This is a genomic window from Paenibacillus sp. BGI2013 (assembly GCF_002843485.1).
In the GTDB taxonomy this organism is placed as follows: Bacteria; Bacillota; Bacilli; order Paenibacillales; family Paenibacillaceae; genus Paenibacillus; species Paenibacillus amylolyticus.
Genome location: NZ_PJFA01000015.1, coordinates 57,672 through 115,342, shown reverse-complemented (window position 1 = coordinate 115,342; position 57,671 = coordinate 57,672). Strand labels below are relative to the sequence as shown.

The 57,671-nt window shown below is 44.8% G+C and carries 53 protein-coding genes (2 of these 53 cut by a window edge); 20 read left to right on the top strand and 33 right to left on the bottom strand.

All coding sequences use genetic code 11. The features are described 5' to 3' along the window. From CXK86_RS27090 to CXK86_RS27070, 5 genes are all read right to left on the bottom strand, one after another. A protein-coding gene (locus CXK86_RS27090; protein WP_101314861.1) for a peptidase domain-containing ABC transporter crosses the window boundary here: on the bottom strand, window positions 1-975 show its 5' portion. The gene continues 1,242 nt to the left of window position 1, outside the view; 975 of the gene's 2,217 nt are visible here — the first part of the coding sequence; it begins with the start codon at window positions 973-975; its stop codon lies beyond the left edge, outside the window. Continuing rightward, a complete protein-coding gene (locus tag CXK86_RS27085; protein ID WP_101314860.1) occupies window positions 968-4,378 on the bottom strand; it encodes a type 2 lanthipeptide synthetase LanM family protein in 3,411 nt (1,136 codons plus the stop codon). Before CXK86_RS27085 ends, CXK86_RS27090 begins: the two co-directional genes overlap by 8 nt. 104 nt (window positions 4,379-4,482) lie before the next feature. Continuing rightward, window positions 4,483-4,665: a type A2 lanthipeptide gene (locus tag CXK86_RS27080; protein ID WP_036616672.1), complete on the bottom strand. Its 183-nt coding sequence runs from the start codon at window positions 4,663-4,665 to the stop codon at window positions 4,483-4,485. A 276-nt stretch (window positions 4,666-4,941) separates the two neighbouring features. Next, window positions 4,942-6,324 (bottom strand): sensor histidine kinase, encoded by a 1,383-nt coding sequence (locus CXK86_RS27075; protein ID WP_076329727.1) that lies wholly within the window; start codon window positions 6,322-6,324, stop codon window positions 4,942-4,944. Next, complete coding sequence (locus CXK86_RS27070) at window positions 6,324-7,037, bottom strand: response regulator transcription factor (RefSeq protein ID WP_036616668.1); 714 nt, start codon at window positions 7,035-7,037, stop codon at window positions 6,324-6,326. The genes CXK86_RS27075 and CXK86_RS27070 overlap by 1 nt, the downstream gene beginning before the upstream one ends. 153 nt (window positions 7,038-7,190) lie before the next feature. Between CXK86_RS27070 and CXK86_RS27065 the strand changes: the two genes are divergently transcribed. The 4 genes from CXK86_RS27065 to CXK86_RS27050 are packed head-to-tail and all read left to right on the top strand — an operon-like array spanning window position 7,191 to window position 9,987. Continuing rightward, a complete protein-coding gene (locus CXK86_RS27065) occupies window positions 7,191-8,111 on the top strand; it encodes an ABC transporter ATP-binding protein (protein ID WP_373888079.1) in 921 nt (306 codons plus the stop codon). Further along, window positions 8,111-8,860, top strand: a complete 750-nt coding sequence (locus tag CXK86_RS27060; protein WP_036673138.1) for an ABC transporter permease — start codon at window positions 8,111-8,113, stop codon at window positions 8,858-8,860. The genes CXK86_RS27065 and CXK86_RS27060 overlap by 1 nt, the downstream gene beginning before the upstream one ends. A 12-nt stretch (window positions 8,861-8,872) precedes the next feature. Further along, entirely contained in the window at window positions 8,873-9,604 is a 732-nt protein-coding gene (locus tag CXK86_RS27055; protein ID WP_036673135.1) for an ABC transporter permease, read from the top strand. 29 nt (window positions 9,605-9,633) lie between these two features. Further along, on the top strand, window positions 9,634-9,987 hold the full coding sequence (locus tag CXK86_RS27050; RefSeq protein ID WP_036616662.1) for a YxeA family protein: 354 nt from the start codon (window positions 9,634-9,636) through the stop codon (window positions 9,985-9,987). Between the two features lie 85 nt (window positions 9,988-10,072). Here CXK86_RS27050 and CXK86_RS27045 read toward each other — a convergent pair whose 3' ends face one another. Continuing rightward, window positions 10,073-11,329, bottom strand: coding sequence for a DUF445 domain-containing protein (locus tag CXK86_RS27045; RefSeq protein WP_076253896.1), 1,257 nt, complete (start codon window positions 11,327-11,329; stop codon window positions 10,073-10,075). A 333-nt stretch (window positions 11,330-11,662) separates the two neighbouring features. On the opposite strand from CXK86_RS27045, the gene CXK86_RS27040 reads away from it, so the two are divergent. From CXK86_RS27040 to CXK86_RS27030, 3 genes are all read left to right on the top strand, one after another. Then, window positions 11,663-12,490: an aldo/keto reductase gene (locus tag CXK86_RS27040; protein WP_036616658.1), complete on the top strand. Its 828-nt coding sequence runs from the start codon at window positions 11,663-11,665 to the stop codon at window positions 12,488-12,490. A gap of 274 nt (window positions 12,491-12,764) precedes the next feature. After that, window positions 12,765-13,283, top strand: coding sequence for a sigma-70 family RNA polymerase sigma factor (locus tag CXK86_RS27035; protein WP_101314859.1), 519 nt, complete (start codon window positions 12,765-12,767; stop codon window positions 13,281-13,283). Then, on the top strand, window positions 13,280-14,131 hold the full coding sequence (locus CXK86_RS27030) for a DUF4179 domain-containing protein (RefSeq protein ID WP_101314858.1): 852 nt from the start codon (window positions 13,280-13,282) through the stop codon (window positions 14,129-14,131). The genes CXK86_RS27035 and CXK86_RS27030 overlap by 4 nt, the downstream gene beginning before the upstream one ends. A gap of 151 nt (window positions 14,132-14,282) precedes the next feature. Here CXK86_RS27030 and CXK86_RS27025 read toward each other — a convergent pair whose 3' ends face one another. Further along, window positions 14,283-14,744 (bottom strand): cupin domain-containing protein, encoded by a 462-nt coding sequence (locus CXK86_RS27025; RefSeq protein WP_017691032.1) that lies wholly within the window; start codon window positions 14,742-14,744, stop codon window positions 14,283-14,285. Between the two features lie 258 nt (window positions 14,745-15,002). On the opposite strand from CXK86_RS27025, the gene CXK86_RS27020 reads away from it, so the two are divergent. Next, a complete protein-coding gene (locus CXK86_RS27020; RefSeq protein ID WP_101314857.1) occupies window positions 15,003-15,854 on the top strand; it encodes an AraC family transcriptional regulator in 852 nt (283 codons plus the stop codon). Between the two features lie 150 nt (window positions 15,855-16,004). Here the strand turns inward: CXK86_RS27020 and CXK86_RS27015 are convergent, their stop codons facing one another. After that, window positions 16,005-17,618 carry a glycoside hydrolase family 28 protein gene (locus CXK86_RS27015; protein ID WP_101314856.1) on the bottom strand — a complete coding sequence of 538 codons (1,614 nt, stop codon included), beginning with the start codon at window positions 17,616-17,618 and terminating at the stop codon, window positions 16,005-16,007. Between the two features lie 481 nt (window positions 17,619-18,099). On the opposite strand from CXK86_RS27015, the gene CXK86_RS27010 reads away from it, so the two are divergent. The 4 genes from CXK86_RS27010 (at window position 18,100) to CXK86_RS26995 (ending at window position 21,285) form a co-directional block, all read left to right on the top strand. Beyond that, on the top strand, window positions 18,100-18,828 hold the full coding sequence (locus tag CXK86_RS27010; RefSeq protein WP_051449904.1) for an amino acid ABC transporter ATP-binding protein: 729 nt from the start codon (window positions 18,100-18,102) through the stop codon (window positions 18,826-18,828). A gap of 40 nt (window positions 18,829-18,868) precedes the next feature. Continuing rightward, the gene (locus CXK86_RS27005; RefSeq protein ID WP_036673119.1) at window positions 18,869-19,699 is read left to right on the top strand and encodes a transporter substrate-binding domain-containing protein; all 831 of its coding nucleotides are present in this window, start codon (window positions 18,869-18,871) and stop codon (window positions 19,697-19,699) included. 101 nt (window positions 19,700-19,800) lie between these two features. Further along, a complete protein-coding gene (locus CXK86_RS27000; protein ID WP_076253897.1) occupies window positions 19,801-20,523 on the top strand; it encodes an amino acid ABC transporter permease in 723 nt (240 codons plus the stop codon). Between the two features lie 111 nt (window positions 20,524-20,634). Next, window positions 20,635-21,285 carry an amino acid ABC transporter permease gene (locus CXK86_RS26995; RefSeq protein WP_076253898.1) on the top strand — a complete coding sequence of 217 codons (651 nt, stop codon included), beginning with the start codon at window positions 20,635-20,637 and terminating at the stop codon, window positions 21,283-21,285. Between the two features lie 521 nt (window positions 21,286-21,806). Here the strand turns inward: CXK86_RS26995 and CXK86_RS26990 are convergent. The 18 genes from CXK86_RS26990 to CXK86_RS26905 form a co-directional block, all read right to left on the bottom strand. Next, on the bottom strand, window positions 21,807-23,144 hold the full coding sequence (locus CXK86_RS26990; protein ID WP_076253983.1) for an FAD-dependent oxidoreductase: 1,338 nt from the start codon (window positions 23,142-23,144) through the stop codon (window positions 21,807-21,809). 58 nt (window positions 23,145-23,202) lie between these two features. Then, the gene (locus CXK86_RS26985) at window positions 23,203-24,057 is read right to left on the bottom strand and encodes a carbohydrate ABC transporter permease (RefSeq protein WP_076253899.1); all 855 of its coding nucleotides are present in this window, start codon (window positions 24,055-24,057) and stop codon (window positions 23,203-23,205) included. Beyond that, the gene (locus CXK86_RS26980) at window positions 24,041-24,955 is read right to left on the bottom strand and encodes a carbohydrate ABC transporter permease (protein WP_076253900.1); all 915 of its coding nucleotides are present in this window, start codon (window positions 24,953-24,955) and stop codon (window positions 24,041-24,043) included. The genes CXK86_RS26985 and CXK86_RS26980 overlap by 17 nt, the downstream gene beginning before the upstream one ends. 275 nt (window positions 24,956-25,230) lie before the next feature. After that, the gene (locus CXK86_RS26975; protein ID WP_076253901.1) at window positions 25,231-25,941 is read right to left on the bottom strand and encodes a beta/alpha barrel domain-containing protein; all 711 of its coding nucleotides are present in this window, start codon (window positions 25,939-25,941) and stop codon (window positions 25,231-25,233) included. A gap of 30 nt (window positions 25,942-25,971) precedes the next feature. Further along, window positions 25,972-27,267, bottom strand: coding sequence for an ABC transporter substrate-binding protein (locus CXK86_RS26970; protein ID WP_101314855.1), 1,296 nt, complete (start codon window positions 27,265-27,267; stop codon window positions 25,972-25,974). Window positions 27,268-27,370: 103 nt separating this feature from the next. After that, window positions 27,371-28,138, bottom strand: coding sequence for a response regulator transcription factor (locus CXK86_RS26965; protein WP_076253903.1), 768 nt, complete (start codon window positions 28,136-28,138; stop codon window positions 27,371-27,373). Between the two features lie 5 nt (window positions 28,139-28,143). Next, window positions 28,144-29,967 (bottom strand): sensor histidine kinase, encoded by a 1,824-nt coding sequence (locus tag CXK86_RS26960; protein ID WP_076253904.1) that lies wholly within the window; start codon window positions 29,965-29,967, stop codon window positions 28,144-28,146. Between the two features lie 242 nt (window positions 29,968-30,209). Next, the gene (locus CXK86_RS26955; RefSeq protein ID WP_036616818.1) at window positions 30,210-30,398 is read right to left on the bottom strand and encodes an aspartyl-phosphate phosphatase Spo0E family protein; all 189 of its coding nucleotides are present in this window, start codon (window positions 30,396-30,398) and stop codon (window positions 30,210-30,212) included. A gap of 250 nt (window positions 30,399-30,648) precedes the next feature. Continuing rightward, complete coding sequence (locus CXK86_RS26950; protein ID WP_076253905.1) at window positions 30,649-31,098, bottom strand: hypothetical protein; 450 nt, start codon at window positions 31,096-31,098, stop codon at window positions 30,649-30,651. 4 nt (window positions 31,099-31,102) lie between these two features. After that, complete coding sequence (locus tag CXK86_RS33085) at window positions 31,103-31,597, bottom strand: MauE/DoxX family redox-associated membrane protein (RefSeq protein WP_076253906.1); 495 nt, start codon at window positions 31,595-31,597, stop codon at window positions 31,103-31,105. Window positions 31,598-31,614: 17 nt separating this feature from the next. Further along, window positions 31,615-32,274, bottom strand: coding sequence for a DUF6941 family protein (locus tag CXK86_RS26940; protein ID WP_143781312.1), 660 nt, complete (start codon window positions 32,272-32,274; stop codon window positions 31,615-31,617). 18 nt (window positions 32,275-32,292) lie between these two features. Further along, window positions 32,293-32,709 (bottom strand): peroxiredoxin family protein, encoded by a 417-nt coding sequence (locus CXK86_RS26935; protein ID WP_076253908.1) that lies wholly within the window; start codon window positions 32,707-32,709, stop codon window positions 32,293-32,295. Further along, window positions 32,699-34,501 carry an ABC transporter ATP-binding protein gene (locus CXK86_RS26930; RefSeq protein WP_101314854.1) on the bottom strand — a complete coding sequence of 601 codons (1,803 nt, stop codon included), beginning with the start codon at window positions 34,499-34,501 and terminating at the stop codon, window positions 32,699-32,701. The genes CXK86_RS26935 and CXK86_RS26930 overlap by 11 nt, the downstream gene beginning before the upstream one ends. Continuing rightward, entirely contained in the window at window positions 34,498-34,962 is a 465-nt protein-coding gene (locus tag CXK86_RS26925; protein WP_076253910.1) for a hypothetical protein, read from the bottom strand. The genes CXK86_RS26930 and CXK86_RS26925 overlap by 4 nt, the downstream gene beginning before the upstream one ends. Beyond that, a complete protein-coding gene (locus CXK86_RS26920) occupies window positions 34,955-36,244 on the bottom strand; it encodes an ABC transporter substrate-binding protein (RefSeq protein WP_076253911.1) in 1,290 nt (429 codons plus the stop codon). Before CXK86_RS26920 ends, CXK86_RS26925 begins: the two co-directional genes overlap by 8 nt. Continuing rightward, entirely contained in the window at window positions 36,216-37,505 is a 1,290-nt protein-coding gene (locus tag CXK86_RS26915) for an extracellular solute-binding protein (protein WP_076253912.1), read from the bottom strand. The genes CXK86_RS26920 and CXK86_RS26915 overlap by 29 nt, the downstream gene beginning before the upstream one ends. Window positions 37,506-37,797: 292 nt before the next feature. Continuing rightward, window positions 37,798-39,147 (bottom strand): transcriptional regulator, encoded by a 1,350-nt coding sequence (locus tag CXK86_RS26910; protein WP_180361876.1) that lies wholly within the window; start codon window positions 39,145-39,147, stop codon window positions 37,798-37,800. A 249-nt stretch (window positions 39,148-39,396) separates the two neighbouring features. Further along, on the bottom strand, window positions 39,397-40,791 hold the full coding sequence (locus tag CXK86_RS26905; protein WP_076253914.1) for a helix-turn-helix domain-containing protein: 1,395 nt from the start codon (window positions 40,789-40,791) through the stop codon (window positions 39,397-39,399). Between the two features lie 264 nt (window positions 40,792-41,055). Here CXK86_RS26905 and CXK86_RS26900 point away from each other — a divergent pair, with 264 nt between their 5' ends. Beyond that, complete coding sequence (locus tag CXK86_RS26900) at window positions 41,056-42,180, top strand: LLM class flavin-dependent oxidoreductase (protein ID WP_076253915.1); 1,125 nt, start codon at window positions 41,056-41,058, stop codon at window positions 42,178-42,180. A gap of 100 nt (window positions 42,181-42,280) precedes the next feature. On the opposite strand, the gene CXK86_RS26895 is transcribed toward CXK86_RS26900, so the two are convergent. Then, entirely contained in the window at window positions 42,281-42,859 is a 579-nt protein-coding gene (locus tag CXK86_RS26895) for a TetR/AcrR family transcriptional regulator (protein WP_076253916.1), read from the bottom strand. A gap of 281 nt (window positions 42,860-43,140) precedes the next feature. On the opposite strand from CXK86_RS26895, the gene CXK86_RS26890 reads away from it, so the two are divergent. Continuing rightward, entirely contained in the window at window positions 43,141-44,355 is a 1,215-nt protein-coding gene (locus CXK86_RS26890) for an MFS transporter (protein WP_036616595.1), read from the top strand. 122 nt (window positions 44,356-44,477) lie between these two features. Here the strand turns inward: CXK86_RS26890 and CXK86_RS26885 are convergent, their stop codons facing one another. Both CXK86_RS26885 and CXK86_RS26880 read right to left on the bottom strand, forming a co-directional pair. Then, the gene (locus CXK86_RS26885; protein ID WP_076253917.1) at window positions 44,478-44,888 is read right to left on the bottom strand and encodes a DUF2000 family protein; all 411 of its coding nucleotides are present in this window, start codon (window positions 44,886-44,888) and stop codon (window positions 44,478-44,480) included. Beyond that, a complete protein-coding gene (locus CXK86_RS26880; RefSeq protein WP_036673091.1) occupies window positions 44,885-45,448 on the bottom strand; it encodes a type 2 periplasmic-binding domain-containing protein in 564 nt (187 codons plus the stop codon). The genes CXK86_RS26885 and CXK86_RS26880 overlap by 4 nt, the downstream gene beginning before the upstream one ends. Before the next feature lie 217 nt (window positions 45,449-45,665). On the opposite strand from CXK86_RS26880, the gene CXK86_RS26875 reads away from it, so the two are divergent. Then, the gene (locus CXK86_RS26875) at window positions 45,666-46,907 is read left to right on the top strand and encodes an ATP-grasp domain-containing protein (protein ID WP_076253918.1); all 1,242 of its coding nucleotides are present in this window, start codon (window positions 45,666-45,668) and stop codon (window positions 46,905-46,907) included. A 66-nt stretch (window positions 46,908-46,973) separates the two neighbouring features. Next, a complete protein-coding gene (locus CXK86_RS26870) occupies window positions 46,974-48,257 on the top strand; it encodes an MFS transporter (RefSeq protein ID WP_076253919.1) in 1,284 nt (427 codons plus the stop codon). A 41-nt stretch (window positions 48,258-48,298) separates the two neighbouring features. Here the strand turns inward: CXK86_RS26870 and CXK86_RS26865 are convergent, their stop codons facing one another. Continuing rightward, the gene (locus tag CXK86_RS26865; protein WP_257468224.1) at window positions 48,299-49,351 is read right to left on the bottom strand and encodes an oxidoreductase; all 1,053 of its coding nucleotides are present in this window, start codon (window positions 49,349-49,351) and stop codon (window positions 48,299-48,301) included. A 165-nt stretch (window positions 49,352-49,516) separates the two neighbouring features. Between CXK86_RS26865 and CXK86_RS26860 the strand changes: the two genes are divergently transcribed. The 4 genes from CXK86_RS26860 to CXK86_RS26845 all read left to right on the top strand — a co-directional run bounded on the left by CXK86_RS26860 (window position 49,517) and on the right by CXK86_RS26845 (window position 53,710). Then, window positions 49,517-50,380 carry a LysR family transcriptional regulator gene (locus CXK86_RS26860; RefSeq protein ID WP_076253921.1) on the top strand — a complete coding sequence of 288 codons (864 nt, stop codon included), beginning with the start codon at window positions 49,517-49,519 and terminating at the stop codon, window positions 50,378-50,380. A gap of 63 nt (window positions 50,381-50,443) precedes the next feature. Continuing rightward, entirely contained in the window at window positions 50,444-52,027 is a 1,584-nt protein-coding gene (locus CXK86_RS26855) for an AraC family transcriptional regulator (RefSeq protein WP_076253922.1), read from the top strand. A 12-nt stretch (window positions 52,028-52,039) separates the two neighbouring features. Next, window positions 52,040-53,131 (top strand): ABC transporter substrate-binding protein, encoded by a 1,092-nt coding sequence (locus tag CXK86_RS26850; RefSeq protein WP_083685056.1) that lies wholly within the window; start codon window positions 52,040-52,042, stop codon window positions 53,129-53,131. A gap of 9 nt (window positions 53,132-53,140) precedes the next feature. Further along, window positions 53,141-53,710 carry a nitroreductase family protein gene (locus CXK86_RS26845; protein ID WP_101314852.1) on the top strand — a complete coding sequence of 190 codons (570 nt, stop codon included), beginning with the start codon at window positions 53,141-53,143 and terminating at the stop codon, window positions 53,708-53,710. Between the two features lie 115 nt (window positions 53,711-53,825). Here CXK86_RS26845 and CXK86_RS26840 read toward each other — a convergent pair whose 3' ends face one another. From CXK86_RS26840 to cdaS, 3 genes are all read right to left on the bottom strand, one after another. Continuing rightward, window positions 53,826-55,940 (bottom strand): methyl-accepting chemotaxis protein, encoded by a 2,115-nt coding sequence (locus tag CXK86_RS26840; protein WP_256720185.1) that lies wholly within the window; start codon window positions 55,938-55,940, stop codon window positions 53,826-53,828. Between the two features lie 180 nt (window positions 55,941-56,120). Then, the gene (locus tag CXK86_RS26835) at window positions 56,121-57,227 is read right to left on the bottom strand and encodes a Glu/Leu/Phe/Val family dehydrogenase (RefSeq protein ID WP_076253924.1); all 1,107 of its coding nucleotides are present in this window, start codon (window positions 57,225-57,227) and stop codon (window positions 56,121-56,123) included. Between the two features lie 287 nt (window positions 57,228-57,514). Beyond that, window positions 57,515-57,671 carry the 3' portion of a sporulation-specific diadenylate cyclase CdaS gene (gene cdaS / locus CXK86_RS26830; protein WP_047840418.1) on the bottom strand. The gene runs 473 nt beyond the window's last position, so the window shows 157 of its 630 coding nt (coding positions 474-630); its start codon lies off the right edge, out of view; its stop codon occupies window positions 57,515-57,517.

The following is a 57,671-nucleotide window of genomic DNA, read 5'->3' as shown; positions in this document are numbered from 1 at the left end:
AACCAGTCCAACACCAAGCAGTGTAAAAGCGATCAAACGGGACTGGATTACAATATACGTGAAGGTCACAACAATTAAAAATAGATTGATCAGCGTAGAGATCATCTTCTGGGACAAAATCTCTCGAATGGTCGTATTGCTATTAATCCGCAGCATCAAATCCCCGCGCGAACGAATTTCAAAATATTGATAAGGCAGTTTGAGCATATGAGAGACAAAGTTTGTCGTCAGTTGGGAATCCAGCAATTCCTGAAGCCGTACGATGCACATATCCTTCATATAACTGAAACCGATCTGAAATAGGGTTAACAGCACTATGCTGGTGATCAGGACAGGAAATAACGAGTAGCCATCACCGCTAGTGGCCGCATCAATCGAAACCTGCATCAAGAACGGAAAGGCCACCGAAACCAATTGCAGCCCCAGAGCAAGTAGAACGGTCCAACCAAAATATTTTTTGTTACTGCGAATCAAATCCTTGAAGTACGCCACTTTACTAATCTTTTTCTCGGACAAGGGTACAAAGCCCTCATCCGGATATACGAGCAAAAAAATACCTGAATATTTCTCCGCAAACTCCTGCGTACTGATAACCAGCCTTCCCAAAGCCGGATCAACAATAATGAAGTGCCCACTCGTCTTGATCCGCTCAAGCACGACAAAATGATTGTCCTCCCAGAAACAAATGACTGGCAGAAAATCATTGTTAAGTGATTCAACAGGCGCTTTTTTGGCTATCCCTTTCAAGTGATAGGTCTGAGCAACCTCTTTCATTTTGAGCATGGAGCTACCATCCCTGCCGTTTCCCAGCATTGCAAAACGTTCCCTCAGATCGGTGAAATCAGCTTCATAGCCATGATATGCGAGTAACATGTGCAAGCAACTGGGACCACAATCATATTGATTCATTTGCAGTTTGACAGGGATTTTGCGTTGTCTCTTCCGGCGCAGACGGAATACAGGCCGTTCAGGCATGATGTTGCCCCATATGGGATGACTGCTCCATAGTAGTCATCTGCTGCTGAGCGGACGCCGTTTCCATAGCGTATGTCTGAGCCATATCCCTTATTCCCTTGCCCTTTGGTCCTTCCATCATCAGTACTGAAGGCAGGTCACGATTGTACAGTCGGAGCAATTGATATCCAATTCCGGCAAGCCCTAGCATCAGTCCTGGGATTTGCTGACGACCTGGAATGCCGCATCTCCAATGATGGTTATCACGTCTCACCTGTGTCACAATGTAATTTGCCATCTGAACCGAGAACTCCTTCAACTCTTCATCCTGCAAGTAATCGGCTGCGAGAAGGAACAGCTCCAGATTGCCCATATCCCCATGGCAGAGCGAATAGCTAACTTCTGTAAACCCTTCTTCCATCGTCTTGGCTAACGCCCTGCGGATATCTGTCTCTATCGTATCCATAGCTCCCAATGACCTCAATTGCTGCGCTATCCCTACGCGAGCGATCCCTAGACCGGGTGCGCCATTACACCAGTACATAACATAATGTTCTTCCGGCATGTTGCCATCGGTGAACCGCAGATCTTTCCAATTGTTTACTTCAGGGCTGTAGAGGGCTTCCTCATACTTCAGTCCTTCCATACAAGTTTCAAGATAGGCTTTGTTGCCTGTAGCACTGTATAGACGAGCCAGACTCAGACAGATACCTGCGTTGCCATGTGCAATACCGCTAAGTGGCGTTTTATTGATCGCTGACGTCACCCAAGCCATACCTTGATCCATCGGCTGGGCAAGATCCAGCAATCGGTCTGCGCATCGCACAGCCACATCCAGCGCTTTTTGCGATTGGAAGCTCGTATACATGTCCACACATGCCATCAATGTGCCCGCACAACCTGAGATCACATCCAATTGCTGATCACTATCAATCATATCGTCCAAGATATCGAGTAATTCCAGCGTATCCGGGTTGATCCCCGGCTCGGAACATACGTTAGCTTTATGCACCAGCAGATAGAGAAGCGACCCGTAGCCAGTGAACAATGAGATGTTTTTGTCGATGTTTTTGCGAATCATTTCCCAGGCAGTCTGAATGCACAGATTAACCATCTGCATATATTTGTGGTCACCTGTCTCCTGACTCAGATACAGATAGAAATAGGCAATACCGGTTACCCCGTTATATAACCCCAACTCGGAAGATTTGTAGATCAGCTTCTCGTCTGCATCCATACCCATACTGATCCATGACACCGAAAGACCTTCATCTCCCATAATAGCAATATCTTTTATGTACTCCCCAATCCTCACGGCTTCTTGCAAATATTCTTCTTTGGTCATGTGTATTTGATGTTCATTCAATATTTCCGGTCGGACGCTTTCCGTGCTTTTCTCCATGGCGAATGAGCGTTCCAGGACATATTTAGTCTGGATTGTACGCTCGGTAAACTCCCATTGCATATCCATGTCTTTGGGATTCATCGCCCGTACTTTATCCGCGGTCTGCGTTAAAATATCGGAGGAAAACACGCCGTCAATCGCTTTGTTGTCATAGTGGTGGAACAACATTTGCTCACCGATAAACGTCTGGAACATGGGTACATCGCCGTGCAATAGATCATGGCACTCATATCTCACCAGTTTTTCACGATCACGATCCTGCCGCACAATCATCCACATCATGTCGAACAACAGATTCTTATCCAACCCGTCTCTGAGATATTTCGGATGGGAACTGGCTTCAATCAGCGTAAAATACGTAACGGTCGGACGAACAATGGTACGTACAGCACAACCATGGAAGTCATTGCAGACTGTTGAGATAAATGACTCCTTTTGCTCCATAATAGCACTGTATATGCGATAGAAACCCTCCTTCAAACTTTGGATATATCGCTCAGGTTTAATAGGTGTATGTTCATATGAAGGCAAATGACTAAATCGACTCACACTCACCTTGCTTCGTTGGATTCTCATGGTATCGGTGTTTTTATCATGAATCTCATACGTATTGAGTACCTGATTAACATCCCCTGCAAGTCCGCTCAGATCACTGTGATACAAAGCGTTGGAATCCAACGTTGGTAACATGCTCGTTTTTAACACGGAATCATTCAATATCGAAAGGGTCTTCTCCAGCGCTGTATAGTGTGCCTTCTCCTCCTCATATTTGAAAGGTTGATTATGCAACAGTGATTCCAGATCGACGAAGAAGGGATGCTCGCCCTGAGCAACAATGTTCTCCATATGCATGTCTGTTGCATTAACGGCATACAAAATAGCGAGATACTGCCCCTGCCGTTCAAAAAAGCGTTCCGCTCCCTCCAGACTGGTGACTTCCTCATAGGGAATGAATTGCTGCCAGCCATATTCGGTGCGATCCAGCGATTTGGCAATACGGAAGGGTAATCCTATTCGCTGATCGTTAAACCATTGCAACAGACTGGCAAAAGCGGTGTCGATGGCCATGTTCCTAGGTTTGTACATGACATTGACCCCTTCGGCAAATGCCAACCGCAATACACTAGCTCCACCGTTATGGGAATCCCCGAGAAATACGATATCCTCCAGCTTATCCAGCTTGAAATCAAAAAAAGATTCCAGTTCACGACGATCTCTTGTCAGCCGCTCCAGAACACGCATCATATTCAGACTGATCCGAAGAGTGTGCTCGACAAGTCCTCGTGCAAGAACAGGATATTCCAGTAGTAAGGAGAGAATCTGATCTCTGGACTGCATGTTCTGGTTCACAAAGTGCAGATACCGTTGCCGAGAATCCTCACCTCTCAATTCATCTTGCAATCTCGCTTTATTTAATTCATAGATTAGTGTCTTGGCAGACATGTGGAACACTTTATCCGAGACGGTTTTCAGAACAAGCCCAGTAACACGTCGTTTGTCCAGCCATTCATATCCATCATTCAAGCCGTCCGTCATGATCTGAATGGATCGTTGCAGGAAGGGTCTAGAAAACTCAAAGAACGGGATTTCTTCCGTATTCCCCTCAATAAAATATTCGATCTCCAAATGCTCATTCTCCAGAAATGTGCTGCAGAGTTCCTGATGCCAAGGCATCTGCACAAAGTCGTACATGAAGCCTGTATCGTTAAACATAGCCTGCACCGTCTCCATATTCATGGATTCAGCCCGGAAGCGATTGGACAATAGCTCCTGGTCTTGAAAAAACTTTTCAAGCCATTTCTGCATCCTTTCCGACTCGGAAGTGTGCTCCACAGGCATGTCCCCATGCTGAACGTCAGCAGTTATATTTTTTTCATTTATATCAACAGCAATTTCCTCGCTAAATAAGAGATCATTGGGAACTTTGGCAGCATATCGCTGCACAAACTGCTTGTATTTCTCCGTTAAGTAGAGTGCATCACTCCACCGGGAGTCATGTAACCGCTCCTGTATGTTCATCGTTTTATCTCCCCTTCTATTGGATGGTTCGTGCCCAAAACCTCATATAACAAAATCAAGCACATAACTGAAATCAGCTATGTGCCCGAAGATAAGAGTAAAAATTAACAACAAGTCAGCCAAGAAGAAGGTGAAACCGAATTATAATGACATTCATGACTTACCGTACAGAATACACCGCCGCTTGCTTCAACATCAATTACAGATACCGCACCTGTAATGACCATCAGCTCATCATCACTGATGTCCTCAATTGCTCCCAATGCTTCGAGATTGAATTGTTTCATTGAAAAAACCTCCATTCAATTTTTTTTATATGTATAGCTTAAAAAAAGCTAAACACCAAGGTTGAATTCAAGTCTTTACAATCCCAAAATATTTAATTTATGTAATTATTTCCTATATTCATCCTAGCACAATTTGCTATTTTTTGTAAATCCATTCTTTGGATTTTCGCGTCATTTTGACAAGAAACATTACTTTTACTATGACGATGACAAAATTGCGATAGTTCGTTGTTACATGTATAAAGTTTTAAACACCTGTCCAAGGCAGGTGTTTTTCTAAGTAGCAGGCAACTGCAATACAGCTCTAAACCCTTCCCCACTGTCACTCGTGAGAATAAGCCTTCCCCGATGAGCCTTTGCAATCCTTGATACCATTGGAAGCCCCAAGCCATGTCCCTGGCGGGAGGGCCGTACACGTCCTGCGGCATAAGGGAGTACCACCACATCGTCCAGATACTCTTTTGGAATTCCTATCCCATCATCAGATACCACAAACTCACAACATAAATCCTCCGCTGAACGGCTCGTTTCCAGCACAATTGCACATCCATCCGGGTTATGCCTGATACTGTTATGTATCAGGTTCGTTACTGCACGATACAGTAATCGCTCATCCCCCATAACCTGAAGACTTTCGTCCTGAACATGAAGCGAGATCGGATAACGTTCATCCAGGCCATTGTTCAAAAAATCTGACACGACCTGTCTTGCCAGAACAGAGAGTCGAATCGACTTCAACTGCAAGGGCTGCATCTCATACTCCAGCATGGACACCAAATTCAGATCACTGACCAGTGACCGCAGACGTTCACCCTGGCGACGAATAATGGATGCCTGCTGTTTTTGCTCAGCTGGCAAATCCACTTGCTCTTCCAACTCGCTCGCGTAACCCAGAATCATGGACAATGGCGTCCGTATATCGTGAGAAATGCCTGCGATCCAGTTGGATCGAGCTTCATCTCTCGCTTTAAGAGCATCATCCTTATCCTGAAGCATGCGAGATGTTGAATTGATGCTTTGAGACAGATCATTAAATATACCCTTGGTCTCGACATGAACAGGCTCTTCCTTTGCCAGCGCATGAATGCCATTGATCAACGGTCGAATACTACGGATTACCCGTGTTCCAATTAATACGGATACCAGAAGAGCAAGAGCCACATTACACACCAATAATAGGATGATCCGAACAGGTAATGACTTAAGCCACTCTGCCAAAAAGTCGAACTGGTATTTTCCGTACGTATTCTTGGGGTAGCCTACGACCAATAATCCGTCGTTACGCTCCCACACATACACTGGGTATTCCATAAGATAATATCGGGAGAACTTCGCAACATCCGTCACGTTATAAGAGCGCGGGATTTCAGCCGGAAGCTGTTCGCTCCACTGTACCTTGCCCTGGGGATCAAGCAGCATAGCCCAAGCCTGATATGTATCCAGCAATTGCATTCCATCGCTGTCCAGCGCATATTCCCCCTGCTCTCCCTTGCTCAGGCCACTAGCCATCTGCTTCACAACCGCACCAGGGGAAGGCCCTTCATGAATTTCCTTGAAGATCAGCGAACCTAGCAGAATCAGATTGAATAGTAATAGCACCACAGATACCAGAATGGTTGATCCGACGAACCTTCTTAGAATTCGAACAACGCCATCCATTACCTAGACTCCTGAACCATCAATTTATAACCAAGTCCCCGTACCGTCAGCAGAAATATCGGTTTGGATGGATCTTCCTCAATCTTCTCCCGGATTCGCCGAACATGCACCATCAGGGTATTCTCATACCCATAACTCTCGTCTCCCCAGACGGCTTGACACAGAGCATCACTGGTTACAATTCGGCCCTGATTCTCATACAACTTGATCAGTATGGCATGCTCCTTAGCTGTCAATGGAAGCTCCCTGTCTGTCCTCTGTACAACAGCGCTCTCCAGATCAATGGTTTGTCCACCCAAACGAAATACAGGCAATCTCTCCACTGTGTTGGAAGCATATACCCGCTTCAGAATAGCCATAAGCCGGAGAATCAACTCTCTTGGCAGAAAGGGCTTGACCATATAATCATCTGCTCCAAGCCCCAGACCGAGCAGTCGATCCTCATCTTCACCACGTGCAGACAGGAACAGAACAGGCATGTCCGAGAATGACCGGATCGAAGAGAGCAGAGAGAACCCATCTCCATCCGGAAGCATCACATCCAGAATAGCTGCATCCGGCTTTTCAAGTCTGCATACCGCCAAGGCATTCACGAAGTTACCAGCCGTATAGATCCGAAAAAAACCTTCTTTCCGTAAAAAACGTTCAATCATTTCCCGTATTTCGGGCTCATCATCTACGATCAATATTTTCTTATTCTTCAATAATTCCATTGATATCACCCTTTTTATTATACATCATAAAGGCATTCATCCGATATTTTCCATTTCCATTTAAGGTAATTGTAAGGTTATCTTCAGCTACGAGCAAGAAGCCTGATCTATATTTAGAGCAACAGAGACATTAGTGAAATGGAGTTGAGATCAATGATAAACAGTTCCCCCATCGTGGAAACGCATAACCTGTCCAAATCTTATGGCGGTACTAACCGCGTACATCAGGTCAATCTGGCAGTTGAGACGGGACAGATTTTTGGCTTCCTGGGTCCGAACGGAGCAGGCAAAACAACCACATTAAAAATGCTGTTGGGTTTGATCAAACCTACCGAAGGCACTGTAAAGGTGTTTGGCAAAGATCTGAATAAACATCGCCCTTCCATTCTGAATCAGACAGGTTCACTGATCGAATCTCCATCTTATTACGGCCACTTGACTGGACTTGAGAATATGAAAGTCATGCAGCGACTACGGAACGTACCGAATAAAAATATTGATGAAGCTCTCAAAATTGTTCGACTTGAAAATCAAAAACATAAACAGGCCGATCAGTATTCGCTGGGGATGAAACAAAGACTCGGTATTGCCATGGCCCTGCTTGCCTTCCCAAGCCTGCTTATTCTGGATGAACCTACGAACGGACTTGATCCGTCCGGGATCGGTGAGATCAGGGAATTGATCAAGTCCCTTCCTGGTCAATACGGCATAACAGTCCTGCTATCCAGCCACCTGTTATCAGAGATCGAACAGATTGCTACCTCAGTCGGCATTATCAGTGATGGCAAACTTCTGTTTCAGGGAAGCATGCAGAGTCTTCAGGCCAATAACAAGGCTACCATACGTTTTCAGACGACGGATACGGCAAGAGCAGAGAAAATCCTTTTGACTCAAGGCTACATGCCTACAGTCCAGGGCAAACAACTGGTGTTCGACTACCTTCGTGACGAAGAAGTCTCGCAGATGAATAAAGTGCTGGTAGAACACGATATTCCTGTGATTCGTATCGAGGAATACAAGAAAAGTTTGGAAGGTATATTCCTGGATCTGACCGGAAAGGAGCGGAGCCTGTAATGAAAGCTCTATCCCTAGAGTATTTTAAAATCCGCCGCAAAAAGATCTGGGTCATGCTATCTCTTTTTCTAGCCGCTGAGATGATCTGGGCCTCCATGTCCATGAGTATCTCCATCTCCCGAAGTGCAACCAATGCGAGCTGGGAAGCCTTGATCTTCAGCATCGCTTCCATGAACGGTCTGTTTCTGCCCATTATATCGGCTATCGTTGTATCCCGCATCTGTGATATGGAGCATAAGGGGAACACCTGGAAGATGCTAATGACGACCAACACCGGACGTAATCATGTCTACACAGCCAAATACATATGTGCGAACAGCCTGATCCTTTATGGTATCCTTGCGCAAGCTGTGTTCATTGTCGGTTTCGGTTTATCCAAAAATATTTCCGGTCCGCTGCCACTTTCCCTGCTTGTGCAGTTCGCTATTGGCACAATGCTAACTACACTCGCCATCACCGCTCTTCAGCAATGGTTGTCTCTTACAGTACGCAATCAGGCTTTTGCGTTATGTCTGGGTATGCTGGGCGGATTCATCGGAACAACATCGGGGTTGTTTCCAGCAGGTGTACGTCACCTTTTCATCTGGTCTTACTACATGGATCTGAATCCAGTCACTTATATTTACAGCGCATCTTCGGGTACCTATGTATCGGGTATGCTGCCTGTCGGTCTTTTCTTAGCCGCCTTGTTGATGGCTGCCATCTTCTATTTTGCAGGGAATATTCATGCTTCAAGACAAGAGATTTGAGGAGGGGAACACATGCTGAGGAGCATTTCCGCAGAATGGCTTAAACTTCGGCATTCCCGGATCAGCCTGGTACTGGCCATTCTGCCTATTATCAGTCTGCTTATCGGATGCTTTAACTTTTATTTCAATCAAGCGGCTTTACAAAACGGGTGGTACAGCCTGTGGACACAGGTCAGTTTGTTTTACGGAGAATTCTTCCTGCCCATCCTGATCGCTATCTGTTGTGCCTTTGTATGCCGCCTGGAACACAGCAATCGCAACTGGAATATGATTCTGGCTTCTCCAGTGTCAGTCACCAGCCTATTTGTTGCCAAGTTGGTCATTGTTGGCATATTGATCTTCTCGGCTCAAGCCTTCTTCATGCTCATGTACTGGGCAGCAGGCAAACTGTTCGTCATTCCGGGTCCGTTCCCGATGGAGACCGTCGTATGGAGCCTGCGAGGATGGTTTGCCTCTATCTCTATTGCTGCACTGCAACTAGGGTTGTCGATCCGGATAAGAAGCTTTGCGACGCCAATTGGCATCAGCCTTTGTGCAGTCTTTCTGGGACTAGGCATGTATGTGCTGAAAATCGGCATGTTATTCCCCTACTCCTTGTTAACTATAGGCATGGGCGTTCTGAGTCAAAAGGGACTGACATCCTCGGAGAATATCGTCTTTCTTTTCATGAACAGTCTCTTTATCCTTCTGTTTGCTACCTGGTCGATCCGCCGCCTGAAATATAAAGACATCGCATCGTCCTAAATTTACCGAGATTAAAGGAGGACAAGAACATGAAAAAAGCATTCACTATTCTCGCATTGGTACTCGTTATTCTGACTTGCCTGTGGCTCTTCTTCATGGACCCTGCTAAATTGACTCCCGATAACCCTGCCGGCAAAACAACCTACTATACCACTGTGAATCAGACTACAGTCAACAAGGATGACAATGGCAGATATGCTTATGAACTGATCGGCTATACAGACGAAGGAAAATCCAAAACACTTAGCTTCTCCACCAGTAAGCTACTCAAAAATGGGGCCTATCTGAAACTATATGTATCCACGCTGCGTGGTGTTACACACTGGGAAGAGGTCACAGCGGACGATCTGCCGGGGCAAGCCAAGCAGTTAACCTCTAAATAGAAAAAAGATGCGTATCTATATCTCCATTGATATTTGCATAACAAAAAGAGCCTTGCCCCATTACTTCAAGGGTGGCTCTTTTAGGTTATGCCAATGCCATCTGTAGCGCAGTCAGCGCAATCCCGATAACAAATCCGGTAACGGCTCCGTTGATCCGAATCCATTGCAGGTCCTGTCCAACCTTATCCTCAATCATCGAAACCAAAGTGGCATTGTCCATTTTGTCCACATTTTCGCGTACCAGTTTACCGATTTTAGAATGATTTTTCTCCAGCAGTGTTGTGACGCCATTTACGATCTTGGCATTCATGCCTGTCATCAACTCGTCATCTGCCCGCAGATCAACCAATACCCGCTCAATGGCAGGCAGTGCATACGTATCTACATACTGTCCATCTTCCATCGCGGCGAGTGCCTTGTCTCTCAGGTCGGTGAGTTTGTTCAGCACCGTTTCCTCTGCGTTCCAGCCCTCCAACATATTGTTCTTCCAGCTGTTGATTCCATCTTGCATAGCCTCACTCATTGCCAAACGCACCGTCTGGGTACGTACCATATCAAGCACCTTGTATCTTAGAGCGCTGCCTTCACGTTTCATATCCTCTACCCGATCGAAGAGATATCCTTGTAAAATGCCACCCAGACGCTCCTCGTTCATATAACCCAGGAACGCATTCATCGCAAACTGCATCAATCCGTTCATCTGAATGCCGCTGATGGCTTTCATGCCGCTTTCACCTAAAAACATGATCGTCTCGGGTTTAACCAGCCACTCCTCGGCTTGCTTCAGTCCATAGTCCAGCGCTTTGGCGTCGTAGCCCCGCTCTGTCATCTGGTGGGCAGCCCGTTCCAGAATTGGACCCAGATCAAAGGCGCCCGCTTGTGACTTGATCTCACGTGCCACGAGCGGAGCAATCTGCTCTAACGGCAGACCAGCCAGAATTCGTTTGCAGAGCGTATCAATCATGATCTTGATCCCGTCACTGTGAAGCTCACGTGTCAACGTATCTAGCACCGTCTCTGCTGCTTTGAAATCTGCAATTTTCTCGGTAATGCTGTCTTTGTTGAGCAAGTTATTTTCTACCGCGGAGACCAGACCTTCCGTCATTTTATCGCGATTTTTCGGCAGCAATGCTGTGTGTGGAATGGGAATGCCGAGCGGGTGCCGGAATAATGCGGTAACGGCGAACCAGTCCGCAAGTCCACCCACGAGTCCCGCTTCAAATGATCCTACCAGCAACTTGCCCACAGGAACGCCCTGGAACGGCAAGGATGCAGCAAATCCCGCTCCCATGACCACGAGAGACCAGGCTGCTGCTTTTTTGGTTTGTTTAGGTTTAGCCATTGTATTCTTGCTCCTTTATCGTTAATCGTACGGTCTGGTCTATACCCGATTCCGTACTTCGTCTGTTCTTATGTAAACTCTCCAATTACAAAGTCTTGGCTTCCATATTTCGTATACTTCATCTTATCACCCACAAGCGTCAAAACCAAACCTCTGGTTGAAGAAAAAGGATAATAGCGGCGTTTACTTCGTAAAATGGATCACTCCCTTTTCCAAGACCAGGAAGATTTTAGTATAATCATTCAAGACGGCCCTTCGATATCGATTGGCTGCTGAACAGCAGGGTAATTACATATTGGAACAATGAATCAATAAGAGGAGGAATTTCGGACCATGAAACACGTGCAGGACACAACCACGCTCTATAACGGAGTCAAAATGCCATGGCTGGGTTTTGGGGTATTCAAAGTTAAAGACGGAGACGAAGTCGTTCATGCTGTCAAAACAGCCATTCAAGCTGGTTATCGCAGCATCGACACAGCCAAAGCGTATAACAACGAAACAGGTGTCGCTCAGGGTATTCGTGAATCTGGAGTAGCTCGTGAGGATCTGTTCATTACCACTAAAGTATGGAATAGTGATCAGGGATATGAATCCACGCTGGCTGCCTTCGAAGCAAGCATGGAACGACTCGAACTGGAGTACCTGGATCTCTATCTTATCCACTGGCCGGTTAAGGGCAAGTACAAAGACACATGGCGAGCGCTGGAGAAACTCCATAAAGAAGGACGCATCCGCGCGATCGGTGTGAGCAACTTCCAGATTCACCATCTGGAAGACTTGATGATCGATGCCACGATCAAACCAGCAGTTAATCAGGTGGAGCTTCACCCACTATTGATTCAGTCAGAGCTTCGTGAGTACTGCAACAAACATCAGATTCAGATCGAAGCCTGGTCTCCGCTCGGACAAGGTCATCTGATGGATCATCCGTTGCTGAAGGATATCGCCGCCAAATACAGCAAGTCCCCTGCACAAGTAATTCTGCGCTGGGATCTGCAGAACGGCATCGTGACGATACCGAAATCCGTTACGCCTGAGCGTATTCACGCGAATGCTGATCTCTATGATTTTGAGTTAACTTCGGAAGAAATAGAGCAGATTAACAGTCTGAACGAGAATAAACGATTTGGTTCTGATCCAGACAACTTTAACTTCTAATATAAGCAAATTAATTCGATTACACCCGCCTTCGATCTTAGAAGAGCGGGTGTTTTGGCATGTGATGTTATAGGCAAATTATTCTATGTTAAGAATGGAGGCGAGGCTCGTTATCCTATTCAGGGCCGAAAGAAAAAAATTTTTTTGACCGTTTAGAACTATTTCTTCTCCTCACCAGTCTAACGAGTGTCAAGCGAACTCAAGCACTTCTATAGAATCCAGGCCTGGAACGAGCGGTGACTTGAATATTTAGGTTGATCAGGGGGGATCAGGAGTGATTAGACTGAACCATAGAAAGACAAAAGAAGAACAGTTCAGCGAAAAAATAACAGAGATTCAAAATAAATTATATCGACTGGCATACTGCTATGTTAAAAATGAACAAGAAGCGCTGGATATCGTATCCGAAGCGGTCTATAAAGGGTACATCGCTTATGGAAAGATGGAGTCCATGACTTATTTTGATTCCTGGATGTCACGAATTGTGATTAACACAGCGATAGATCATATTCGACGCAACCAGCGAGTGACCTATATGGAGGATCATGTGCAGGAGTTTGTATCTCCAGAGCGAGGGGCATCCCTAGAAGAAAAAATGGATCTATATGACGCACTGGACCGGCTTATCCCCGAGGAAAGAGCCTATATTATATTAAAATTCTTTGGTAATATGCGTTTCCGGGAGATCGCTGAAGTGCTCTCCCTGTCGGAGAATACCGTTAAGTCAAAATTCTATCGGATTATCAACAAATTAAAAATGGATTTAATTGAAGGAGAGGTTGGAGATCTATGACAGGTAAAGATCGTTACGAAAATATTGAAATCCCTGCTCAACTTACTGACGTTATTCATCATGCACAGAAAAGAGCCACTGCTCGCAAGAATTCATCTCGAATGATTCGTTATGCCTCAGTCATAGCGGCATGTGCTGCTTTTCTCTTCGTGGTGAACATCCCTTCCGTAGCAAACGCCATGTCCAAAATACCTGTGGTCGGCTCTATTGTTCAGGTGTTGCAATTTGGCGATGGAGGCAAAGTTACAGATGGAGTAACTGTGGGATCAGAAGCAACCGAAAATACGCTTAAAATCAATTTTAGCACCGACGATCAAAATCAGACTAATGATGCGCCCCATTATAATGTGGTACACAAAGAAGCACCGAATCGTATCCTCTTCACTTTTAACGGTGCACGTTACATGGATATAAAGAAAGTAAAAGCCGACTTCATGACCCAGCTTTTAGTGAAAGATGTTTATGGTTCCATGATTTTAGACGACTCTTCCGTCGGATTCGTAGTTGTTTTAAAAGAAGGGGTACAGTATGCCGTAACGGAATTCAAGAACCCTGGATACCTGGAAGTGAAACTGACTTCCGACGGCAAACCGGTCACACCTCGGAAGGTATACTCTCTCCGCACAGAATCAATGCCTTTTGGAGAATCGATGGGTATAATTAAAGAGTCCTATCCGGATGAGGACATCTCTTTCCTCAAAACGTCCACTGGTGAGTTTACAGCAGTTATTGGAGAATATCATACCGCTGAAGAAGCTGAACAGAAGCTCAAAGAACTCGCTCAGCAACCGGATTATCATGAGGAGTTTTATGTGGACAGCTGGATGAGTAACGAGAATCCGAAGTGATTAGTCATTGCCAAAAGTGATGCCTATTCAAAAGGGAATGATCTATCCCTGAACTAGGCATAGACCTCAGCATACTTTATACGCTCGATCCAAAAAAATCCCGATTCGGATGCACTGAGCATCTCGGATCGGGATTTTCACATATTAAAACCTATTCGCTTTTGGATACAAGCTTGAAATCATCAAAGTGGAAACCTGGCGCTACTACACAAGTTACCAGTACAGGCTCATCGCCCAGCGGACGCGCTGTCTGCCATACGCCGGCAGGAACGAGCACCTGTGGTGATTGCCCCGCAGCAATATCCATCCCCAGAACAAGAACTTCCTCGTTCTCCGGGTTCTCCCCATTGCCACCCAGCTTCAGTTCAACTGGACTGCCGCTGTGCCACAGCCAAAGTTCATCGGACAGAACCGTATGCCACTCGGAGATTTCATGTGCGTGCAGCAGGAAATACGTGGAACTTGCCGAGAATCGTGGGCCGGAGTATGTATCCGGCAGAACGGACTGTGGAATCTGATAAGATGCCTTCCATTCTTCCTTATACCAACCGCCTTCAACGTGAGGCTGCATATTGAGCGCAGCAACCAATGGCGATAATTCATGTGTCGTCATAACCTGTTTCCTTCCTTCCAAATCATATTGGAGACACTCCTTAACCAGAGTTTCGCCTCTCTCTCCCTACTCTAAAACATCATTCAAGTTTTGTCACCTTGACAGCACATAAGGTGCCATGCCAGATTCGTTCTCTCGGTATTTAACGATAGGATTAAAGAAATATTTCATTTCCAATGATAGCGTTTACAAAAAGCTGGATGTTCCGTTATGATATGGATATCGTTGTTAATCCGTGAAGCAGAGGGGAGCTGTACCATGAGTCTCATAGAGGACCGGATTGGACCCAAATACCGAATCGGTGAACATTCATTTACCATTGAACATATGCGCAGACATGATGGGAATGGTATGCCACAACCTCACGCTCATCCATTCTACGAACTGTATTACTTACTTCAAGGTGAACGAGTGTATTCCATGAATGGTCAGATTTTGTCCGCCCGCAAGGGTGATTTTATTCTGATTAATCCACATGATGTACATACTACCTCCAAAGGAAGTATTCCCGGCTTCGAACGGATATTAATCGGTTTTTCTCCTGCTTTTGCAACGGGGATGGAACTTGGCATATGTGGTCTGCTGCCTTTTAATTGTTCAAGACTCCTTCGCCTGCCTGAAGCGGAACAGCCCGAGATGGAGCGTATATTGTGGCAGATGCTGCAAGAATGCAAAGAGCGACGCCCTCACTATGAGATCGCCGTAAGAAGTCTGCTTGCCCAACTTTTGATCCGTATCCATCGGGTAGAGGAGGACATCCGGCAGTCATGCCCCGGTCCCTTGCATCCGATGCAGGACAAAATCAGTGAAATTGTCACTTATGTGAATAAAAACTATACCGAACCACTTACATTGGAGGGTGCAGCCAATCGTTTTTATATCAGTCCATCCTATCTGAGCCGAATGTTCAGCCGATTTACGGGGTTTCGGTTTAGCGAATATTTGCGTGTTGTTCGTGTCCGGGAGGCACAACGAAGATTGCTGTCCACACAAGAGCGTGTCCAGATGATCGCTGAGAAGGTAGGATTTGAGCATACGGCTCATTTTAACAAAACATTCAAACAGGTTACCGGTACAACACCGCTGCGCTATCGTAAGGAACACCGGTAGATCATCAGATAACTTCATATAAAAGCCGAGTGGGTAGCCTCGCTCCAGAGATTACGCATTCCTTATATCAAAAGGCATCACGATTACTGGATCATGGCTGCACCACTACGGCTGAATTGGACCAAATTGTATAACCCTATTACATACTTTTTATCTACGAATGATCACGCCACTTCGCACCTCGGGACCCACAGATATCTGACGACCGTCTGTGTCTGCATCGCCTTCACGACATACAATGCCTGCGGACTCGTGTCCTGTCACCATCAGAAGTCGGCCATCTGCACCTTTTCCCTGAATTCTCTCTAGCTCCGCCCCTTTGCACTGGTGCAAATGAACCAACGGACCTTCGGTGATCTGCGCTTGCAATTCAGCGATATGCAGATGTTTCGCATGAGCACATTGGATACCACTGCGAGCTTGCACGTTGTAACGCTGGATGATCACCCCATCCAAAGGCTGTTCCGGCAATCCACTCACAAGCAACGCAGTGTCGGCACCCGCACAGACCACATCCGATATTCGAATATCCCGGAACACCGGCGTCTCTTCGCTAATCTCCTGAGATAGATCACTGCCCCGGGCAGACCCTTCCTGATTTGCATAGAAAAAGGAAAACGAGATGGCTTCCATAATGATATCTTTCATATATATGCGCTCAATCTGAATGTCCTCAACCACTCCGCCGCGCCCACGTGCGCTTTTGAAGCGAAGTCCAATGTCCGTTCCGATAAACGTACAATCCGACACACGTACATGCCGCACACCACCGGACATTTCACTGCCAATTACAAACCCGCCATGACCGTGATACACCGTGCAATCCCGAATGGTGATGTACTCCGATGGAAGACCCAGTTCACGGCCTTCGGCATCCTTGCCTGATTTCAGACAGATCGCATCATCACCGACATCGAATACACTCTTCTCGACCACCACATGACGACAGGATTCAACGTCCAGCCCATCTCCATTCTGAGAAAACCACGGATTTCGCACACTCACGTTACGAATGGTGACATGCTCAGATGCCCAGGGGTGCAGATTCCATGCAGGCGAGTTCTGAAACGTTGGACCGTCCAGCAGTACCCGTTTGCATCTCCGTAAACTGACCATGTTGGGACGTAAAAAGTCTCTGACTTCTTCATAGGCAACGACATCACGCACCTGCTCCTGATGCAATCGATTTGCGATGGCGCCGCCCTCAAGTGCAGCTGTGGTAGGCCACCAGATTTCTTCATCTCCGCTGGATTGCTCTACAACACCACCGGAAGCGATCAATTGGTTCCATTGTGAAGTGGTCATTTTGGAGCGTTTCACCGGACGCCATGCCTCCCCGCCCCCATCCCATATCCCCTCACCAGTAATCGCAATATCCTCCAGTTGATCACCATCGATCGGGGATTGGCAACGGACCACCTGCCAGCCTTCGAAGCTTGATGCAATTAATGGGTATTGATCAAAATCTCGGCTAAACGTAACCAGTGCCCCTTCTTCCACATGTAGTTCGATCCGGCTGCGCATTACAATCGGACCTGTGAGCCATACCCCGGCAGGAATTACGATTCTCCCACCTCCTGCTTCAGCACATGAAGCGATGGCAAGTCGGAACATCTCCGTATTATCTGTTACGCCGTCTCCAACAGCTCCATAGTCTGTAAGCTGAAAATCCTGTACAGGAATGACAGGCAAATTGGCTTCATAAGCTCGAACATCGGACTGGGCACTTGCTCCTGTCGACATTGGGGAGTGATATGTATTCATCGTGCAGAATCATCCTCTCTACATGTAATGGAATTGTTATAGGGTCAATACATCGCTTTTACTTTCCTTACTTAACGTTCATACGGACGCTCTCTCACTCCATGATATCAATGGCATGACGTGTAGGGTTGAGCTTTCTTGCCATGTACACGTGGAACTTGATGCTATTTGTTTTGTTAATCAGAGTCATAAATCAAACATCACTTTCAGTATACTCTATACAACTATTCCAAAGGTTGGAAAGAAACTAGGAGAATAGATTCATTTTTCTGTCAGGATTCGTCACAAGGAGTTTAATAACATGACAGATATATAACATATTTTCTGGCTATAGCCCTAGGGAACCCATTACTTATGTCATGTTTTATCACAAACCAATTGCCATAAGCAGGATGACTATGTATGATTAAATAACTAGTTTCAATTTATTCCTTATTATTCCTTTTACACACAGACGTTGCAGAAAGGATGGGGTGTACTCTTGATTGAATTTAGGGGTGTCCAGAAACATTTCGGTCATTTTCATGTCCTCAAGGATATCCATCTTCACATTGAAGAAGGAGAAGTCGTCGTCATTATCGGACCTTCCGGCTCCGGCAAAAGCACGTTACTCCGCTGTATTAACCGCCTGGAGACCATTACCGAAGGTGAACTTGTCGTCAGTGGGATTCCTCTACATCAGAAAAAGGTGGACATTAACCTCTTCCGCCGTGACATCGGCATGGTATTTCAACACTTCAATCTTTATCCTCACAAAAAAGTCATCGATAACATTACCCTTGCACCCATGAAGGTGCGCAAACAACCCAAAGAACAGGCAGCCGCAACAGCAATGAAGTATCTGACCCGGGTGGGCATTGCCGACAAAGCAGACAGTTATCCCTCCCAGTTGTCCGGTGGACAACAACAACGGGTAGCCATCGCCAGAGGACTTGCCATGGAGCCCAAAATCATGCTTTTTGACGAACCTACCTCTGCTCTCGATCCCGAGATGATCGGGGAAGTCCTCGATGTTATGCGTTCCCTTGCCCATAATGGCATGACCATGGTCGTCGTTACCCATGAGATGGGATTCGCCCGCGAAGTTGCGGACCGGGTCATCTTCATGGACGAAGGCCGAATTGTTGAAGAGGCCAACGCTGCAGAATTTTTTGACAACCCCAGAGAAGAACGAGCACAGCAATTCCTGAGCCGTCTGATTCATCATTGAGAATAATCCACTATTCCATTTTGAAAGGGGTCTTTTATTCATGAAGAAATTATTGAAATGGCCATCATTTATGCTTGTCCTCATTCTCTCCCTTGTATTGTCAGGTTGTAGTACAGGTACAGATACACCTTCAGCGAGCGGTGGTGGTGACGCCGAGGCGAAAGGCACGATTGAGCGGATTAAGGAACGTGGCAAGCTCATCGCCGGTGTGAAATACGATACGAAGCTGTTTGGCTTGAAAGATCCTGCAAGTGGCAACGTTGAAGGATTCGATATTGATATCGCCAAAGCACTCGCCAAACAGATCCTTGGAGATGAGACCAAGGTCGAACTGAAAGAGGTCACTTCCAAGACGCGTATTCCCATGCTGCAAAATGGAGACATCGACATCATCATCGCCACGATGACAATTACGGATGAGCGTAAGGAACAAGTAGATTTCAGTGATGTTTATTTCGAGGCAGGCCAATCCCTGCTGGTGAAAAACGACAGTGCGATTACCGGCCTGGAAAGCCTCAGCGGGGTAAAAGTACTCGCGGTGAAAGGCTCCACATCCGCTCAGAATATTCGCGAGAAAGCCCCGGATGCTGAGGTGCTTGAATTCGATAACTATCAGGATGCATTCACTGCTCTCAAAGCAGGTAAAGGCGAAGCGCTGACCACAGATAACATCATCCTCATCGGTATGCAACAGACGGATAACAGCTTCCAATTGGTTGGTGGCAATTTCACAAGCGAACCTTATGGTATGGCCATTCGCAAAGGTGACACTGCCTTCGTGGAGGAAGTCAACGCACTGCTCAAAAGCATGAAAGACAGTGGGGAATATGACACTTTACATGAGAAATGGCTGGGCGCGAAGCCCGAGTAACCCGAATTAAGATAGGTAAGCGGCGAATTCGTCTGCTGGATGCGAAGCATGAGCAGACGTAATCGCCGTTTCTACATCTGGAGAACGGAGGCTTCGCCTATATGGGCACATTGGATTTCAGCGTACTAATGCGACACTCGGATCGTTTTCTGGAAGGATTCCTGAATACGATTCAAGTGAGCATTATGGCTCTCATTGGCAGCTTTATCCTTGGCGCGATCCTGGCTATCTTTCGGATATCCCCTGTGAAACCGCTGAACTGGATCGGCACGGCTTTTGTGGAATTTATCCGAAACATCCCATTGTTACTGGTTGTGTTTTTCTTCTATCTTGGACTGCCTGCACTAGGCATCTCGCTGGATGGATTTGTCTCCGGTACTCTGGGTTTGACCATCTACACCGCCGCTTTCATTGCCGAAGCAATCCGAGCGGGCATTCAGACCGTGCCGCGTGGACAACTGGAAGCAGCAAGGTCTTCAGGTTTGTCCTATGTACAGGCCATGAACCTGATCATTCTGCCCCAGGCCATCAAGATTGTACTGCCGTCCATCGGCAATCAGTTCATCAATTTGGTCAAAAACTCATCCATTCTTGCCGTTGTCGCTGGTATGGATCTTATGTATTTTGCCGACCTGGTTAACTCGGATACGTTCCAGCCGCTAAGTGTGTACACCATTGTTGCGCTGTTCTATCTGGTGCTGACACTACCACTCAGCTTCCTGGTGCATTATATGGAGCGCAGGTTTGGACAGAGCGATGCAGAAGCGCGCAGCACCAAAGGCAAACCGAAAAAGAACAAACCGACAGGTCAGGTCACCATGTAACAGATTGACTTGTACCTGCGCAGATTTTTAGGGAAATATATTGGCTTGTCCATGCCCCATCTATTGATCTTCGATATTCCATTCCTGCACACAGAAGGAGGCTAATAAAATATGGACTTTAGCGGGGCCTATGCGTGGCCCAACCTTCGTTTCCTGCTTCATGGATTCCTGATTACCCTGCAGGTAGCAGGGCTATCCATTATATTCAGCTTTGTGCTTGGCACTGTGCTGGGTACGATCCGGTTTACCCGTATCCCTGTTCTGTCACAGATCGTCGCAGTGATCGTGGATACGATCCGGAATCTGCCGCTGTTGCTCATCATTTTCTTCATCCACATGGTACTTCCACAGCTCGGGATTAAAATGTCCGTCTTCTGGTCCACAGTTGTTGGACTGAGTCTGTTCGAAGGCGCGATGATCGCCGAGATCGTCCGCAGCGGTCTGAAATCCGTTGAGCGCGGTCAGGTGGAAGCTGCCCGCTCCTCGGGCCTCAGCTACATGCAGACCCTCGGTGGCATCATCATGCCACAGGCGCTACGCCGCATGTCCCCGCCGATGGTCAGCCAGTTCATCTCACTCCTGAAGGATACTTCACTGGCGATCATCATCTCTCTGCCGGAGCTGATGCACAACGTGCAGATCCTTGGCGGTCAAAGTTTTGATTACATTATCCCGGCCCTGCTGCTCGCAGCCGTATTGTATTTTGCCATCAACTACGCGCTATCCATTGTCGCAAGACGACTTGAGGCACGGATGAATTGAATGACTGAATGAATGAAGCGCTGAGAATAAGGCATGAGATAATACGAAACATGAAGGAGCATGACGGAACCGAGACCCCATGATTGATCAGATATGAAGAAATGAACTTGAAGGAAAGAACCTAATAGATGAAAAAAATGAAAGCGCCCCAAAGACTCTAAACCCACCTATGCAGTGGATATGGAGCCTTTGGGGCTACATTTATGCTCATCAATTCACGAGCTTCCCACGCATTTCTAACGAACTGAGGGAAGCTTATTTAGCCTTTTTCGGGACATTTCCTAATCTAACGAATCGTAGACGCTCTATTCTTCCGATTCACCCCGCTTTTACCCCCTATTACAAGATTTTGAGTAAAATAACTTCACTGAGATTCGCTACATTTTTCATTTCAGCTTATAGCCCCATATTAGTCGTCTCAGGTTCGTTAAAACTTACGCCACCGCGAATTAAATTAACACCCACTCCCACTATTAATGATTCGCCCGATTCGCCCAATTCGTCCACAATCAGCTCATCCGCTAGATCGCTGCTCCGTTGTGACGTAATTCCGCCTGTAAAAGCTCGATCGGAAGTTCCACCGGGTCCAGCATCATCTTCACTGTTAGTGCAGCCGCTGTCCCTGCCGCCTCCCCGGTAGCCATACAGCTTGGAGTCAACCTTGTCGTTGCATGCGCCTCATGTGTGGTGGAGATGCAGCGTCCTGCCGCCAGCAGATTGCGGATATTGCGAGAGATCAGACAGCGATACGGAATATCGTACGCCCCATCCCCCTCTATAAAGGCAGCCACAACACCTTGACCCGAAGGGTCATGAATATCAATCGGATAACCACTTCTGGCAATCACATCGTCAAATTTCCGTCCTGCAACTACATCCGCTTGTGTCAATGCATACTGCCCAATGATCCGTCTCGATTCACGAATACCAATCTGCGGCGCTACTGCCGAGATCGAAGCCCGTTCGAATCCAGGCACATCACGCTGCAAAAACTCAGCGATCATCAGCACCTGTTTCCGGCCTTCCTGCTCCGCAGAGGTCAGATCCTCGGCATCCGTCGCATCGAGCCCCTGCACCCGGGTACAATTAATCAGCACTTCATCCTCTGCCGGTCCGGTAAAAAACAACACCTGGTCGCGATTAATCGGCACACCTGCTTTTTTCCACTGGGAATAGAAACCACTCACCCCGGTTAACGGAATGCTGTCCAGTTCAGCAAAAGGAGTTTTCACATAGAAGTCCTCCGGGTGCTCCAGCATGTATTGTTTCACTCGTCCAAGATCGACACCACGCATGCGGAATTTCATGGTCATCGGCTGTGACTGATGGTCGCCGTCTCGTCCTTTTGCCACAGAAGCACCCGCAAGATAAGCCAGATCCGCATCACCGCTTGCATCCACAAATACATTCGCCTGGAACTCCTTTCTTCCAGATTTGTTGGTCACTCGCACCGCTTCCACCCGATCCTCTACAACGACCACCTCGTCCACAAAGCTGTGCAATAACAGCCGGACACCAGCCTCCTGCAACATCTCTGCTGCAACCACCTGAAAGATGGCTGGATGGTACGGCGTGACAGTATGCACAAATCCAACCGTATCGCGCAGATGCCCCGGGGAGCCGCCACGTGCCTGCAAACGATCTACAATCTCCTGCGCAATACCTTTAATAACCTGCTCACCGCGCTCCGTATGGAAAGTCATCCAGGGATAGACCATAGCGGCGGTTGACATCCCGCCCACGAATCCATATCGCTCCACCAACACTGTTCGTATACCCAGTCGTCCAGCCGCAATGGCTGCCGCTATACCCGCAGGGCCCCCTCCCACAATAACGACATCTGCTTCTTCCTTTTTCATGCTTATCCGTTCACGCAAATGTTGTCCCTCCTTCGTTCTATTGCACGTATTACACGGCTTACTCTTTCAGTCCCGTCATGGCAACCCCTTCAATGAAGCGCCGCTGTGCCAGGAAAAAAACAACTAATAGTGGCAAGGTTGCCATGACGGTGGCGCTCATCAGATATTGCCAGGCTGTACCCACTTCATCTGTAAACAGGGATAATCCAAGCGGCAGCGTCATTAGATCACGCGAGTTAATGAAGATCAACGGATCAAAAAACTCATTCCAGATCGTCACAAACGTGAAGATCGTCAGCGTAGCCATACCCGGCTTGGCAATGGGCAGCATAATTCGCGCATATATCCGGAATCGGTTGCAACCATCAATCATCGCCGCTTCTTCCAGTTCCGTTGGCACCGTAATGAAGAACTGCCGCATCACAAAGATGCCAAACACACCACCCGCGCCAAAGATCGGCAATAATATTAGCGGAAGATGGGTATCAATCCACCCCAGTTGCCGCATGAACAGAAACATCGGTATCGCCGTCACCTCATGGGGAATCATCATCGCACTCAGCAGGATGAGAAATACCACATTACGTCCTTTAAACGGAATTTTGGCGAATGCGTAACCGGCGAGGGAAGCAAAAAATACTGTTCCTAGCACAACCAACGCAGAAATGTAGATACTGTTCCAATAAAAACGGTGAAACGGAATCAATCGAAAGACATCGATGTAGTTCTGAAATCGGAATGGTTCCGGTATCCACTGCGGTGGATAGGTGAATATGCTCTGGGGTTCCTTGAATGATGTCGATATCATCCAAATAAATGGCACAATCATAATGAGGGAAATCAGAGTCAGCAACAAGTACGTCCCCAGAGTACTTCCTATCTTCCGCCCCGAAGGACTAGGCATCGCCTTCATTGAATACCCACCTCTTTCGGAGCTGCCATTGCAGCAGCGTCAGAATTAGCACGATAAAGAACAGTACATATGCGAGAGCAGAAGCATAACCAAACTGAAATAATTTGAATGCTTTTTCCCAGATATAATAAACCAATACCTTGGTGCTGTTGCTCGGCCCGCCCTGTGTCATCACATAGATCTGCCCGAATACTTTGAGTGAACCAATCACGGTCATGACTACGGTCAAAAACACGGTTGGCGTGATCATGGGCAGCGTGACGTGAAAGAAGGTTCCCCTTTTGCCCGCCCCGTCTAATGTTGCTGCTTCGTATAGTGAACGCGGTACCTGCTGAATCGCTGCAATGAACAGCACCATATTCAGACCGACATTTTTCAGCACACTTGTCACGATAATCGCTGGCATTGCCAAATCCGGATTGTAAAGCCAGGCCGGACCTTTGATGCCCAGCATCAACAGAAGCTGATTAATCAATCCAGACTCTGTCGCATACATCAGCTTCCACACGATGGCCCATACGATCAACGAGGTCATGACCGGAACAAAGATCGCTGTTCGGAAAATTCCGATACCCCGCAGATTTCTGGATAGCAGCAACGCGAGCAGTAGGGCGAGCACAATATTAAGCGGCACTAGCCCCGCTGTGAAATAAACCGTATTGGCAAGCACTTTCCAGAACATCGCGTCTGTCATAATATTCTGGTAATTATCCAATCCAATAAAATGATGATCCCCCAGCAGTGGCCAATCGGTCAGGCTCATGTATAACGCGAGACCCATGGGAAATAACAGCAGCAGGGTAAACCCAAGCACCATCGGCGATACAAACAGCCACCCCGCGATCTGGGCCTCTCTGGCGAGCGGCCCCCCTCTTTTGCGCTTGCGTGAATGGGTCAATCAGGCCTCCCCCTTTTAATCCAATTTCCTCCGAAGCTGAACTCTGCGACGATTCTATATAAGGTGAACTATACATTTACACAAGAACGTAGAGGACAGAAAAAACCTGAAGAAGCGAAGTGGTCGCCTAAAAGCTTTCTGGAAGAAAGCTGCATCGGAAGCATATGCTTATCCCCGGATTTCCCCTTTATATATGGGATTCAAAAAAATCTGGGGATAACAGCGATCGGAAGGTTGTTCTGGCATCGGAGTGGCAAGTGTAAATATTCTTTAGTTCAACTTATATAGTCCGAACGGTTCAGACTGTCCACCGCATTGCGGAACCCGTTCACAGCCCTTCGCAACTGCTCCTCCGTGTTGCCTGTCACGACCGCCCCAAGCATAATCGCTTTGACCCCGGTATTGCGCAGCACTCGAACATCCTCCGGCACCAGCTTTCGCTGGGAAGGAACCAATACCGGTACCTGGGCTTGCAAGACCAGACGGCGATACTTAAGCACATCCGCGAAGCTGAGCGGTGTACCATATTCTTTTCCAGGCACAATGGATGCCTCCAGAGCGGTGAAGCCGAAGTGCGCTGCCGATGTTACGAGGGAAGCATCATATTCTTCATTGATCGCAAACGTTGGGTCCAGCCCCAAGTCATTCAACATGAAGGATGGCAAGTGATGTGCATAGATGGAATAGAAGTCAAAACCCAGCCCGGAAAGCCCCTCCACATCCTCCCTTTGTGCTCCATCTATACTGCCAGAAGGTACGACCCCTACCGGACCACCAAACTCACTGCGGATCGCCCGAAACACCTCGGCGTACATGTCCAATGGACCAAAATGATTCCCGCTGGCGCGATGACCGACATTATAATGTACCTTCAGTGCATCAGCGCCCTCTTCCATAGCTGCCCGAGCCAAAGCAATATCATTCTCAGGCAGGCTGACCACCAGCGACAGCGGTTTCCGTTCAAGTAATTCTTTGAATTTGCCCATCGTTCTCACCTCCGGTTTCGATCGAATGATTTAGGGTTGCAACACGCTTTGGATCTCTTCCTGCATTTGTTTCAGGTTATCCTCAGCTGTCGCTGTCTTGGCAAACAGTCGGTCAAATCCCTGCAATACCGCATTGTCGATATCCTGCCAACGGATATCACCGGGAATTAAGCGCGCTTTTGGCATTTCATCAATGGCGGCCTGCACGATATGCTCTTTGCTCGGATTATTTGGCTGGAGAATGAATGCATCTGAGTTCAGAACAGAGGTACGCGGAGGTACAAAGTAGGTGGCTGTCGCCTGAATCCCCTGCTCACTGGCAAAATACTTCAACAGTTTCTTCGTTTCCTCTGGATGTTTGCTGTCGTTGAACATGGCATATCCGGCCTGCCCCAGCATCGGCACACTGCCTTGAGAACCGGAAGGCATAGGAGCGATGCTCCATTCAAAATCCGTAATTTCTCTTGCTTTGGAAACATAGCTGTAATTATCAAAGAACATGCCCACATTACCCGCATCGAAGCTGACTTGCTCACCCGCCTTCGGGTGTGATTCATCAGTGAACATCATGCGTTCCAGCAATTCAAGGGTCTGTACGCCATAGGCATCGTTCCAGGTGAACGTTGTCATGCCTTCGTCGAATGGACCGCTTCCATTGGACCAGGAATAGGAGGAAAGCACCGCCCAGGTCTTCCAGTCGCGAAAAAAGTTGGCACCATAGACTCGGTTGGTCGCATCCTTGCTGGTAATGGCTTTGGCGGACTCTTCGAACTGTTCCCATGTCCATTGTCCTTGGGTGGCAAGTGTGTTTGGATCAGTCAGGCCGGCCTTGTCGAACAGCGTTTTATTGTAAAACATGACCACCGGAGGTGTAGAAAAAGGTAGTCCCAGCAGTTCATCGCCATCACGGAACAAATCCAATGTACTTGGAATATAATCATCCAGCTTAAACTGTGCATCATCCTTGAACTCGGATACATCAGCCAGAATGTGATTGGACTTGAATTGCGGCACCATTCGCTCCGATACCCATGCGAGATCGGGAAGAGAGCCTCCGGCAGCAAGCACCGAGATTTTTTGCTGGTATTCTGCGAAAGGTACGGATTCCATCGTTACTTTGATACCTGGATTTTCCTTTGTGAAGTCATCAATCAACTTGTTGTATACATCCATATGCGCCTGATTGCCCCACATCATGAACTTCAGCTCGACCTCTCCATTCTCTCCGCTTGAACTGCCAGATTCACTGCCGGAATTGGAGCTTGTGCACGCGATTGAAGCCATCATCATGAGTATAAACACCAGTATCAGTCCTGCTTTTTTCATGGAAATCCCCCTTATGGACGTCGTGGTATACATGTGCAACCAAAGTATAACGAAAGCGTCGTTCCCCCTAAAATCACGTCAACTACAGAAATGGTATGGTTTTTCAAGAGATACTGAATCGGTCTCGATATTCTCCCGCGGTCCATCCCACCTGCTGCTTGAACACCAACATGAAGTGTTTGGGGCTCTGATGCCCGGATAACCGTGCCACATCATAGATTTTGAGACCCGTGTTGATCAGCAACCACTTGGCCCGCTCCATACGTGCCTCCGTGATGTATTCGGAATAATTGATGCCTATTTCATTCTTGAACAACTGGCTTAAATAAGTAGGGTTCAAGTTAACAAGATCTGCTATCGTCTGAAGTCGCAGATCTCCATCGGGATGTTGCTTGATGTGCTCCTTCACATCTCGGATAATCTTCCGTGTATCTCCAGCAGCGTGTTCTGTTTTCCCAGATGGCTCAGGGATAGAAAGGGTTGAAATACCGTATCTGCGATCCAGTAGCAATTGAATCTTTTGTATGCATAATGCCAGTTCATAACGATCGATTGGTTTCAACAGGTAGTTCAACACTCCAAACCCCATCGCTCTGCGTGCATATTCAAACTCGCCGTAGCCGCTAATGATGAGCATTAACAATTCAGGGTACATGTCTCTGGCTTTGCTTACCAAAGTTAGTCCGTCCATTTCACGCATGCGGATATCCGTGATTAACACGTCCGGCACCTCACATCTCAGAAAATCTAGCGCCTCGGTACCGCTCGATGCTTCGCCCGTTACCTGAAACTGAGAAGACACTTGTACGATCAGTTCCCTCAGTCCCTGACGGATGACTGTCTCATCCTCTACAAGCAATACTTTATACATGCGCTTCAATCCCCTTTCGGTAGAAGTTGAATGGATATCGTGACCACCAGTCCCTGCCCGGGACTTCCATCAATGCTTAGGCTGCCGCCTTCTCCATACATGAGGCGAAGCCTCTGAGCGATATTGTTAAGCCCCAAACTGTCCCCGGCATGGCAACGTAATGCCTCATTGGAAGGCTGTTTTGATATGGACTCATTTAACTCGTCAATCTTTGCCTGAGTCATACCCTTACCGTTGTCTCGCACGCTAATCAGCAGCTCATGATCAAATTTCAAGGCAGATACCCAGATTACTCCTCCATTTTCCTGCCCTTCAATGCCATGGTAGACTGCATTCTCCACCAGCGGTTGCAGTACCAGCTTGGGAATCAAATACTCCGTTATCCCTTCTTCGATGTCATAGATAATCTCTAACTTGCCGTCGTAACGTACCTGCTGAATGCGTACATAGGATTGTACAAAAGCAAGTTCTTCCCCAAATGGAACCATCCGGTCCACCTTATCAATCGTATAGCGCAGCAGCTTGCCAAGCGCCGTCACCATGTCCGACACCTCAGCATGCTTCTGGCGAATGGCCATCATGTTAATGGACTCCAGCGTGTTGTATATAAAATGGGGATTCATCTGGCTTTGTAACGCTGACAACTCTGCCTCCCGCTCTTGAATGCCCAGCAGAAACACCTCATTGAACAGTCGATGAATCTCTTCCATCATTCGGTTAAAGCCCCGGCTTATCTGCCCGAATTCATCACTGCTGAAGTATGCTACACGCTGGCTAAAATCTCCCTGCTCCACCCGAATCATGTGGTGCTTCAGTCGAATCAGTGGCCGGGTGATGCGATAGGATAAAAGAACCGCCAGAATCGCTATACCCGCCATACACAACACTGCGAACCATATTGTGAAGGTGAGCATCTCACCCGACTCCTTTTGAATCACAGCAATAGGTGTAAGACTGATCACCGAAAGCCCAGAATAGCTGGAATGGTGTTGTACATAGAGATAGGGCTGCCCATCCAGAACAACTTTTTGGTTTCCTGCATAGCTTTGAAGCTGTCCCTGCATTAGCAACTGGTCGTACGCAGACATTCCTCCGATTGAGGTCCGTTCGAACAGCAGACGCTGCTTGCTGTCTACAATCATCAGGCTTGCATCTTGCTCATAATTCAGATTGGATAACAGTTGACCGAAGGCCTCCAGACGGATGTCAATCAAAATGTAACCCAATCGCTGGAGCGTTCCCGGATCTCGAAGCACTCTGCCCACCGATATATACGATTCTTGCTGACCGCCCGTGTAATAGCCGGGTTCATGCGGAGGAAGCAGGCGCCATGTCCCTTCGGAGTCGTTAAGTTCTGTAAACCAGTCATCCTGCCTGCTGTCCCATACCGGCTTGACCGCCAGTGAATCGAGATTGGAGAACAAAATGCCGCTGTTGCTGATCAGGTGAATTCCCCGAATCTCGGGCCGGTCATAAGCTTGACCCGATGTGTAAAGCTTCATTTTCAGATAATCCTCCGACCTCGCCCATGTTCCCGACCCCATTGAAGCGTTGTATTTCCCTAGAATGCCAAGCACCATCTGATCGTAAAGCGGCAAGAGCGACAACCGCTCAAAGTCCTTCAGCAACCGATTCAGATTGGCGTTAATCTGGCGAACCAGTTCAATGGTGAACTGCTCGGTCTTGCGATCCATCGTCTGCGAGAAATGCTTGTAGTTCATCACTCCCTGTAAACTTAGCGGCAGCAACGTCAGCGCCAGGAACAACAGGAGCAACTTGGTGCGCAGGTTTACGTTTTTTCCGAAAAAAATGCGTACCTTGTCCATCATTTCCGTTCAACCCTCCCTCTCCCGATCATTGTATGAGCCCCCTTCGCAGATCAATCTGGATATAACTGGTGTCATCATATCCAGTTTTAATGATCATCCGCTATCCTGCCAATCCTGGAATTGGTACGGAATTTCAAGTTATCCGCATAGGTTTCAGGGTGAACGCCAAAAAGCCGACTGTATCGCTACAGTCGACTACGCTATTTCTTTAGAACACTAATTAGACCAAAAAACCGACTGCATTATGCAATCGGTTGTCTGTTCCTGAGATGGCTTTTATATTTGAATCGATTATATTCATTAATAAGCTCGTCCAGTACCATGGACTGTCGGAGGACTTTGTTGTCCTGCATGCCATGATTCTCCGCCAAACGACTCAACTCTTGCCTGTTCCGTTCGATTTTATCTGTGATCTGTACCGGTTCACTCACAGCATGCACCCCCTCTTTGTATAACATTTTAGGATACATTGCCAAAAAATTTATATTATATTCCTTTGCAGAATAAAATGATTGTTTACAAAGGTAGTTTTCATAAAACAAGCTTGTTACATTAACCCTTTAAAAATAGCTATAACTACAATATGTAGATATGTACTGCTTCATTCGCCTACATATCGAGTTTATGGGGGATCAGTTGCTTAACGATCAGTTTATTACATATTTTCTGTAGAAATAATCATTATCGTGCAACAGAAATTATACTTGACTGTTCACCTAATAATTGAAAATCAATATATTCTCTCAACTCGTATATGATTGTATATCTGTCTTTCTTCATTGAAGGTTCGCGAATCACAATAAAAGAATCCTTCATGAGTCTTAAGGACGGAATATCGATTACTGGAGCATGCAAAACTCTTACACTCCATTTCTTAAACTTAACCTTATACAACCATTCTGGGCCATTAAATATAATCACCCAGTCCGAAGGCAACGAAGCAATGTGGTCTTCAATCTTAATAAGGTCCGCTGTATTTAGGAATAGTAAACCATTTAATTTTTGATCAAACACGCTGTTCCCTACTTGCTCAAAACTCTTTTTAAAAAAAGAATACTTTTTGTGTCTACTGATCAAAATCATATAATAATTGATCGCGCACAATAAAATCACTATAAGAAAAATCAACACTGTACTACCCCTCCTTTCTAACTTCTTGAAATTGACGTATGTTTTCTAACACTAATGTTACCAACAGAACAATGGAAAAAACTAGAAAAGAACGGAACCAATCAACCACATAAACTTTGTGAATAAAAGAACTTAAAGTAACAATCAAGATAAAAATTATATTCCTCTGTATTGGAAAACTACTGAGTAGATGATTCTTTCCATAACAGGAACATTCCTTTGAAAAGCCATCTTTTCTGATAGTCAATATGGTAAGAACAATTAAAAAAGAAATCCCAAGGCACTCTTTAAAAACTTCTATATTAATTGGTAATAAAAAGAGAATAGAGAGTGCGAACTCCGCACTCAAAATCAGAATGGGTAATAGTCGAAAATTGCTTAATTTCAATATCTTGTATCCGCGTACTTCATATTTAAAATTCCCGAAAGATATGACCTTGGCTACAAAAGAGGAAAAGAAAATAAAAGAAAGTATGACATCTAGGATAAATCTAAACATTGTAAGATTCCCCCTTCTTAACAAGAAATATCAACGAGATCGATATTAATGGGGTAACTTGATTTCAGTTCACCATCCACAATACATTCAATAAAAATATTATCATCTTTCTCCATTAAAATTTTAAAATCAAAATATTGGTCTACACCAGGAACCATGTTTCGTTCCCTATAATTCCTGTGTATATGCATAGTGGTTCCTAAAATCTCGTGAGCGGAATTGATAATTCTTAGCTCGGTCTGCACAGTATTAAACTCAGGGAGACCTGCGATCTTTATGAGGCATGAGAATTTGATGATAAATGGATAAGTAGGAACCTCAATCCTGTTTATAATCCCCCCCAGAACAAATTTATTATTATTTATATGTATCTTGTCACAAATAAGCATATTAACCCACAAATTAATTCCTCCTAGCAAAAAAGAGGGTGAATGTATATCCCCCTCTTTTAAAAATCTCAGATTAATTGCAGCAGCCCGCTTTAATAGTGCAAATTGATTCTGTAGTTGTACCATTGCTTTGTTTGCAGAATTGTTTCTTGTCTGCATACAATGTTTTGGTATAAATGGTAGAACCAGATTGACAACTTCCTGTAGTACAATAGGTTTGCAGATCAACCAGACCCGCAGCCGTTCCGCTAGAACATCCACATGCCATTGTTTTTCACCTCCTTTCATGAGACACATATATTACTTCTAGGTTATGGATCTATAAATCCGAAGAACATCTTCAGTGTTGTAGACTACAGTAGAAGAGTGAATCGTTCTGTAAGCATCGGCGATCATCATGTAAGGCTGCATTGTAACATCAAAGTGTTTATGCATTTCCAACTTCTCCATCTCTACTACTGGGAAGGTCCACTGAAAATAATCAACCATTTCCTTGTGATCTTCTTGTGAACCCGAAGAGATTAAAACGATATCGATAGCAGGATATTTTTCTTTAATTTCGTTGAGGCAAGGAATCAGATCTATACAGTAAACACAATGAAGGGTTATAAAAAAATATGCAGTTAACTTTTGTGGAGCAATTTTAAACTCTGATCCATCCCAATTAAAAAAAATTTCATCCTGCAAATGATCCCTAAGTTTTTTATGAGTATCAGACCGCATAATTTGGTTGCACCTCATCTTCATACCATTCTTTTTGTGTTTTCCACATCATGTAATATGATTTCTTCAGCAGCATTAACTCCTCATGAGTTCCGAACTCCGTGACTTTTCCCTTCTCCATAAGCACAATTTTGTCGGCGTGTTTGGCTATCCCCACTCTGTGAGATATAATAATGGAGGTAGTTGATTTACAAAGTTCTAGAATATCTTTGAATATTAAATATTCTGTCATTGGGTCCAATGATGCTGTTGGTTCATCAAAAATAATGAGATCGGCATTTTCTTTTGCATAAAACCTAGATAGGGCTACTCGTTGCCACTGACCACCTGATAGATTAATTGCATCTGAATCCATGTAACCTAGTTTAGTATCCAGCCCGTTTGTGAATTTGTCGTAAATACCTAATCTCTTAAAAATTGCTATCATCTTTTGGTCGTTATTATTCATATTTTGAATATCACCCATTCCAGCGTTTTCTCTTAATGTCATGTGATACTTCATAAAATCCTGAAATACAACAACCGTGCGTTGCCTGTAATCATCCATATCCAATTCACTAATTGGAATACCATCGTAGAAAACTTGTTGCCGATTAGCTTCATATAATCCCAACAGCAGTTTAATAAATGTTGACTTACCAGAACCGTTCTCTCCAAGAATGGCTATTGTTTCTCCTCTTTTTATCTCAATACTAAGATTATCTACTGCATTCATGGTGCTATTTGGATAACAAAATGAGATATTCCTTACAGATATGCTGTCCTGAAAAACAAAGGGCTTACCTTCATTATTCTCATCAGAAATTAGTTCTGCTTTGGCTTGTTCCTTACCCACCTCTTCTGCACGATTCATATAACGATAATTCTCTATCAAACGAGAAGCATCTTGCATTAACAGGGAGATATTCATGATCGTAACAGACACTGCCATCGTTACGGCTACGTAGTCACCAATAGTCATTGTACTGTTTCTAATTTGTGAGGCGACCATAAACATAATCAATGCTGTGCTAACCACAGTAACCATCTCGCTGCGTAGATTTGTAGTAACATTTAACTTTTCTAGCGATACCTTTTGTTTATCTATATACTCCTTTTCTTCTTTCCACTTCGTTTTCAAAAAGGAGTAACTATTATATGCAGAGATTTCTTTCTGGGCTTCTGCACCCGTAATCAAATTAAAATAATATTGATACTTTACTGAACCAGACTCTATTTTTTCGTTTAATGTAGTTCTTTTATTCACACTTTTGTAGTAAAGCAACCCTTTAATTACACCAACACTTACCGCAATTAGAGCAAATATAGTTAACGTAGATCCAAGAAAGTGCAAGCCTAGCACTAAGGTAATAATTCTTAGCAAGAGTTGGTTGCAAAGAAGGAACATTTCATATGTTCTGCCTGATGCAAATCTTAGAAAAGAAAAATTTGCATTAAATGCTGGGTTTTCCTTGCTGGTTAAGTCCATCTTAGATATTTTATGAATTAACGTCTCATCAGTATGATTACTGTATTCTATCTGTAGCTTACTATTTCTAGAAGAGGATATTGCTTGTAAATATAGATTTAATAACTGTATCCCCAACAGAATGAGAATGTTAACAACGAAATAAGAGTTATTTTTTTCAAATATTTGATCCACTACTTGTTTTGAAATCAATATGCTTAAATATGATTCGAAAGCTCCATATAAAATAATGGCTATAATTATTATGGAGGAAACGGGATCAAAACGAATCAGCTTCATGAAGGCCTTAAGTGTTACAATTGTAATTTCCCAAAATGATTTCATAATTTATTGTTGGTTGATACCCGCATGAGCGGTGACAAGAGATTTCCAATATGCTCTTCGTGATTGCAGACACCGGCAGTGACAACCTGTCCAATCTTGTTTACTACGAGTTGAAAGGGAGCAACTTTCACAAAGAGTTCTTTTTCTATTTTGGCTAAATCACAGTAGTAATATCGAACCTTTTTTTCATTAAAATATTCTTCGTCTTCCCGTGTTGGACCCTCATAAAAAATTGCATAGTCAAAATCAGGATAATTCTCTATCGTTTTTTTTATAGGGTTAATATCACAAGCTTCGCAACCACCACTTAAAAAAAAGAGAGCACTACCCTGACGGGATTTATAAATCCAAGACAAGTCCACTGGAACTTCATTCTGAAAAAGCTGAATTTGCTTAGGGACGTAATCTCCAACTTCATAAGAGGTAGTTGAACTTTTCAGGAACCTTCTGTGATCACTCATTCTTTAACCTCTCCTCACGATAAATATTACTCCCCTGAGTAACGATTTCTTCATAAACCTGATCTGCACTTTTTGCATCAGCCACACCGGATTCTAAAACTGATTTCAGCATTTCGCTAAATTTCCCTTGGAATTCCTGGGAGAGGTCATCGTAATAGCCTCTTCTTGTATCAACTCTTTTATTGATTAAATTGCTGATATCAATCCCGCCATAACTTCCTATCCTAGATTTCAGGGTTGATGTGTTCCCTATGAAATCTTGCGATTGAAGATGCTCCACAGAATCCTCACTCATTAAGTAACTGATAATTTTCCATACATCTTCTTTGTTTGCTGATTCTTTGTTTATGGAAAGCACCTGATTAAATTGCAAACCTGAGCTCATATCAGCATTCAGCGGATCACTCGGATAACTTATAAGCCCCCATGAAAAATCACCTTTTTGTTGTAGTTTTGAAATAGTACTGATATTGGAAGATAACATAGCTGATTCACCTTCTAAAAATTTTTCTCCAGTACTCTCAATTAAACTCCCTTGCTTCATCAAATTAATCACTAGCTCAATCATCGGTAGCCAATCTTTCTTAGTAAAGATAAGTTCTTTTTTTTGATCGTCCAGTAACCGAATTTTATTCGTTCCAATAATTGTCATAATCATATGTTGAGGAGCGGCCTCTCCGCCTTCAAATCCGAATCTGTCATCATCTGCAAATCGGTTGGAAAGGGACAAAAGCTCTTCCCAACTCATTTGGTCTGTTGGATAGTCTATTTGTACAGAATCAAATAAATCCTTGTTGTAAAAAATACCTGAAACGACAACTTGAGGAGAAAGACCCATAAGATCTCCTGATTCGTTAGAGAATACCTCCTTCATTTGATCGTAATAATCATCAATTTTTATATTTTTGGAATCTTGCACATAAGGACTCATGCTCTCTATACGATCCGAATCACGTAAATCTCGGAACGTTGGCAGATAAGAAATAATAAGGTCGGGATGATTATTTTCAAAAAAGCTTTCGTCTTCATATAAGTTATCATTGTTAGATGAAACAACGTTAAAGGTTAAACCCGGAAACTTACTCATGATATGATTTCCGTAGTATTGATAAAATGTCTCCTCGCTCTGAGGAGTAAGGACAGTGAGTTCCTTATTCATTACGGGTTCGCTTTTTTTATCGACAGACTCACCAAGTAAATCACAACCCGTCAGTATGCTGAGCATTAGTCCCATCCATAACACAGCAAATATATTACTTTTGTTCTGTTGTATATAGTACATGTCTTAATTCCTCCTGCATTTTATCAATAATCGAATTCAGAGAATCTGGGTTTACAATTGCACTTTGTATGCCATCGTTCACAACCTGATCTGTCTTTTGCTTTAATTCCCTATTTAAAGATACTCTTTCCATAAGTATATTGACTGCTGGATTCAACACATAAAAGACATCTTGATCTGTTTCTGGCTTCAGTTTTCTTATAGGAGTGGTGAATTTATCAATGCTTGAATTAAAGCGCATTTCTGCAGTTCTTTTATTGTTCAGTTGCTTCCAAACTTCAGAAGATGTAGCATAGTCTTGAGAGTTGGTGCTTATTCCGCTCATGATTGGATATGTTATGGTGGTACTGACATCTGAATTCTCCGTACCCACGGGTTCGGTTACAACACCCCAATTCAACTCCGGATTCATACTCTGGATTTGCTTCATAAAATAAGGCGTTTCTAAAATCATCGCGACTTTTCCTTGACTGAATAAGTCAATTGGGATACCTCCGTTGTCATCCATTCCCCCGCTTGAATATGCAGCGACTACATCAGCAATCAAGCCTTTCCAAGAATCCGTTCCAAAATGGACTTCTTGCCGTGAAGCATCATACCACCTACGTTTATCTGCCTTGCCCATTTCGATTAAAAGATCAGCATAATCATAATAGGGAGTATAAAGACCTTTGAGGTCAGAGTTACCAGAGAAACGCTGGGCCAATAACAACAACTCACGCCAGGTCATTCTGTCTGACGGTTCAGCTATCCCATTTTTTTCAAATAAATCCTTGTTATAAAATAAAGCCTGTGCCGTCATGGATTGAGGAAAAGCATATATTTTCCCGCCTCCGATTTCGTTAAGTAGTGCGAGTAAATTGTCATCTATTCCTGCAGTGAATTCTTCCTCTGTAAGAAAGACGTTGAGTTCCTTCAACAAATTCTCATTTTGTAACTCTGGAAAAGCCTCGGACGGAAAAAACAAAATATCTGGATTCTCCGTTTTAATAATGTCTATGTATTTTTTGATATCCCAATCACGGTCTCCAGCGGGAACATATTTCATAGCATCCCAAATTCCTTCTCCCATGGTACTCTTGTATTCTATTACTTCGATGTTGGTATTGCTAAATTGCTCATCAATTACACTCCCATAGTCTCGTTTAAAATCAACATAAGAACTATACATAATTTTAATCGTTTTATTTTCTGTTCTTTCCTTGTTGCTACAAGATGTTGTTATAAGAACAATTGCTATTAGCAAAATAATTTTTTTCATTAAATTTATCCTCCTACTGTTTCTCAGGAAATACCAAAACAATGATCTATTCCCAACCCTAGACATTTGTTTTTTCGATAATAATGGTTGATAAAACAAAAAATACATATTTTATTTAATAAATTAAATAATAACCTTTTATAGAAATATACTCCTTTTTGCGCAATTTCGAAAAATCAATTTTTCGGAAAACTAATTTTTCGGAAAACTAATTTAAATTTTTTGAATTGATTCTCTATATAGCAAGCAAAACACAATTTGTTGTTGTTACCCAAAAATACACATAAGGATTTTATTGTAATATGTGTTTGTATTTTTTTCTTATTTCTGCAGAAGCAAACGTTCTGTACTCACCAAACAAACTCACACATTTAATTAAAACCGAGTCATTATTGATAAATTTCGAGATTTCTATACTTCTTATTAATGAAATCATACCCGAATTATAATTGCTCCTACTTAAATGATATACGGCCAGTTCATAGAAAAAACCAACCAGAATAGTACCCCAACTTAGTTTAGAATAATTACGATTCGAATCTATATTAAGAGATTCGAATCGATCCTTATATTTCCTAAGCACAAAATTAATATCAAATTTGAATCGGTTTGCAGCCTGAAATATATTAAATAAGGCAATTACAAGTTCTTCCTCATCACCTTCAACATACTCTATGTAATTCTGCAGACCTTTGTTTTGCCCCATCTTTAACTTGAATAAATACGTATTTAATTCACTCCATTTTTTGAATTTATCTATAAATAAGATATCTTCCTCTGTTGGATAAGGCACCGCCAATTGATAATAATTACGTGTACACTGCAAAGCTTCTTTATATTTTCCAATTCTAGAATAACATGAAGCTCTCATAAGCAATGAATATCCTGTATATACATATATAGGATATTTGCAAATTCTTTTACCATCAATTTCACCTTGATTTTTATAGCTTTTCATTACTTTAGATAATTTCTCCAATTTCAGAGTTAACGGGTACAACCTATCAAAATCATGCAAAGCCGAATATAACTCCCCTAAATCTTTGAGTGCATCAAGCTTATACTCTTCCTCCAATCGATCAACAAAGGGTTCAAATCGAGCAGCAGCACGCTCAGAGGCTTTCTGATCACTGCAGCAGCTGAGCAAAAACATACGATACTGACATAAAGCCAAGCGTTCAGAGTGCTGATATTTCTCACCATCTGCAACATATCCGTATAAAACGAAAGCCGCTGACTTCATGTCTTTGTTATACATATTTTCAGCTACTTTAAACAATTTAGAAGTATATGTACGATCTTCAGTCACTTCTATAACTACTTTCTTTATACAATCAAGTTTATTTAGTTCCGCACAACGATAAAGGAAGGGTTCCAAACGCCTCCAATCTGGTGCTGTTTTCACTAGAAACTCTACAGCATACATTTCATAAAAATATCCCTTTTCGAGCCCCATACCAGCAGTAATCTGATCCAATTGATTCATTGCAATAGGTCTGGTTCCATTAATAATGGCACTTATCGTGCCAACATTAACACTGCAAACATTAGCGAACTGCTGAAGCTTATAACCCTGTTGTTCTATGTAATCTTCTATATGTGAGCTTATCGTAGGTGTAAGGATCACTTCTTTTACCCCCATATTTGTATATATGTATCTTCATAATTCAATAAATGTAATTTTAATCCTCTATTTAACAATCGTCAAACATTAAATACAAAAAAATGTTCTATTTCCAGATAAGGAAATAGAACATTGGATAATAACAATATATGTCGAAGTTCGTTTATTCATATAAAATCTTTTTAATATCCACCCGTACCGTGACTAAAAAAAGAATTTAATATAGATTCCACACCGCTATTAATCCCAGAGAACAACAGACATGAACTACAAAGCATTACTACTAACATTGCTTTTTTTAGCATATCGACCATAGACCTCCTTGATAATACTTTTGTACTTTAACATTACTGATTCGGTCGCTTGCGCTCTGTACTCTTCAAATAAACCCACACAATATATTATTGTAGAATCATCTTTGATTTTATGAGCAGATGTTAAACAAGTTAATAGACTTCTAAATCCTTCTTCATATCGTTCCTTAGACAACTGATAAAAAGCTAATTCCGCCCAAAATTTAGTGTACCTATCATCCTTAATTTGAGTAATATAGCTACTTTCGTCATAATGATCCTCAAATAACATATTAATATATAGATTGAATCTTCTAAGAGCGTGGTCTACATTCAGATTGTATAAATTGGCAGCTTCCATAATCTTAACTAACCCAAGTAAGGTTTCATTATCGTTATCTTCAATAAAATCTAAATAAGTATTTAGTGCGTCGTAATCACCCATCATCAATTTATAGAGATAGGTATTAACTTCAGCCCAACCTTGAAACCGCTTAATAAATATAAGATCCTCTGAAGTAGGTTTTTCAATTTCAAAATTCGTATATTGAGCGGTCTGATCCAAGGCCTTTTGGTAATCCCTACGCTCACCCCACACATTAGACATCAATAAATAAGCATAAGATTTATAGGTGAATAAAGGATGTTTGGAAGTCCTCTGTTGATCCAAACCCCTTTTCTTTTTTTTGTATTGTTCTAAAAATTCTACTCGTTGTTCCAGTTCACCGGCTAATTGAAATACCTTATCCCAATAACACAACCCACTATATGTATTAGCCAGCTCCCTAATCGCATCCAGCTGCCTCTCCTCATCCAGCCGATTAATATATGGCTCAAAGTGCACAGCGGCCCGCAGGTTATCATGTTGATTCTGACCAAGCGAGAGGGTGAAGATGCGATACTGGCACAGAGCCAGACGTTCCGAATGTTGGTATTTCTCACACTCCGACACACATTCGTACAACATCCGTGCAGCCTTCGTCTGTCCACGTTCAAGCATGCCTTCCGCCATCTCGAACAACTCGGAGATATACGAGCGATCATCCGTCACTTCCTGGATAACTTTATGAATACATTCCAGCTTGTCCAATTCAGCACAGCGTTGCAGGAAAGGTTCCAGTCTCCTCCAATGAGGTGCCGATTCCACGAAACATTCAGCCCCATAAATCTCGTAGAAATACCCCTCTTCCAGCTTCATGCCTTGGGTAATCAGATCCAGTTGCGCCATAGCGATGGGCCGAGTCCCCTTAATAATTGCGCTAAGCGTTCCAGCGTTAACTCCCGATATATCGGCAAAATACTGCAGGGTGTACCCCTGTTTCCTGATGTAGTCCTCAATATATGAGCGTATCGTAGTTGTAGGTTCCATGTATCCCACCTCCACAATGAAAATCCATAATTTTGAATTTATATGATAAGCACAATTTTAATCCTAAATTTTACAGCGGTCAATAAAAATCGTGGCAATTTCCTTCACATTTATGCAAGGAGGTCTCGCTGTTCCCGCTTATAGAAAAAATCCATTAGAAGAATCCGTGAGAACGTGATACATTTAATTCAACTTACATATCCTACTATTTCAATAGGATTATACGACACAGATACTATCAATTCAGTTCGAGGAGAAGGTCAGATGAAATTTGCCTTGTTTAGTCTCATGATGAATCTGCCTAATGCCGTAACCGGGGAAGCTCTGACAACTCAGCAGAAATTCCATAATATATTAGAGCAAGCAAAGCTGGCTGAACGACTGGGTTTCGATGCCTATGGAATCGGTGAACGACACGGTGCGCCGTTTCTATCTTCCTCGCCACCTGTCGTATTAACGGCAATAGCCGCAGCAACCACACGCATTCGGTTACTAACTACCGTCACTGTTCTTAGTATACTTGATCCAGTCCGGGTTGCCGAGGATTATGCCACGTTGGATCAATTATCGGGCGGACGGCTGGAGATGATCATCGGGAAAGGCAATGACCCTCGGCACTATCCGCTGTTTGGCATAAGCGAAGAGGAACAATGGGACTCACTCGATGAACGCTACCATCTGCTAAAAAGGCTTTGGTCTGAAGAGAATGTAACCTGGCAGGGAACGTATCGCCCTCCGCTTGATGGAGTGACCACGTGGCCCAGGCCGCTTCAGCAATCCATCCCCATCTGGCATGGTAGCGCGTCGAGCACGGTCTCGACCGAACTCGCTGCTAAATATGGCGAGCCGCTCTTTACGTCGAATTCTTTTCATCCGCAAGCCAAATACAAAGCGTTAATTGATCATTATCGGGAACGACTCGATTATTATGGTCATGATCCGCAGCAAGCAGTGATTGGCTCTGGTGCCGGCAGTCTCTATCTTGCGGATACGGGCGAAGAAGCCATTCGCCGCTATAAGCCATATTATGAAGCGTTCCATGCCACCGCCGCCGCACAACATAACCAATCGCCCTTCACCGATCTGGAGGATAACATTGCACGAGGCCCTGCGTTAATCGGCAGTCCGGAGCAGGTCATTGAGAAAATTCTGGACTACCATGCCGCTTACGGACATCAGGTGCTGAGTATCAGCGTAGATGGACTGACCCATAGCGAGCAGTTGGAGCAAGTGGAGCGTTTTGCCAAGGAAGTTGCCCCTGTATTACGCCGCGAACTGCCCAGTTCGGTATGGAATGAACCCCCGGTGTTAACCCAGCACTCATCCTTCCTTTCCTCTAATGCTACAGATTCGTGGCCCACAGCCATCTCACCTATATTCCAGGTCTAACAATCTCCCACGTACAATATACATGTGCTCCTTCCAGGGTGATTCCTACGAATCGCCCTCTTCCCTCTTACTCCCACTTGTATCGCGACTATCCCTATATCTACTTGGACTGAATGCCTTCCAACAATGAACGAAGCATCACATCTACAAACGCATCATCCATCGCTTCCCCCGTCACTAACATACGATAGAACACCGGCCCATAGATCAGATCAATATATAATCCAATGTCCGTCCCACTCATTAATTCGCCGCGCTCCACACCCTTCTCCAGAATTCCCCGAGCTTCACGCCGACGTGGTTGGATGTACCTTGTACGGTATTCTTCGGCGAGCCCTGCATCCGACTGCCCTTCCCCAATAATCTGTGTAATCACTTTTCCTTCCCGACTGGTCAAAAAACGAACCAGATTACTCGCATGTATGCGTATATCCTCCAATACCGAGCCTGTATCCGGCACTGGCAATCTTGCCGTTGCAGCAGACATATATCCGTCCATGATGACAGCGCCTTTATTCGGCCACCATTTGTAGATAGTGGCTTTGCTCACCTGTGCACGTTCAGCAATCTTCTCGATTGTAACTGCCCCGAATCCGTGCTCCAACAACAACTCATACGATGCTGTAAGAATGGCATTCTGGGTTTCCATGTTACGCGGACGTCCTCTTTTGGCAGTCATCTTGAACCCTCCTGGATGTATAAAATATATTTAATCATCAGTATTTTTCATAAAAACGATACGTTCATTATACTAAACTGCCATGAGTACACACAATTCCATCCTACGCTCACCTTTTCATCCTCATTAACTTTCTCATTAAAATATGTAGAGCCCATTTACAATACTATACGTTTAGTTTATTATATATTTGTAATTAGTGAACACACCGTTTAGTAATTAACGTTTTTAAATATCACCTGTTTATTGGGAATATCAATTTAGAACTGTGGAGGATGATTATGATGGATATGAGACAACAAGTGAAGAAGGCACCTGTGCCCACCTGGATTATTTTTTTGCTGGCATCCGCTTGTGGATTGATCGTGGCAAATCTGTATTATGCACAGACCGTTATCGGTCCGATCAGCATGACAACGGGTCTGTCTTCTGCCGCTGCCGGATTGATCGTAACGTTGACTCAGATTGGTTATGTCATTGGTTTGCTGTTTATCGTGCCGCTCAGTGACATTACCGAGAATCGACGCTTGGTCGTTCTTTTCCTCATCGTACTGGTTGTTGCCCTGATTGCTGCGGCTTTCTCGCCCACTGCTGTTGTATTTCTGACTGCCTCTCTGTTCATTGGTATAGGTTCTGTTGTCGCTCAAATTCTGGTGCCCTATGCGACATATCTTACTTCCGAGGAACAGCGCGGACGGGTTGTTGGCAATGTAATGAGTGGTCTGTTGCTGGGCATCATGCTGGCTCGTCCTGTCGCAAGCTTTATCACCAGCCTCTTCGGATGGCAGACGGTCTTTGTATTCTCCGCCATTGTCATAACACTTCTAATGCTGCTCCTATCACGTGCTCTTCCTGCTCGCCAGCCTGAACCGACCTTGAAATACGGGCAATTAATCGTGTCCTTGGGCACACTGTTCAGAACGATGCCGCTGCTGCGCCGCCGGGCGTTCTATCAGGCCAGTCTGTTTGGTGCTTTCAGCTTGTTCTGGACTACGGTTCCGCTCAGGCTCGCTAACGATTTTGATATGTCACAGCAAGGGATTGCCTGGTTCGCACTGGCTGGTGTCGGTGGTGCTATTGCCGCTCCCATTGCCGGGAGACTGGCTGATCGCGGACTAACACGTATTCTGACAGGTGCTGCCATGGTGATCGCTGCTGCTTCGTTTGGTCTTGCTTATGCGTTCCAGAGTCACTCCACGTTAGCACTGATACTGCTTGTGATCGTCGCGATCACACTGGATATGGCTGTCTCGGGAAATCTGGTGCTGGGTCAACGCATTATCTACTCCTTAGGAAGTGAAGCGAGAGGACGTGTGAATGGCATATTCATGTCGATCTTTTTTGTCGGCGGTGCGATTGGTTCATCTCTTGGAAGCTGGTCTTATGCTAACGGAGGTTGGAGTCTCACAACGCTGATTGGCCTGATTATGCCGCTGCTCGCTTTGGTGTATTACTTTACGGAAAAGAAAGCTGCCGTTGTCAGCAAACATCTATAAGTGCGATGCCTTCAGGCATCCTTCCTAATCAAAATCGGACTTTTGAACAACCTCTATAACAATTCTTTCATATATAAAGAAGGGCAGAGTGATCTCTAAAGATCCGCTTCTGCCCTTTTCCCTTATTTCATGACACTGAATTTTTTGGTCGCTGCCCTAACTTGATCATCCTCGCCCCATACAATGACACCTACCACTTTGGTAGCTTCCAATTCCATCGAAGCAATCTCAACTGCATATTGTTCAAAGGCATTGTTGAGCGACTGACCTGTCTGTGAAAAAACAACATGGCTCAGTCCCCCGCTGTCATCTGAGCAGAGTTTGGCCAGATTGATCAGTTGATTCTCCCCGGCCTTCAGAATGACAGTGCTATATCGGATGCCCGCATGCTGAACGCCGCTATGATCCAGCACAGGTTGATCAGCATATAACCCCGGCTCATTCAGGGCTGCTTGTCCCATTAACAGGGCAGCCACATTAGCGGCGGCGCCAGGTTCCAGATTTTTATCCAGTATAATAGCAATTCTTTTCATATGACTGTATTCACCCTCTGTGTATTTTGTGTAAAACATACCCATGGCATATTGATTCCCTCGCGCAATACTTTGTAGGTCACAAGCCCGTAATGATCAGCGCATAGCTGATTCGTGAGCGCAATGGACTTCTCCGTGTTGTGCATGACCTTCCTGCAAGCTTCAGGGTTGGACGATACGGTGCTGTTCTCTCTATAGGTTGTATCAAGTTCAGATAACAAGTATGTGGTTGCTGGATGATGATAGATAATATCGATCTGATCGGGACATACCGCATGGAAGCCGGATAGAACCAGCGCAGGAATTTTCTCCACAAAGCTCTCAGACACAGCTAGTTCAGAATCCATGATGAAGCTGTTGAGCTTGGGATACGCCCCGGGGACAAGCAAGCAGGATATGATCCCTGATCTCAAGTCTTCCGCAGCCGCTTCAAATTCAGGGTATGGCTTGATACGTTCCGAGTTGCCTAGCTTTTTCGCGATATGCATGCTACAAGTCAGGAATCCTTCATCGTCTCCCAGCGTTCCCAGTATGGCATATTTCTCTTTAACAATCTCCATTTATTTCTATTTCCTCCTTTTTATTTCTAATCCGCTAAAGATCGTATACCAAAAATTTCCTATTGTCAATTAACACTTTAACGCAACATAAATATGTATTTTGGTTCATATTTTTAACCAAAAGGTGTATTCAAAATGGAAAATATTGAGCTATAATGTTATGAAATGAATTTTTACTATTTTTAGTATTTTGTTGAAAGGGGATATACGAGAACGTATGAAAACCATTGTATACATATCTGATTTTAGGCTTCCAACTGGATTAAACTTCGTTAAACCTTTGCAAAAATTGACGGATCACAAGAAAATTCTGATTATTGAACGGCATAATTTGCATCATGATGAGGTCCTCAGGGACTTCTTTGACGAAATTAGATATGTCGATCATCTGGAGTCCGTAGATGCCATCCGGGAGCATATGATGCAGATCCGAGAATCCCATTCCATCTCTGCTCTGTTAACGCCGGGTGAGAATGCGATTGAGATCGGTGGTCAGCTCCGTTCCGAGTTCGGGATCCCCGGTATGCAGCGCAATCAGGCTGAGGCTGTTCGCAACAAATGGATCATGAAACAAATGCTGCATCAACGCGGAATTCGGACATCCGAAATTGCAATTGCTCTACATGAACAGGACTATATTCGTTTCACTGCTGTACACGGGTTTCCGATTATTGTGAAGCCACTCAGCGGATATGGAAGTATCAATACGTTCAAATTATCCAGCATGGATGAACTGGTACATTATCTACACCATACAAGACAAGCACAGCAAAGGGATTTGCTGGAGGAATTCATCCACGGTACGGAGTTTCATTGTGATTCCATTGTGTCCAAGGGCAAAGTTGTATTTGCATCTGTTTCCCAATACCTGTATAACTGCCTGGATATTGCGACGAAGCAGAAACCTCCAGCCAGTATTACGTTCCCTGAAGGCACGGAAGCTGATTTTATCCATCACATCAAAGAACTCAATGAACAGGTCATTGCTGCCTTGGGTATCAATCAATCCGTAACACATGCCGAACTTTTTCTGACTCCGGAAGGAGAAGTGGTGTTTGGAGAAATTGGTGCAAGAATCGGGGGATCACATGTTATGCCTCCTTGTATCAAGAACACCCATGGCGTTGATTTCTTCGAAGCCGTCACTGATCTGGAAGTTGGAATATATGAATTCAATCAACAGGAGACGAGCCATAAATTCACAGGCATGATCTGCTTCCCTTCACGCGCAGGGGTAATTCAACACATATCCGGGATAGAGGATTATGCGGATATCCCTGGCATCATTGAGTTTAATGTATCCTATCAAGTGGGGCAGCGCGCCGGGAACGTCAACGATACCATGACCCGATCAGGCTATGCTATCGTGGAGGGTGATTCGTTCGAGGAATTGCGTCAAACCCTGCTGGATATGTACGATCGTTTCAAGATTGAAGTAACGGTTGCTGAAACCGTATAAGATGTACGGATGATCCTCACTGTTTTTGGTCTGGAGTGACGGTTATCTTGGGGAGGGCTGGAATTATTGTCTTTATTCAAAACGTACGCGGGTCTGAGCCGCGATATCTATTATCTCTGTTTAGCCAGAACGATTAACAGCACGGGAGATTTTGTATTCTCCCTGATTACCTTGGTGCTTACGTTGCAGATGGGTATGAATGTGGTCAGTGCAGGGATCTTTGTGTCCATGGCAGCCCTGATTAGCGGACCCGGTGTACTGCTCGGCGGCTATTTAAGCGATCTTATGGGCAAAAAAACAATTATTGTCATCGGGCAACTGTTGTCTGCCATCCTGATTATAAGCTGCTCTTTTTGGTCAGGCACCATTACCGTTGGTTATCTACTGATTGCAGTCATGTTTTTCATCAGTATTACCCGGCCTGCTTATAATGCACTGATTATTCAACTGTGTACGGAGGAGAAAGAGCGAAAGTCCGCCTTTTCCCTCATGTATCTGGGGGCCAATCTGGGTATAGCCATCGGACCACTGATCGCCGGTTTTTTTATCAAGGACCACGTCAACATTGTCTTTATAAGTATCGGTACCGTGTTTCTGATATCTACCTTTATCATCATCAACCAAGTTAAGATCGGCACACGCAAGGAATTGGCATCAACAAACAGCGAACATGCTGGACAACAAGAACAACAACGATCGAGCCAACCACCTTCGCCGTTATTCAGACTACTGCTGAAAAATCCACTTGTTGCCTTCTTCATCGTTGTGTCATTTCTTAACTATTTTATCTATATGCAATACTCATTTAGCCTCCCACTCCAGATGAATCACTCATTTGGCGAGAACGGAGCAGCATATTACGGCTCTGTCATGACCATCAATGCCATTAGCGTCATTATTCTTACCACCGTGATCCTGTCCGCTACACGCAAATTAACTGCCCTAAACTCCATAGCCACAGGCGCACTCTTTTATGGAATCGGATTTGGAGCCTTGAACCTGCTCGGAACCTTCCCCCATTTTTCCATCGTCGCCTTATCCACGGTGCTGTGGACCATTGGAGAGATTCTCGTGCAGACCAATATCAATCTGTATATTGCTTCGCGTGTACCCGATACACATCAGGGCCGGTTTAATGGCTTGCTGTTATTCGTAGGTTGCCTGGGTTATACACTTAGCCCATATTTGACGGGCATTTTCATCAAAAGCATGGACATGGAAAGTGTATGGATCATTATTCTGGCTGTCAGTCTGTTCTATGCGTTGTCTATGATTATTCTCTGGCATATCGAAAAAAGCTCAACAAGAAGAAACGAAATGAAACCGCTGGATCACTCAAAGAATATCTGAACCTCAGGGCAGCCTGTTCTGCCCTTTTTTCCACTTTATTTTCACACCAAAACAGGCAAATGTGCATTCGCATTATACTCGACCAATTGCTGACCCGCATGCAGTCTCTGTACCAGATCTGGATTGGCGATAAACGGTCTGCCGAACGCAGCCAGATCTATGCTTCCCTTACCAATCGCGTGCTCTGCGGTCTGAACATCCAAATTCCCCACACCTATGATGATTCCATCCCACCGACTACGAATCCGCTCGTGAAAAGACTGCTCCTCTTCCCACGCTTTTGTATATTGATCTGTTGAAGGATGCAAGATCGTAATTCCCGTCTCACGGAACAAATTAAGATATGCATCGATCATTCCAGCTTTATCTGCCCATGCATAGGATGCATCATCATCCTTTTTCTCGGAAAATCGTACCGATATGCGATCTACACTGATCTCTTTTTTCACAGCCACAATAATATCCCGCAAGAACCGCAATCTGCCTGCTGTGTCTCCTCCATATTCATCTGTTCTTTGGTTGGTCTTCTCATTGATAAACTGGTCGATCAGATACCCATGCGCAGCATGCAGCTCGATCCCGTCGAACCCTGCCAGAACTGCATTGCGGGCGGCCGTCTGAAAATGCTGAATTGTATCCGCTATATCCTGTGCACTCATCGCTTGAGGAACCTGATACGGTTTATGCAGCTTATGAACTCTTCCCTCTGCCGCAAGGCTGGAAGGTGCCAGTGGAGCGGTTCCGATCAGATCGGAGTGGGACAACCTGCCGACATGCCACAGTTGAGCAATAATGGTGCCGCCATGTTTGTGGACAGCATCCGTTACCCTTTTCCAAGAAGTCGTCTGTTCCTCTGTATATAAACCGGGGATGCCGTAAGTGCCTTTGCCTGCCAGATTGGGGTTAATGCCCTCGGTAATGATCAGCCCCACACCATCTCGCGCACGCTGCTCATAATACGCCACCATCTCATCCGTCACGGTCCCCTCCCGATCATCAGCAAATCCCCGGGTCAACGGTGCCATCACAATTCGGTTCCTTAATTGCCACTGATGAATCGTTACCGGGCTTAATAATGTTGAACGTGTATTCATGTTATCCATGTCATATCCCTACTCTCTTTGTCATTAAGGATATTGTACGGCGGCTCCGATATATCGTAAAATGATTTAAATATATAGTTGTATCTCTCAGAGAGATACCTAACATCACCATTTGCCGAATTAATTGAAGTTAATCCACGTTCAGGAGGGGACAGCATGGAACTTTCCGATATCGATATTGTTCTCGCGGTGGCACGTTCAGGCAAAATCTCACAGGCCGCCAAAGAACTGAATTACGCACAATCCAATGTCACTACACGTATCAAAAAACTGGAGCAGGAATATCAAATCCAGTTGTTCAACCGATTTCCCAAAGGTGTTGTACTGACCTCCAAAGGAGAACAGTTCGTCCAGTACGCCACACAGATTCACAACCTTTTGCATGATCTAAAGCAGGATATGACCGATCCCGGTGAGCCTTCTGGCACGCTGAAAATCGGCATTGTAGAAACGGCGGCATCCAGCCGTTTTATGGAGATCCTGAATGAATATCAGATAACCTACCCGAAGGTGTCCATCTCACTCGTCAACGCCACTTCACCCAAAGTACTACGCAAGAAAATACAGGACGATGAGATTGATGGTGCTTTTATCAGCGGGGCTTGTGTGAAAGAAGGTCTGAAGGTGGAATATGAGATGCAGGACACGGTTCATATCATCTCCAAGAAGATGGATACACCACCTGAAAGTCTGTGCCAAGTATCATGGGTTGTTTTCCCCGAGGGCTGTCCGTATCGTGAAATGACCGAAGAATTTCTGCAGGAAGAAGGGTTGTCCGCACGTAATATCATCGAAGTGAGTACGATGGAAAACCTGCTTAGCTGTGTGGAGTCAGGAATCGCATTTACCATTATGCCGTGCAACGTTATTCACAAGAAACCGGATGATTTCTCCGTATTTGATCTGGCAGATCGTTTTACCCATACCACGACAACCTTTGTCCGCGGTGAGGATCGGTATGTCAGTAGTGCGCTGGATCAATTCATCAAGCTGCTGAATCAGAAGTGCATTACATTTTGATATAGAGAACTTTTATAAGCAACAGTATAGTATGTACATTCACAGCAGTCAGGAGAAGATCAGATGAAACTCATGAATCTTTTATATAGGCTCATTGATGCCCGGCGTGTCGACAACAATGCTGAACAAGTGTCCCTTCCATCCCGTCCACATCATACGCTGCTTATTGTGATCAAAGGGATCTTAACCGTCAAAGTCGAAGACAAAGTCATCTCCCTATGCGCTCCTCAAGTCCTTTCCGTCCCGCCTTCTCACACCTGTATCGCAACCACCGAGGTACAGCATGATTTTGAATGTGTCACCTTAACCTACAATGTCTACAACGAAGAACTAGATGGCAACATGCAACAAGTTATTGATCCACATCTTGAATTCATTGCCGCTGTTGTTCCCTCAGCTCCCGTTCTCGCCATTCAAATCCATGAAGGTGGGCAGAAGGAAGATCCATGGGCTGGAATGGCACGTCAGATCCTCTTTCAGGAACTTTGTCTTGTCCTATTGAAGCAAAAGAAGCAAAAATCCCAGGAAGGTACCGCCATGGAAGCGGTAAGGCAGAGCCAAAAATATATCAATACACATTATCAGGATAACTTCACACGCGAAAAACTGGCTGAAATGGCTGGACTGAGTGTCAACCGTTATTCCAGATTGTTCAAAAAAATGATTGGACAAGGCCCCATTGAATACTTGAACGCCTTACGCATCCGGGAAGCCGGTGATCTGCTACTGGCCTCGGACAACACGATCAAACAAACAGCCCGTCAGGTCGGGTATGAAGATGAATTCTATTTTAGCCGAAAATTCAAAGCAACCACCGGATTGTCTCCCATGGTTTATATTAAAAAGCATCGCTCCGTAACACGTATCGCTTCACTTGCCCATCCCTATACGGGACATCTGCTTGCCCTTGGTATTGAACCTTATGCGGCACTGATTAATCCGGTCCATAGGACATCATATGAATTCAAAAATGTGATTCAAGTGGGCAGAGATCAGCCTGATCTGGAACTATTAATGAACGCACACCCGGAACTGATCATTGGGTATGAAGGAACCGACTATGAAGAGCCCAAAAAAGCCGAATTATTTCGGCATATTGCCTCCACTTGCACCATATCTTTTGCAGGAGATTGGCGTAAACAGTTGTACTCCATTGCACAATCCGTGGGCAAAATAACAGCTGGTGAAGAATGGCTGGAACGTTATGATCTATCGGTCAAACAAAAAATCTCCAGTATACAGCATGCCATCGATGACCGACCTGTGGCTGTGGCGCAATACGAAGATGGACAGTTCCGGGTCTACGGCAACCGTAATCTGGGGACGGTACTCTATGATGATTTGCAGTTATCCGTACCCCAAGCCCTACACCACGTATCCCATTCCCGTATAATGTCACTGGAACAGCTGGTTCAATCGGATATTGAACACTTCATTCTGTTTACAAGTGGCCAAGCAGACGAGCGTGCGCACACTGTAGCATCGCTTATGCAAAATTCAATTTGGCAGCAATGGGAGGCGGTTCGTATGAATCAAGTCTATGAATTGGGCGATTCCTCCCCCTACTCCTGTTATACTTCCTTGGCCCATGATCTGTTTCTGAATCGGATTAGTCAATTGTTCCTGAGCCAAACGTCCATGCATTAAACAGGAATATCCATGGATTACGATTTGGAATGGACCTATAATTATTTTGATAATGATAATCAAAATCAATTAAAGGGTGTGTACAACGTGTCTTTACCTAATAACCAACGCTTCTCTACCTTTTTCAAATCAGGACGATTCCTTATAACCGTTCTTGTTCTATGCAGCATGCTTGCGGGCTGTGGGACTTCCCAGAACAGTGGGAATTCCCCTTCACCCGAATCCAGTGGGGCAGAGCCATCAACCGCTGAACAGGGAAGTGAGAATACACGCACCATTTCTACGATTAAAGGGGATATCGAAATTCCTGCTGAACCCCAAAAAATTGCGGGTATGCTCTACGTCTTTGCTGACCAGTTACTCGCTCTCGGCATTGAACCAACAGCCATGGTAACGTATAACGATCTCGGATTCCCTGAATATCTGGCAGATCAGATGAAAGATACCACTGCCGTAGGTTCCGGCGAGTCTCCCAATTTTGAAGCATTGCTCCAGGCTGAGCCGGATCTCATTCTGGCCTCCAAAACGTTAAATGAAGCAAACTATGAGCAACTCTCCAAGATTGCTCCAACGATCCTTTTTGATAATGAAGAAAAAGGAGACTGGGAGCGATTCATGGAAACGGCAACCGTTATTGGCAAAGAAAAAGAAGCGCAAGCGGTCAAAGATGCCTATGATGCCAAAGTGACCCAAACCCATGATGAGCTTGCCGTAAAAGCCAAAGACGAAACGGTGGCCTACATGCGTGTGCAGGATAAACAGCTCCAGTTGATTAAACCTGATGATAACTTCACTCTGTTTGGTGCTCTGGGATTAACCCCTGCTTCAGTAGACAGTGTAGATTTCGAGGGATCATGGAATGTGGCAATTTCCGAGGAAATTCTACCTGAGCTGAACCCGGATCGACTGTTTATCATTCTGCGTCCAGGGGAAGAAAACAAGGTAGTGCTTAATAACATCATGAATACATCCATCTGGGCAAATCTGAATGCAGTTAAGAACGATCATGTATATATCGGTGATGCCAACCTGTGGTTTGCAGGATACGGTCCCATCGGTCTTAGCAAAATTATTGATGAGATCGCTGCTTCCTTCGAGTTATAGAGGGACATGATGAAACCCAAAACAAGTCTTAGGCAGACCGTGATCGAACGACGTACGATTCAGGAATTTAATGGCCTACCCATTCCCTTGGAAACGATTCATGAGATTCTGGAGGACGCGATATGGGCTCCTTTTCACTCCAAAAAGGAACCTTGGCGCTTCATTCTGTTTATGAATGAGGGCAGAGAAACATTCGCAAGCGCTGTATTGAGTACACGCAATCCTGAATTTATAGCAAAGTATGGACAACAAATCAGAGCGGCCTATTGTGCACAGACACCTGTGCATCTGGTTGTGGTTATGACAGCCAACCTGCCCTCCAAGGCGTGGGAAGAGGCTTTTGCTGCAACCTCGGCACTGATCCAGAACATACAGTTGCTGGCCTGGGAACAACACATTGGCGTCGTATGGAAGACAAGCCCTTTCAACGAAAATCCGCTATTCTGTGAAGCCATTGGTGTGACATCAGAGGAAAAAATAGTAGGTACACTACACATGGGGTATTTTAACGCTGAAGATCAGCCTATGCCCAAGCCTCGCACACCTCTCCCTCAACTGTTGCATCTCATTGATCACTAAATGGACTAGAGCACATTGATCGAGAGCATAAAAAAAAAGGGATGTCCTATAAGTCATGAATATGACAGGGGACATCCCTTGTTCGTGTTATTTTGTTTTAATGAAGCTGAGACCCTTACTCCACCTTGAATCGCGCAGCCGATTCGGCCAGCTTTTGCGTCAATTGATCGATCGTATCAACCATGTTGGCCAACTGCTGTACTGTTGAAGATTGCTCCATCATGGTTGCTGTTACCTCTTCAACTGAAGCGGATACCTGCTCTCCTGAAGCCGACAAACTATGGGCAGACTCCAGTACGTCATCCTTGTTCTGTAACATCTCCTGCATCTGTCCTGCCATCGTAGCGATCTGTTGATTAATGACCGTTACCTTCTCCAAAATCACATCAAATGCCTGGCGAGTCTGCAAGACAAGCTCATCCTGTCTGGACGAGATGGTGTGAATTTCGGCAACACTTTGGTTGTTCTCGGCGACATCGGCCAGATTCTGCTCGATAATGCTGGAGATTTCCTTGGATTGGCGGGAGCTCTGCTCTGCCAAGTTGCGGATCTCTTCGGCCACAACCGCAAATCCTCTGCCATGCTCACCTGCCCTTGATGCTTCAATTGAAGCATTCAATGCAAGCAGATTGGTCTGCTTCGCAATCTGGCTGATGGCTTCCGTGATCTGACTAATACTGCCCGAACTGGTTTGAAGTTTGACGGTAATCTCCGAGATTTTCTCCACTTCCCGTTCGTTCACCTCGTTGATACGCATCAGTTCATTCACGACTTCATTCCCATTGTGGAATACCGTTTCGATCTCATCTGCTCTTGCCTTCACATCCTGTGCACTGTTGTTCATGGCAGCCACTTTATCGCCAAAGCTGTTGAATTTGCCTGCAATCTGCTCGGTATCTTCCGATTGAGCCTCCATGGCTTTGGCAATCCCCATGGACGTTGCCGATGTCTCATCAATGGATCTTGCCGTCTGTCTGGATGTCTCCTCCAACTCCTGAGTGCTGGCCTGAAGGACATGAATCGAACTGTTCATATCGGTAATAAGGTTCCTGTTCTGCTCCACCATACCATTGAAGCTCTCCGCCAGATCCTTGAATTCGCTGTTATACTTGCCATTGGCCTTAACGGTCAGATTGCCTTGAGCAAGCTGTTGGAACAAACCGCTCAGACGTATGATAGGTCTTGTAATACTGCGAGAAATCAGCAATCCCACACCAATAGCCAGAGCAATCCCGATCAATATCACGATAACCATCTGGCGCTGCATATCCTCTATCGGACGCTTGATATCGTCATAATCGTCAATAATGAGCACAGAGAGATCTGCACCCGGAATCTGATTAATACGATAGTAGGTATCTTCTCGATCCATCGAAGTGATTTTCACTTTGTCGGTGGCTCTAGCCTCGATAATTCCCATCGCGTCCTTATCTTCTTCCAGCGTTTGTCCCACAACGGAAGGGTCCAGTGAATCATACATAATGATGCCGCTCCGACTCAGTACTTCAACTCTGCCTTGACCATTGATTTTAATGTCTCCGAGTTGCCCCAGGAAGAAGCTGCTGTCCACCGACATAGCAAGCACACCCAGGTTATTCCCCTCTTCATCGGTGATAGGCTCCGAGAATACAATAATGAGCTTCTTGCCAGTCTTAGAGACGACCGCGTCACTGATGAAGGATTTCCCCTGTATAGATTCCTTAAAATATTCCCGATCTCCCCGTGACTGACCAATGACTTCTGGCATGGTTCCTGCCACCATGATTCCTTCCTTATCAAAAACGAACAGATCTGGCTTACTTCCTTCCGTTTCCGATATACTGTCGGTCAAGATCGTATTGGCCTTATTGAAATACGGGTTCTCATCCGATAAAAATTCTTCATCCGTCATGTCAGTTGTATCACGCAACTTTAAGAGTTCTTTAAAAGTACTATGTACGGATATCGCATGACTCAATTGTTGTTGAAGCTGCATAGCTGTCCAAAGCCCTTCCCCAAGGCGGTCAGCCATCACATTCATTTCATCCTTGCTTTTCTTGACCACAACATCAGATGAAATCATATAACTTGTGGTCGTTGCACCAAGCAGAACCAAAACAACCAATACACTGATCATGAAAGGCAGCTTGATTTTAAGCGACATATTTTTGATCTTATGTCCTACACCTTTTCTTTTCCCCATTTCCTTCTCCCCACTTCCCTGAACCATCTGCATCTGAACGATGTACATACATTATCGGAAAAATCCATAATAAAATTGATCAATTAGGGAGATATTGCCACTGTTTTTCTTTTTTGAAATTCTGATAGCAACATAAAAAATGGCCTGTCAGATCGACTATCCATCTTGGAAATGGATGTTGTCGTTATCTAACAGACCGTTTTAAGTTTTTTTATGAATCTATTAAGTTTACTTGCGCAATCTCCGGGAACTCAATGAGTGATGACCATTCTGCAAGAATGTACTGCGCGTATTCTTCATCTGTTCAATCCGTCGCTCAGCCAGACGATTTGCGGCAACATAGGTTGCGATGCCCTCGGTACGTGAGCTTTCGAATATTTTCTCCAGAGTGGAATAGATCTCTCCGATCTTGCTCCACGCCCGATCCGCGTTATAACCGTTTAACTCATCCGCAATGTTAATTACGCCACCTGCATTGATAACATAGTCAGGCGCATATACGATGCCCATATCATACAGCTGATCCCCATGACGGGTCTCCAGCAGCTGATTATTGGCACAGCCCGCTACAACCTTTGCCTTGAGCGTTCTGAGCGTATCGTCATTAATCGTGCCGCCCAGTGCACATGGTGCATAGATATCACACTCCACACTCGTGATGTCTGCGGGATCAACTGCTGTTGCGCCGAAGCGGTCCACAGCCTGTTTCACCGAGTCCTTATGGATATCCGTAACGATCAGATGTGCACCTTCCTCATACAGATATTTGCACAGATGCATCGCCACATTGCCGACACCTTGGACCGCTATCGTTTTACCCTCCAGCAGATCGGTACCAAATGCTTCTTTGGCTGCTGCCTTGATCCCCCGATATACACCCCAAGCCGTTGCAGGCGATGGGTTACCGGATGAACCATAACTCGCCGAGATGCCTGTCACATAATCGGTTTCCTGATAGATCAGGTTCATGTCCTCTTCCGTTGTTCCCACATCTTCGGCAGTGATATAACGTCCGTTCAACCCTTGAATATATCGTCCAAACGCCCGAAACATCGCTTCGTTTTTGTCGCGCCGCGGATCTCCGATGATAACGGTTTTGCCACCGCCCAGATTCAGGCCAGATACCGCATTCTTATATGTCATACCACGGGCAAGGCGCAGGGCATCTTCAATGGCTGCTTCTTCTGAAGCGTAAGTCCACATCCGCGTACCTCCCAGCGCAGGGCCGAGTGTTGTGTCGTGTATGGCGATAATAGCTTTTAACCCTGAATTTCGATCCTGGCACAGAACCAGTTCCTCATAATCGTGATGCTCCATTGCTTCAAACCAACTCATGTGCTAACCGTCTCCTCCAACCATTTTTGCGATCCAATCGCATTGTTCTCTATTCATTGACCATCCTCTATTGTACCCATGAATACCCAGTTTGTGCAAAATCACATCGCAATGTCAGAGAAGCATCGATCGATGTTTCTCATATGGCGGGAGCAAAGCTGTCGAATTTCAGATTATAATTTTATCGTCTATCCATGGAAAAACCTCTCTCCCTTACAGGAGAAAGGTACAATTCTCTCAACTACATCAACCTATTCGCCCCGAGTAGGCCAATTAATCGTTCACATTTAAGGGAGCGTCTCAACCACATTGATTGGATGCAAATCGCCATCTACAGCAAATGAAGCCTGTCCTGTCTCCTCGGAGACAACTAATACAACCGCATCCGTCAATTCACTGAGTCCCAGTGCTGCCCGATGACGAGTGCCTATTTTTCGTTCATGC

What these genes read in the sequence shown, in the direction of transcription:
- CXK86_RS27045 (WP_076253896.1), bottom strand. Translation starts at nt 11,329, where the DNA reads ATGGCTAAACCTAAACAAACCAAAAAAGCAGCAGCCTGGTCTCTCGTG.
- CXK86_RS26850 (WP_083685056.1), top strand. Translation starts at nt 52,040, where the DNA reads ATGGATTACGATTTGGAATGGACCTATAATTATTTTGATAATGATAAT.
- CXK86_RS26965 (WP_076253903.1), bottom strand. Translation starts at nt 28,138, where the DNA reads ATGTATAAAGTATTGCTTGTAGAGGATGAGACAGTCATCCGTCAGGGA.
- CXK86_RS26910 (WP_180361876.1), bottom strand. Translation starts at nt 39,147, where the DNA reads ATGGGGGTAAAAGAAGTGATCCTTACACCTACGATAAGCTCACATATA.
- CXK86_RS26895 (WP_076253916.1), bottom strand. Translation starts at nt 42,859, where the DNA reads ATGACTGCCAAAAGAGGACGTCCGCGTAACATGGAAACCCAGAATGCC.
- CXK86_RS27025 (WP_017691032.1), bottom strand. Translation starts at nt 14,744, where the DNA reads ATGACGACACATGAATTATCGCCATTGGTTGCTGCGCTCAATATGCAG.
- CXK86_RS26845 (WP_101314852.1), top strand. Translation starts at nt 53,141, where the DNA reads ATGAAACCCAAAACAAGTCTTAGGCAGACCGTGATCGAACGACGTACG.
- CXK86_RS26840 (WP_256720185.1), bottom strand. Translation starts at nt 55,940, where the DNA reads ATGTACATCGTTCAGATGCAGATGGTTCAGGGAAGTGGGGAGAAGGAA.
- CXK86_RS26935 (WP_076253908.1), bottom strand. Translation starts at nt 32,709, where the DNA reads ATGCGGTCTGATACTCATAAAAAACTTAGGGATCATTTGCAGGATGAA.
- CXK86_RS26975 (WP_076253901.1), bottom strand. Translation starts at nt 25,941, where the DNA reads ATGGGCAAATTCAAAGAATTACTTGAACGGAAACCGCTGTCGCTGGTG.
- CXK86_RS27030 (WP_101314858.1), top strand. Translation starts at nt 13,280, where the DNA reads ATGACAGGTAAAGATCGTTACGAAAATATTGAAATCCCTGCTCAACTT.
- CXK86_RS27000 (WP_076253897.1), top strand. Translation starts at nt 19,801, where the DNA reads ATGGGCACATTGGATTTCAGCGTACTAATGCGACACTCGGATCGTTTT.
- CXK86_RS26940 (WP_143781312.1), bottom strand. Translation starts at nt 32,274, where the DNA reads ATGAAAGGAGGTGAAAAACAATGGCATGTGGATGTTCTAGCGGAACGG.
- CXK86_RS26835 (WP_076253924.1), bottom strand. Translation starts at nt 57,227, where the DNA reads ATGAGTTGGTTTGAAGCAATGGAGCATCACGATTATGAGGAACTGGTT.
- CXK86_RS26855 (WP_076253922.1), top strand. Translation starts at nt 50,444, where the DNA reads ATGAAACTCATGAATCTTTTATATAGGCTCATTGATGCCCGGCGTGTC.
- CXK86_RS27005 (WP_036673119.1), top strand. Translation starts at nt 18,869, where the DNA reads ATGAAGAAATTATTGAAATGGCCATCATTTATGCTTGTCCTCATTCTC.
- CXK86_RS27080 (WP_036616672.1), bottom strand. Translation starts at nt 4,665, where the DNA reads ATGAAACAATTCAATCTCGAAGCATTGGGAGCAATTGAGGACATCAGT.
- CXK86_RS26890 (WP_036616595.1), top strand. Translation starts at nt 43,141, where the DNA reads ATGATGGATATGAGACAACAAGTGAAGAAGGCACCTGTGCCCACCTGG.
- CXK86_RS26995 (WP_076253898.1), top strand. Translation starts at nt 20,635, where the DNA reads ATGGACTTTAGCGGGGCCTATGCGTGGCCCAACCTTCGTTTCCTGCTT.
- CXK86_RS26925 (WP_076253910.1), bottom strand. Translation starts at nt 34,962, where the DNA reads ATGAGTGATCACAGAAGGTTCCTGAAAAGTTCAACTACCTCTTATGAA.
- CXK86_RS27065 (WP_373888079.1), top strand. Translation starts at nt 7,191, where the DNA reads ATGATAAACAGTTCCCCCATCGTGGAAACGCATAACCTGTCCAAATCT.
- CXK86_RS26970 (WP_101314855.1), bottom strand. Translation starts at nt 27,267, where the DNA reads ATGAAAAAAGCAGGACTGATACTGGTGTTTATACTCATGATGATGGCT.
- CXK86_RS26865 (WP_257468224.1), bottom strand. Translation starts at nt 49,351, where the DNA reads ATGAATACACGTTCAACATTATTAAGCCCGGTAACGATTCATCAGTGG.
- CXK86_RS27015 (WP_101314856.1), bottom strand. Translation starts at nt 17,618, where the DNA reads ATGAATACATATCACTCCCCAATGTCGACAGGAGCAAGTGCCCAGTCC.
- CXK86_RS26860 (WP_076253921.1), top strand. Translation starts at nt 49,517, where the DNA reads ATGGAACTTTCCGATATCGATATTGTTCTCGCGGTGGCACGTTCAGGC.
- CXK86_RS26960 (WP_076253904.1), bottom strand. Translation starts at nt 29,967, where the DNA reads ATGATGGACAAGGTACGCATTTTTTTCGGAAAAAACGTAAACCTGCGC.
- CXK86_RS27070 (WP_036616668.1), bottom strand. Translation starts at nt 7,037, where the DNA reads ATGGAATTATTGAAGAATAAGAAAATATTGATCGTAGATGATGAGCCC.
- CXK86_RS27055 (WP_036673135.1), top strand. Translation starts at nt 8,873, where the DNA reads ATGCTGAGGAGCATTTCCGCAGAATGGCTTAAACTTCGGCATTCCCGG.
- CXK86_RS26920 (WP_076253911.1), bottom strand. Translation starts at nt 36,244, where the DNA reads ATGTACTATATACAACAGAACAAAAGTAATATATTTGCTGTGTTATGG.
- CXK86_RS27020 (WP_101314857.1), top strand. Translation starts at nt 15,003, where the DNA reads ATGAGTCTCATAGAGGACCGGATTGGACCCAAATACCGAATCGGTGAA.
- CXK86_RS27060 (WP_036673138.1), top strand. Translation starts at nt 8,111, where the DNA reads ATGAAAGCTCTATCCCTAGAGTATTTTAAAATCCGCCGCAAAAAGATC.
- CXK86_RS26985 (WP_076253899.1), bottom strand. Translation starts at nt 24,057, where the DNA reads ATGAAGGCGATGCCTAGTCCTTCGGGGCGGAAGATAGGAAGTACTCTG.
- CXK86_RS26915 (WP_076253912.1), bottom strand. Translation starts at nt 37,505, where the DNA reads ATGAAAAAAATTATTTTGCTAATAGCAATTGTTCTTATAACAACATCT.
- CXK86_RS26875 (WP_076253918.1), top strand. Translation starts at nt 45,666, where the DNA reads ATGAAAACCATTGTATACATATCTGATTTTAGGCTTCCAACTGGATTA.
- CXK86_RS33085 (WP_076253906.1), bottom strand. Translation starts at nt 31,597, where the DNA reads ATGTTTAGATTTATCCTAGATGTCATACTTTCTTTTATTTTCTTTTCC.
- CXK86_RS27085 (WP_101314860.1), bottom strand. Translation starts at nt 4,378, where the DNA reads ATGAACATACAGGAGCGGTTACATGACTCCCGGTGGAGTGATGCACTC.
- CXK86_RS26930 (WP_101314854.1), bottom strand. Translation starts at nt 34,501, where the DNA reads ATGAAATCATTTTGGGAAATTACAATTGTAACACTTAAGGCCTTCATG.
- CXK86_RS26880 (WP_036673091.1), bottom strand. Translation starts at nt 45,448, where the DNA reads ATGGAGATTGTTAAAGAGAAATATGCCATACTGGGAACGCTGGGAGAC.
- CXK86_RS27075 (WP_076329727.1), bottom strand. Translation starts at nt 6,324, where the DNA reads ATGGATGGCGTTGTTCGAATTCTAAGAAGGTTCGTCGGATCAACCATT.
- CXK86_RS26905 (WP_076253914.1), bottom strand. Translation starts at nt 40,791, where the DNA reads ATGGAACCTACAACTACGATACGCTCATATATTGAGGACTACATCAGG.
- CXK86_RS27050 (WP_036616662.1), top strand. Translation starts at nt 9,634, where the DNA reads ATGAAAAAAGCATTCACTATTCTCGCATTGGTACTCGTTATTCTGACT.
- CXK86_RS26885 (WP_076253917.1), bottom strand. Translation starts at nt 44,888, where the DNA reads ATGAAAAGAATTGCTATTATACTGGATAAAAATCTGGAACCTGGCGCC.
- CXK86_RS26990 (WP_076253983.1), bottom strand. Translation starts at nt 23,144, where the DNA reads ATGAAAAAGGAAGAAGCAGATGTCGTTATTGTGGGAGGGGGCCCTGCG.
- CXK86_RS27040 (WP_036616658.1), top strand. Translation starts at nt 11,663, where the DNA reads ATGAAACACGTGCAGGACACAACCACGCTCTATAACGGAGTCAAAATG.
- CXK86_RS26900 (WP_076253915.1), top strand. Translation starts at nt 41,056, where the DNA reads ATGAAATTTGCCTTGTTTAGTCTCATGATGAATCTGCCTAATGCCGTA.